At 43.1% G+C, this 57,671-nt stretch carries 48 protein-coding genes and 1 tRNA gene (1 of these 49 running past the window's edge); 16 read left to right on the top strand and 33 right to left on the bottom strand.

All coding sequences use genetic code 11. From position 1 onward, the window contains the following. Positions 1 to 927, top strand: the 3' portion of a protein-coding gene (locus SD449_RS16585) for a serine hydrolase domain-containing protein (protein WP_318312176.1). It extends 231 nt beyond the left edge of the window; the window shows 927 of its 1,158 coding nt (coding positions 232-1,158); the start codon falls outside the window, past its left edge; the stop codon is at positions 925 to 927. A 37-nt stretch (positions 928 to 964) separates the two neighbouring features. Here the strand turns inward: SD449_RS16585 and SD449_RS16580 are convergent, their stop codons facing one another. From SD449_RS16580 to SD449_RS16555, 6 genes are all read right to left on the bottom strand, one after another. Then, positions 965 to 1,975: a hypothetical protein gene (locus tag SD449_RS16580; RefSeq protein WP_318312175.1), complete on the bottom strand. Its 1,011-nt coding sequence runs from the start codon at positions 1,973 to 1,975 to the stop codon at positions 965 to 967. A gap of 424 nt (positions 1,976 to 2,399) precedes the next feature. Continuing rightward, positions 2,400 to 5,816, bottom strand: coding sequence for a transcription-repair coupling factor (mfd, locus tag SD449_RS16575; RefSeq protein ID WP_318312173.1), 3,417 nt, complete (start codon positions 5,814 to 5,816; stop codon positions 2,400 to 2,402). Positions 5,817 to 6,243: 427 nt separating this feature from the next. After that, the gene (gene pdeM, locus SD449_RS16570) at positions 6,244 to 6,876 is read right to left on the bottom strand and encodes a ligase-associated DNA damage response endonuclease PdeM (RefSeq protein WP_318312171.1); all 633 of its coding nucleotides are present in this window, start codon (positions 6,874 to 6,876) and stop codon (positions 6,244 to 6,246) included. Between the two features lie 213 nt (positions 6,877 to 7,089). Beyond that, the gene (locus SD449_RS16565; RefSeq protein WP_318312169.1) at positions 7,090 to 9,552 is read right to left on the bottom strand and encodes a ligase-associated DNA damage response DEXH box helicase; all 2,463 of its coding nucleotides are present in this window, start codon (positions 9,550 to 9,552) and stop codon (positions 7,090 to 7,092) included. After that, positions 9,549 to 11,216 carry an ATP-dependent DNA ligase gene (locus SD449_RS16560; RefSeq protein WP_318312168.1) on the bottom strand — a complete coding sequence of 556 codons (1,668 nt, stop codon included), beginning with the start codon at positions 11,214 to 11,216 and terminating at the stop codon, positions 9,549 to 9,551. The genes SD449_RS16565 and SD449_RS16560 overlap by 4 nt, the downstream gene beginning before the upstream one ends. Next, complete coding sequence (locus tag SD449_RS16555; RefSeq protein WP_318312167.1) at positions 11,213 to 12,241, bottom strand: ligase-associated DNA damage response exonuclease; 1,029 nt, start codon at positions 12,239 to 12,241, stop codon at positions 11,213 to 11,215. The genes SD449_RS16560 and SD449_RS16555 overlap by 4 nt, the downstream gene beginning before the upstream one ends. Positions 12,242 to 12,331: 90 nt before the next feature. Between SD449_RS16555 and SD449_RS16550 the strand changes: the two genes are divergently transcribed. Beyond that, entirely contained in the window at positions 12,332 to 12,760 is a 429-nt protein-coding gene (locus SD449_RS16550; protein WP_207035732.1) for a tellurite resistance TerB family protein, read from the top strand. Here SD449_RS16550 and fbp read toward each other — a convergent pair. After that, complete coding sequence (gene fbp, locus SD449_RS16545) at positions 12,757 to 13,764, bottom strand: class 1 fructose-bisphosphatase (protein ID WP_207035733.1); 1,008 nt, start codon at positions 13,762 to 13,764, stop codon at positions 12,757 to 12,759. The two genes, SD449_RS16550 and fbp, sit on opposite strands and share 4 nt — an antisense overlap. Positions 13,765 to 13,875: 111 nt before the next feature. Here fbp and SD449_RS16540 point away from each other — a divergent pair, with 111 nt between their 5' ends. The 3 genes from SD449_RS16540 to SD449_RS16530 all read left to right on the top strand — a co-directional run bounded on the left by SD449_RS16540 (position 13,876) and on the right by SD449_RS16530 (position 17,536). Continuing rightward, positions 13,876 to 14,358: a GNAT family N-acetyltransferase gene (locus SD449_RS16540; RefSeq protein WP_318312165.1), complete on the top strand. Its 483-nt coding sequence runs from the start codon at positions 13,876 to 13,878 to the stop codon at positions 14,356 to 14,358. 28 nt (positions 14,359 to 14,386) lie between these two features. Next, positions 14,387 to 15,637 (top strand): aspartate kinase, encoded by a 1,251-nt coding sequence (locus SD449_RS16535; protein WP_225603114.1) that lies wholly within the window; start codon positions 14,387 to 14,389, stop codon positions 15,635 to 15,637. Positions 15,638 to 15,715: 78 nt separating this feature from the next. Further along, positions 15,716 to 17,536 carry a GNAT family N-acyltransferase gene (locus SD449_RS16530; protein WP_207035740.1) on the top strand — a complete coding sequence of 607 codons (1,821 nt, stop codon included), beginning with the start codon at positions 15,716 to 15,718 and terminating at the stop codon, positions 17,534 to 17,536. Here the strand turns inward: SD449_RS16530 and SD449_RS16525 are convergent. The 15 genes from SD449_RS16525 to SD449_RS16455 all read right to left on the bottom strand — a co-directional run bounded on the left by SD449_RS16525 (position 17,533) and on the right by SD449_RS16455 (position 29,902). Then, on the bottom strand, positions 17,533 to 18,024 hold the full coding sequence (locus tag SD449_RS16525; RefSeq protein ID WP_318312162.1) for a GNAT family N-acetyltransferase: 492 nt from the start codon (positions 18,022 to 18,024) through the stop codon (positions 17,533 to 17,535). The two genes, SD449_RS16530 and SD449_RS16525, sit on opposite strands and share 4 nt — an antisense overlap. A gap of 80 nt (positions 18,025 to 18,104) precedes the next feature. After that, the gene (locus SD449_RS16520; RefSeq protein WP_318312161.1) at positions 18,105 to 18,473 is read right to left on the bottom strand and encodes a TM2 domain-containing protein; all 369 of its coding nucleotides are present in this window, start codon (positions 18,471 to 18,473) and stop codon (positions 18,105 to 18,107) included. A 53-nt stretch (positions 18,474 to 18,526) separates the two neighbouring features. Beyond that, positions 18,527 to 18,913: a VOC family protein gene (locus tag SD449_RS16515; RefSeq protein ID WP_318312160.1), complete on the bottom strand. Its 387-nt coding sequence runs from the start codon at positions 18,911 to 18,913 to the stop codon at positions 18,527 to 18,529. A 54-nt stretch (positions 18,914 to 18,967) separates the two neighbouring features. Next, positions 18,968 to 19,474, bottom strand: coding sequence for a DUF4199 domain-containing protein (locus SD449_RS16510; RefSeq protein WP_318312159.1), 507 nt, complete (start codon positions 19,472 to 19,474; stop codon positions 18,968 to 18,970). Positions 19,475 to 19,570: 96 nt separating this feature from the next. After that, entirely contained in the window at positions 19,571 to 19,768 is a 198-nt protein-coding gene (locus SD449_RS16505; RefSeq protein WP_318312157.1) for a response regulator transcription factor, read from the bottom strand. A gap of 221 nt (positions 19,769 to 19,989) precedes the next feature. Beyond that, on the bottom strand, positions 19,990 to 20,922 hold the full coding sequence (locus SD449_RS16500; protein WP_318312156.1) for a 2-hydroxyacid dehydrogenase: 933 nt from the start codon (positions 20,920 to 20,922) through the stop codon (positions 19,990 to 19,992). A gap of 19 nt (positions 20,923 to 20,941) precedes the next feature. Then, on the bottom strand, positions 20,942 to 21,307 hold the full coding sequence (locus SD449_RS16495; RefSeq protein ID WP_225603118.1) for a cupin domain-containing protein: 366 nt from the start codon (positions 21,305 to 21,307) through the stop codon (positions 20,942 to 20,944). A gap of 9 nt (positions 21,308 to 21,316) precedes the next feature. Next, a complete protein-coding gene (gene mgtE, locus SD449_RS16490) occupies positions 21,317 to 22,669 on the bottom strand; it encodes a magnesium transporter (RefSeq protein WP_318312153.1) in 1,353 nt (450 codons plus the stop codon). Beyond that, on the bottom strand, positions 22,656 to 23,528 hold the full coding sequence (gene rsmA / locus SD449_RS16485; protein WP_318312152.1) for a 16S rRNA (adenine(1518)-N(6)/adenine(1519)-N(6))-dimethyltransferase RsmA: 873 nt from the start codon (positions 23,526 to 23,528) through the stop codon (positions 22,656 to 22,658). The genes mgtE and rsmA overlap by 14 nt, the downstream gene beginning before the upstream one ends. Before the next feature lie 17 nt (positions 23,529 to 23,545). After that, positions 23,546 to 23,854, bottom strand: a complete 309-nt coding sequence (locus tag SD449_RS16480) for a gamma-glutamylcyclotransferase family protein (protein WP_207035759.1) — start codon at positions 23,852 to 23,854, stop codon at positions 23,546 to 23,548. A 3-nt stretch (positions 23,855 to 23,857) separates the two neighbouring features. Continuing rightward, positions 23,858 to 24,175 carry a DUF4286 family protein gene (locus SD449_RS16475; protein WP_207035761.1) on the bottom strand — a complete coding sequence of 106 codons (318 nt, stop codon included), beginning with the start codon at positions 24,173 to 24,175 and terminating at the stop codon, positions 23,858 to 23,860. A gap of 147 nt (positions 24,176 to 24,322) precedes the next feature. After that, entirely contained in the window at positions 24,323 to 26,119 is a 1,797-nt protein-coding gene (locus SD449_RS16470; protein ID WP_318312150.1) for a tetratricopeptide repeat protein, read from the bottom strand. Between the two features lie 214 nt (positions 26,120 to 26,333). Beyond that, complete coding sequence (gene serS / locus SD449_RS16465; RefSeq protein WP_318312148.1) at positions 26,334 to 27,605, bottom strand: serine--tRNA ligase; 1,272 nt, start codon at positions 27,603 to 27,605, stop codon at positions 26,334 to 26,336. 50 nt (positions 27,606 to 27,655) lie between these two features. Beyond that, entirely contained in the window at positions 27,656 to 28,972 is a 1,317-nt protein-coding gene (locus tag SD449_RS16460) for an HTTM domain-containing protein (RefSeq protein WP_318312146.1), read from the bottom strand. Continuing rightward, on the bottom strand, positions 28,973 to 29,902 hold the full coding sequence (locus tag SD449_RS16455; protein WP_318312145.1) for a bifunctional riboflavin kinase/FAD synthetase: 930 nt from the start codon (positions 29,900 to 29,902) through the stop codon (positions 28,973 to 28,975). Between the two features lie 144 nt (positions 29,903 to 30,046). Here SD449_RS16455 and SD449_RS16450 point away from each other — a divergent pair, with 144 nt between their 5' ends. Together SD449_RS16450 and SD449_RS16445 are read left to right on the top strand one after the other, a co-directional pair. Further along, on the top strand, positions 30,047 to 33,754 hold the full coding sequence (locus SD449_RS16450; RefSeq protein ID WP_318312144.1) for a reprolysin-like metallopeptidase: 3,708 nt from the start codon (positions 30,047 to 30,049) through the stop codon (positions 33,752 to 33,754). Further along, positions 33,751 to 34,437: a hypothetical protein gene (locus tag SD449_RS16445; RefSeq protein WP_318312142.1), complete on the top strand. Its 687-nt coding sequence runs from the start codon at positions 33,751 to 33,753 to the stop codon at positions 34,435 to 34,437. Before SD449_RS16450 ends, SD449_RS16445 begins: the two co-directional genes overlap by 4 nt. Before the next feature lie 2 nt (positions 34,438 to 34,439). Here SD449_RS16445 and pth read toward each other — a convergent pair whose 3' ends face one another. The 3 genes from pth to SD449_RS16430 all read right to left on the bottom strand — a co-directional run bounded on the left by pth (position 34,440) and on the right by SD449_RS16430 (position 36,770). Then, on the bottom strand, positions 34,440 to 35,069 hold the full coding sequence (pth, locus tag SD449_RS16440; RefSeq protein ID WP_318312141.1) for an aminoacyl-tRNA hydrolase: 630 nt from the start codon (positions 35,067 to 35,069) through the stop codon (positions 34,440 to 34,442). 88 nt (positions 35,070 to 35,157) lie between these two features. Next, positions 35,158 to 35,808, bottom strand: a complete 651-nt coding sequence (locus SD449_RS16435; RefSeq protein ID WP_318312139.1) for a 50S ribosomal protein L25/general stress protein Ctc — start codon at positions 35,806 to 35,808, stop codon at positions 35,158 to 35,160. Between the two features lie 20 nt (positions 35,809 to 35,828). After that, positions 35,829 to 36,770: a ribose-phosphate pyrophosphokinase gene (locus tag SD449_RS16430; RefSeq protein ID WP_318312138.1), complete on the bottom strand. Its 942-nt coding sequence runs from the start codon at positions 36,768 to 36,770 to the stop codon at positions 35,829 to 35,831. 161 nt (positions 36,771 to 36,931) lie between these two features. Here SD449_RS16430 and SD449_RS16425 point away from each other — a divergent pair. From SD449_RS16425 to SD449_RS16410, 4 genes are all read left to right on the top strand, one after another. Continuing rightward, positions 36,932 to 37,013 (top strand) — tRNA-Leu (locus SD449_RS16425). Between the two features lie 448 nt (positions 37,014 to 37,461). Next, positions 37,462 to 37,656 (top strand): small ribosomal subunit protein bS21, encoded by a 195-nt coding sequence (locus SD449_RS16420; protein ID WP_318312136.1) that lies wholly within the window; start codon positions 37,462 to 37,464, stop codon positions 37,654 to 37,656. A gap of 4 nt (positions 37,657 to 37,660) precedes the next feature. After that, positions 37,661 to 38,395, top strand: coding sequence for an NYN domain-containing protein (locus tag SD449_RS16415; protein WP_318312380.1), 735 nt, complete (start codon positions 37,661 to 37,663; stop codon positions 38,393 to 38,395). A gap of 15 nt (positions 38,396 to 38,410) precedes the next feature. Further along, a complete protein-coding gene (locus SD449_RS16410) occupies positions 38,411 to 39,271 on the top strand; it encodes a sigma-70 family RNA polymerase sigma factor (protein WP_318312134.1) in 861 nt (286 codons plus the stop codon). A gap of 40 nt (positions 39,272 to 39,311) precedes the next feature. Here SD449_RS16410 and SD449_RS16405 read toward each other — a convergent pair whose 3' ends face one another. Then, positions 39,312 to 39,800: a PAS domain-containing protein gene (locus tag SD449_RS16405; RefSeq protein WP_318312133.1), complete on the bottom strand. Its 489-nt coding sequence runs from the start codon at positions 39,798 to 39,800 to the stop codon at positions 39,312 to 39,314. A 406-nt stretch (positions 39,801 to 40,206) separates the two neighbouring features. On the opposite strand from SD449_RS16405, the gene SD449_RS16400 reads away from it, so the two are divergent. The 5 genes from SD449_RS16400 (at position 40,207) to SD449_RS16380 (ending at position 49,303) form a co-directional block, all read left to right on the top strand. Further along, a complete protein-coding gene (locus tag SD449_RS16400) occupies positions 40,207 to 41,481 on the top strand; it encodes a ribonucleotide-diphosphate reductase subunit beta (protein ID WP_318312132.1) in 1,275 nt (424 codons plus the stop codon). Between the two features lie 3 nt (positions 41,482 to 41,484). Next, positions 41,485 to 43,275 carry a ribonucleoside-diphosphate reductase subunit alpha gene (locus SD449_RS16395; protein WP_318312130.1) on the top strand — a complete coding sequence of 597 codons (1,791 nt, stop codon included), beginning with the start codon at positions 41,485 to 41,487 and terminating at the stop codon, positions 43,273 to 43,275. Between the two features lie 289 nt (positions 43,276 to 43,564). Further along, positions 43,565 to 47,707 carry a T9SS type B sorting domain-containing protein gene (locus tag SD449_RS16390; RefSeq protein WP_318312128.1) on the top strand — a complete coding sequence of 1,381 codons (4,143 nt, stop codon included), beginning with the start codon at positions 43,565 to 43,567 and terminating at the stop codon, positions 47,705 to 47,707. 2 nt (positions 47,708 to 47,709) lie between these two features. Continuing rightward, positions 47,710 to 48,651 (top strand): PorP/SprF family type IX secretion system membrane protein, encoded by a 942-nt coding sequence (locus tag SD449_RS16385; RefSeq protein ID WP_318312127.1) that lies wholly within the window; start codon positions 47,710 to 47,712, stop codon positions 48,649 to 48,651. Between the two features lie 70 nt (positions 48,652 to 48,721). Then, positions 48,722 to 49,303 carry a precorrin-2 dehydrogenase/sirohydrochlorin ferrochelatase family protein gene (locus SD449_RS16380; protein ID WP_318312126.1) on the top strand — a complete coding sequence of 194 codons (582 nt, stop codon included), beginning with the start codon at positions 48,722 to 48,724 and terminating at the stop codon, positions 49,301 to 49,303. Positions 49,304 to 49,306: 3 nt separating this feature from the next. On the opposite strand, the gene SD449_RS16375 is transcribed toward SD449_RS16380, so the two are convergent. From SD449_RS16375 to SD449_RS16345, 7 genes are all read right to left on the bottom strand, one after another. Beyond that, entirely contained in the window at positions 49,307 to 50,059 is a 753-nt protein-coding gene (locus SD449_RS16375) for a LytR/AlgR family response regulator transcription factor (protein WP_318312125.1), read from the bottom strand. 11 nt (positions 50,060 to 50,070) lie between these two features. Further along, positions 50,071 to 51,897 carry a sensor histidine kinase gene (locus SD449_RS16370; RefSeq protein WP_318312124.1) on the bottom strand — a complete coding sequence of 609 codons (1,827 nt, stop codon included), beginning with the start codon at positions 51,895 to 51,897 and terminating at the stop codon, positions 50,071 to 50,073. Positions 51,898 to 52,724: 827 nt separating this feature from the next. Continuing rightward, entirely contained in the window at positions 52,725 to 53,390 is a 666-nt protein-coding gene (locus SD449_RS16365) for a hypothetical protein (RefSeq protein ID WP_318312122.1), read from the bottom strand. Positions 53,391 to 53,681: 291 nt separating this feature from the next. Continuing rightward, complete coding sequence (locus SD449_RS16360; protein ID WP_318312121.1) at positions 53,682 to 54,065, bottom strand: hypothetical protein; 384 nt, start codon at positions 54,063 to 54,065, stop codon at positions 53,682 to 53,684. A 196-nt stretch (positions 54,066 to 54,261) separates the two neighbouring features. Further along, positions 54,262 to 55,272 carry a dienelactone hydrolase family protein gene (locus tag SD449_RS16355; RefSeq protein ID WP_318312120.1) on the bottom strand — a complete coding sequence of 337 codons (1,011 nt, stop codon included), beginning with the start codon at positions 55,270 to 55,272 and terminating at the stop codon, positions 54,262 to 54,264. A gap of 25 nt (positions 55,273 to 55,297) precedes the next feature. Further along, on the bottom strand, positions 55,298 to 56,242 hold the full coding sequence (locus tag SD449_RS16350) for a PorP/SprF family type IX secretion system membrane protein (protein ID WP_318312119.1): 945 nt from the start codon (positions 56,240 to 56,242) through the stop codon (positions 55,298 to 55,300). Positions 56,243 to 56,255: 13 nt separating this feature from the next. Then, positions 56,256 to 57,671: T9SS type B sorting domain-containing protein (locus SD449_RS16345; protein ID WP_318312118.1), on the bottom strand; the 1,416-nt coding region annotated here is incomplete at its 5' end.

Raw genomic sequence — 57,671 nt, 5'->3', positions numbered from 1 at the left:
GAACCTTTTCATGAGATTCTAGGACCCACCAAAAAACGAGGCGGCCCAGCAGACATGATTCTAATGAATGGCTATGTACTCGCTTCTTGGGGCGATACCAAGCGGGTGGACATGACCTTTAGCGTAACCAAAAGCTTTTTGTCCACGGTAGCTGGATTGGCCGAGGACCAAGGATTGATAAAGAGCACCAAGGACAAAGTGGTCGACTATATTTGGGACGGTACTTTTGATGGTGAACACAACTCCAAAATCACTTGGGAGCATTTGTTGCAGCAAAATTCCGATTGGTCGGGCGAACTTTGGGGCGGTAAGGATTGGGCGGACCGACCACCGAGTGAAGGTGGTCTGGACGATTGGAAATTTCGCGAACTCAACGAACCGGGTACCGTAATGGAATACAACGACGTCCGTGTAAACGTACTCGCTTACTCACTCACCCATGTGTGGAGAAAGCCTGTGCCCATGGTCCTCAAAGAAGAGGTGATGGACAAAATTGGTGCGACCACATCGTGGAGGTGGTTCGGGTACGATAATGCATGGACGGTTGTGGATGGAATCAAAATGAAATCCGTGACAGGTGGCGGACATTCGGGAGCTGGACTTTTTATTTCCACCGAGGATATGGCTCGATTTGGCACCTTGTTCTTGAACAACGGCAAATGGGAAGATGAGCAGATCATTAGTGAAAGTTGGATCAAGAAAGCAACAACACCATCTGTGCCCAATGTAAACTATGGCTATATGTGGTGGCTCAACCAACAAGGCGGCAGACATTGGGACGGCGTTCCCGAGCATGTGTTCTACGCTGCTGGTTTTGGTGGCAACTTTATCGTGGTGGATCAAAAAAGTGGTTTGGTCATCGTGACCCGTTGGTTGGAACCTTCAAAAATCGGGGAGTTTGTAAAGAAGGTGTACGAGGCTTTTTAACTATGGATTAGTATTTATATCCAAAGGATAGTTGTCTCTAAACTTTTACTTTTTTACTAAAAAAGTTGGCTATAAACTCATCAGGTTGAGCTTTAAAAAAATCTAGTGCAAAGCACACATTCCAATATAGAGGTCCACTTACTTGTTGTTCAAATTCGTTGCTTAAAGGAGTTGATGTTGCTGTATTTTCCAATAATAATTTAAAATCATGTAATTTCTCCAATAGGTTTTTCTTTGTAATATCTCCTTTAATTTTAAAGGTTCTGATTTCATTTCGGTCCTGATAATCCCATTCTTCAGCTCTGATTTCGATTTCATCAGACATCTTAGAGGATGTGGCAACACAAAATATTTCTGGCTTTCCATACCTATATATGTACCTACCGAAACCACATATTGCAATATTTAAAATCTCTTTTTCTTTCAAATTACTTTCCTCCTTTAGTTCTCTTTTAGCTTGAATTAGACAATAGTCCTTAAAAGACATTTTTTCCTTAGGTATAAAGAAATCAAAAGATCCAGATCCCGAGGGTGCCCATCGATTCCTGTTCTCTGTTGTTCTTGAACCCTGCACCAAATAAGTTATGTTGTTGTCTTTGGTAAACAAAAGGGTGCTAGCACCAAGTTGATTGGATAGCTTTGAGAGGTTTAATGTGATTACCTCATTCGTTTCGGTTTTGATAAACTCATTGTGAAGGTTTAATATTTGATTAGCTTTTTGATATTTATACTTCGCAATGCTATTGGATAATCTATCCTTAAAATAGGATGACTTTTGAAGAATAATCGGATCGTTTTCTTCTATAGATTTTTTTGTTATTTCCGATGTCAATCTTACTTTGGAACTGTCAAATGTTTCCCAAGTAGCATCGGGCATATTCAAAACAAAATAGTCTAGATTTTCTTGGATGACTTGAGGTATCTGGTAGGACTTCTTTTCAAACTTGATAAGGTTTTTGCTTTGATTTAATATCAAATTTACTTCTGGGTCATATAGTATGGATTGAACCTCTTTTTTATGGTTGATAACAAAATCCAATGTTTTCAACCTGTTTGGAAGATTTAAAGTTGCGCTTTTTATAGGAGGGTTCTCATCACGCTTGTATCTTATCCTAAGAAGAAGGAGAAAATTGATAATAGAATAAATTAGAAGTGAAATACCTATTAAGATTGGAATAAACCAAACAATAAAGTTTATTTTACTTCCTTCTTCGGATAAAAGATTGTTATTGTAGCTGTAGAGACCCAATAAAAGACAGACGAATGAAAGAAGAAATTTGAATATGCTTCTTTTAAGCCATAAAATTCGGCTCAATGGCCCCAAAGTTGTTTTTCTTATTACATGGATTATATACCGAAAAGTTTGCTTTATTTCAATCATAATGCTTTTGTGAAGAAAGATGTAAGGTTTCCGAAAAGTAATTAAAAACCTTTTAAAAAGTATCTTGTGGTAGACGAAGTCAAATCAATACTTAAGACTCTAGCTCCTCCAACACCTTCAACGCCTTATCCACGGTGGTAATTCTTTCAAATACCAATAACAGGCGTAGGCCATTTCGGGTCTGTTTTTCTTTGAGCTTTACCAATTGCGGATGTGTTTGTGCGTATTGCAATATTTGGGTGAACACCGCACTTTGGTAAAAACTGGATTGCTGATCGGCAATAAAATAGCCAATGAACTTGCCTTTTTTCATGATCACCTTTTCCAGACCAATATGCGTGGCGATCCATTTTATACGAACGGAGTTCATCAAATCCACGGCGGGCTCGGGCAGTTCACCAAAACGGTCTACCAATTGTGCTTCAAATTTTTGTAGGCCTTCCTCGTCCTCCACGTCGTTCAATTGGGTGTAGAGGTTCAGGCGTTCGGTGATGTTGTTGATGTAATCATCGGGGAAGAGAAGTTCAAAATCCGTATCGAGCTGCATCTCCTTCACATATACCTTTTCCTTGTCGCCCTCAACTTCATCATACAGATCCTTGAACTCATTTTCCTTGAGTTCCTCAATGGCTTCGGACAGTATTTTTTGATAGGTCTCGAATCCGATTTCGTTGATGAATCCACTCTGCTCACCGCCCAAAAGGTCACCAGCACCCCGAATTTCCAAATCTTTCATCGCAATATTGAAACCACTGCCCAAATCGGTAAACTGTTCCAAGGCCTCGATACGTTTTCGGGCTTCGGTGGTCATCACCTCATAGGGTGGAGTGATAAAGTAACAAAAGGCTTTTTTATTGCTTCGGCCCACACGCCCTCGCATCTGGTGGAGGTCGCTCAACCCAAAATTATTGGCATTATGGATAAAAATGGTGTTGGCATTGGTCACATCCAGTCCACTTTCTATGATGGTGGTAGAGACCAAAACATCGAACTCCCCGTTCATAAAGGCAAGCATAAGGTTTTCCAGTTTCTTGCCCTCCATTTGTCCGTGTCCGATTCCAATCTTTGCATCGGGTACCAAACGTTGTAGCATTCCTGCCACCTCCTTGATGTTCTCGATGCGATTATGGATGAAAAATACCTGACCGCCCCGTTGTATTTCGTATGAAATGGCATCTCGGATAATTTCTTCGTTCAATCGAATCACCTGGCTCTCGATGGGGTAGCGGTTGGGTGGCGGAGTGTTGATCACGGAAAGGTCACGCGCCGCCATCAAACTAAATTGAAGCGTTCGCGGAATAGGAGTGGCCGTTAAGGTAAGCACATCCACATTTTCCTTGATGGAACGTAGCTTTTCCTTGACCGAAACCCCGAATTTTTGTTCCTCGTCCACAATGAGCAAGCCCAAATCCTTGAACTTCACATTTTTGTTCACCAACTGGTGCGTTCCAATAATGATGTCCACTTTTCCATTCTCCAAATTCTCCAAGGTCTCACGTTTCTCCTTGGCGGTACGGAAGCGGTTGAGGTAATCCACCGTAACGGGCATCTCCTTCAATCGTTCCTTAAATGTTCTGTCATGCTGAAAGGCCAAAATGGTGGTCGGCACCAAAACAGCCACCTGTTTGCCATTGTCCACGGCCTTGAATGCGGCTCGAATGGCCACTTCCGTTTTCCCAAAACCAACGTCACCACAGATCAAGCGATCCATTGGGCGTTCGCTCTCCATGTCTTTTTTTACATCTTGGGTGCTTTTTTCCTGGTCTGGAGTGTCCTCGTAGAGAAAAGATGCTTCTAGTTCGTGTTGCAAATAGCTGTCGGGCGCATATTGAAAACCTTTTTCCAATCTTCGTTTCGCGTAGACCTTTATAAGGTCGAAAGCAATCTTTTTTACCCTTGCCTTGGTCTTTTGCTTTAGTTTTTTCCAAGCTGCGGAACCCAGTTTGAATATTTTGGGAGGTGCCCCGTCCTTGCCGTTGTATTTGGATATTTTGTGCAGGGAGTGGATGCTGACATAGAGGATATCTCGGTCACCATAAATTAGTTTGATTGCTTCCTGTTTTTTGCCCTCCACATCAATTTTTTGCAATCCGACGAACTTCCCGATACCGTGATCAATGTGGGTCACATAATCGCCGATTTCCAGTTTGTTGAGTTCCTTCAACGTGATGGCCTGCTTTTTGGCATAGCCATTTTTGAGATGGAACTTATGGTAGCGTTCAAAAATTTGATGGTCAGTGTAGCAAGCAATCTTTAAATCCTGATCCACAAAACCTTGGAACAACGGAAAAATGATGGTCTGGTAGTGCACCGTTTCATCCACTTCCTCAAAAATGTCGTGAAAACGCTTGGCCTGCTGCTCCGTGGAACAGAAAATATAGTTGCTGTACCCTGCATCCCGATTGTCGTTGAGGTTTTCAATGAGCAGGTCGAACTTTTTGTTGAAGGAAGGTTGCGGTTTGGTGTTGAATTGGATAAAAGAAGCTGTCATCCCGAGCGCAGTCGAGGGAGAGGATTCTGTCTGCTTCTCGACTCCGCTCGAAGTGACAGAAGTGTTTCCAATTTCAACGAATGCATAATCATTCAACTGCTCTTTCAGCAAAGCTGAATCCAAAAAGAGTTCTTTGGGCTTGGCGTGTTTGATCTCTTTGCTCAATTTGGCAAAACTCTCCTCTGCTTTTTCAAAAAAGGAATCGATGCGGTCGTAGATCAAAGCAGGGTTCTTGGCAAAGACCACGGTATTGGCAGAAATATATTTTAAGAAGCTTTCCCGAATTTCCTCCGTAAACTTGTTCTCCACATTTGGAATAATGGTGATTTTCTTCACTTTGTCCGTGGAAAGTTGGGTCTCCACATCAAAAGTTCGGATACTGTCCACTTCATCCCCAAAAAATTCGATACGGTAAGGTTCATCGGGCGAGAATGAAAATACGTCAACAATTCCGCCCCGTACCGAAAACTCGCCTGGTTCCGTTACAAAATCCACCCGCTTGAACTGATATTCGAACAACACTTCGTTCAAAAAATCCAAAGAGATCTCATCGCCTATTTTCAGCTTTTGGGTGTTCTTGTCCAGTTCCTTTCGCGTGACTACTTTTTCAAAAAGCGCATCGGGATAGGTAACGATTACCGCAGGTTTTCTTCTGGAATTGATACGGTTGAGCACTTCGGCACGTAGCAGTATGTTCGCATTGTCCGTTTCCTCGATTTGATAAGGCCTTCGGTAACTGCCTGGATAAAAAAGGACGTCTTTCTCACCAATGAGCTGCTCCAAATCGTTCAAATGATAGGCCGCTTCCTCCTTATCGTTTAAAATCAGTAAGAATGGCGATTCGGCAGACTTGAAAGCTTCTGAAATCACAAAGGAAAGTGAGGAGCCCACCAGTCCTTTGATGTTGATTTTTCGTGATGCCGACGATTGCTCGTCTCGCGTTTGGGCAATACAGTCCCTCAGTTTCCCGAGTTGGGGAGACTGTTCAAAAAGTTGTGAAATCGGGGTTTTGGTCAATCCAAAAAACTTTGCGGCAAAGATAAACCGCGAAAAGGTTTACTAAAAATGTTTTTTGAGTTTGTTTTGATGAGGTTGAACTTGTGTGTTTGGTGAGATTAGGATGTTGTATCGAGTTTGTGGAGCGAAGATGGGGAGTCCGAAGTCGGAGGCCAGTATGCAGTTGACACTCATTTCACGAATTAGCAAAAATGATGTTCTTGGTCATTTCGAACCGACCATCGGGCGCGTGAGAAATCTTTATGGAGAGTCTGAAGTCGAGAGTCAGAATGCATCGAGAACCTTGTTCAGTGGAGAGCCAAGAAACAGGAATCAAGAACCAAGAAGACAGCTTTTTTTGAACTTGATACTTGAACTTGAATTTGCATTTTTCCATTGGATTTCTCAATCGTCACTTTGTTCCTCATTTCGAAATGACGAAGCAAAGCTAAACCTTAATAACACTATCCTCCACGATGGCATACACCTCGTCCGAATCCTTGGGGTCGAGGGAATGGGTTCCCGTAAATTGACCGAATGCAGGAAGAATCATTTGGTTATTGGATTTGAAAAAACAGGGCAACTTAATGCGTTCTCGGCCAAAACCTCTCAGTTTGACGGACGGATGGATGTGTCCACAAAAGGTAAAATACCCTTCGCGCTCTTCGGGATGATGCGTCAATAGGAAAGAATCAATCACCAACTCTGGAAATATGGAAACCTTCAGTTTTTCGAACTTTTCAGGGGCAATAATGTCGTGATTGCCAGCCACCAACAGCATTTCGGCAGGTGTTTTGCCCACCCAATTTTCAAACAGTTCCCATTCTTTGTTCAGCGATGAATGAAACAGGTCACCCAAAAAACAGATTTGAAAAGGCTGAAAATCGGAAACGATTTTATCCAGCAGCAGAAAGTTTTTGTGAATGGCCTTTCGCGGAACTGCTGCTCCAAACTTTCTAAAATGGGATACCTTGCCCAAATGCACATCGCTGATCAGCAAGAGTGATTTTTCTTCCCAAAATAATCCACCCAAAGGGTGGAGTTGAAATTCTTGATTTTGTATTTGAATTTTTTGGATCATTTGTAATCGCTATTGCAAATTTAGTTCAATTGTCATTTCGAACCGAGCAAAGCAAGTGTGAGAAATCTGAAACTAGATTTCTCAATCGTCGTTACCCTCCTCATTTCGAAATGACCTTCTTACGTCATGCTGAACTTGTTTCAGCATCTCAAACGCCATACTTCGGCTACGCTCAGCATCCGCACAGAATGACTATTACTTGAGTGTTCATTGCTATTTGGTCAATTTATCCACCATTCGTTGGATACGGTCCGCCAATTTTTCGTTGGACAGTTTTTCCCGCAACCTATCCGTGATAATGGGGAAGGAGAGGGGAGTGGGTTGGGAACATTGTTTCCAAACGATATCTTGTTGTGCAATCCTTTCCAAAGCCAAGCGCAGTCGCCCCTCCTCCAATTGGTGCTCAAAGGTTTCGGTGTAGGCTTGCTGATAGAGCAGATTATCATCCTCAAAATCACGGAAAACATCAAAAAGCAATTCCGAACTGCTTTGCAGGTGTTTCATTTTGACCCCTTTTTCGGGATACCCCGTGAACACCATCCCACTGATCACGGCAATGTCACGAAATTTTCTTCGTGCCATTTCGTTGGAGTTCAGACTTTTTTGAAGGTCGGACAGCATATATTCAGGCGTAAAAAGGTTATTGTCCAGAATTTCCTGAATATCGATTTCCCTATCGGACAGCAATTCAAAACCGTAATCGTTGAATGCCAAGGAGCAAGTTATCGGTGACAACAAACTGATGCGATAGGCCAACAAACTGCTCATCCCCTCGTGGATGGCCCTGCCTTCAAAAGGGTAAAACATATGGTGATAGCCATCACGAGTTTTAAAGGTTTCAATCAAAAATTGATGCGGCTGTGGCACGATGCTTTCTTCTCGTTGCTTGTTGAACATCGGCTGCAATGCTTGAATTTCTTCTGATTGCTCCGAAAATTCCAACTCAGCGGTGTACAGTTCCTGACGAAGCAATTCTGACATTTTCGCGGAGAAACTCAAACGGCCGCCCATCCAACTGGGTACTTTGTTCGTTCTTTTTTTGGAGTTGCGCACGTGTGCCGCCATACCCTTGATCCTGATAAATTCCAGATTTCGACCTGCAAAGGTGAAAACATCACCAGGGCTCAATTTGGAGATGAAATATTCTTCGATACTACCGATGTACCCTCCTTTTTGATAGCGAACAGAAATCGTGGCGTCACCCACAATGGTGCCAATCTGGAATCGGTGCCGCATGGCCACCGCCCTGCTGTTCACTTTGAATTTGCCATCCTCCTCGACCTCTACTTTTTTGTATTCGTCGTAGCTCTTCAAGCTTTGACTTCCCATCACCAAAAAATTGAGCAGCCATTGCCACTGTTCTTCGGTCAAGGTTTGGTAACAAAAGGTTTGTTTGATTTCTGGATAGATCTCATCGGGATAAAACCCATCGGAAACCGCCAAAGTGGTCAAATATTGAATGAGGACATCAAAACTGTTCAAGTATGGAATGCGGTCTTCCACGGCGCTGTTCAATACGGCTTTTTGCATGGCCGAAGCTTCTACCAACTCAATGGCATGGGTTGGCAAAAAATAAATGACACTTTCTTTGCCTGGTCGGTGTCCGCTACGCCCAGCTCGTTGTAAAAATCGAGCAACCCCTTTTGGGCCTCCAATCTGTATTACGGTTTCTACGGGTGCAAAGTCCACCCCGAGGTCCAAGCTCGATGTACAGACCACAGCTTTTAGGCTTTCGTTGCGTATGGCCTGTTCCACCCAAAGTCGGGTTTCTTTGTTAATGCTACCGTGGTGCATGGCCATTTCACCAGCGAATTCAGGATACTTTTCAAGAATTTTCTGGAACCAAATTTCGCATTGGCTTCGGGTGTTGGTAAAAAGTAAGGTGGTTTTGCTGTTGTTGATTATGGGCACCACTTGATCTAAAAGGTGCAACCCCAAATGTCCTCGCCACGGAAAGGTTTCCATTTCCTTTGGGATGATACTCTTAACCGTGATTTTTTTGTTGAGGTTGGCCTTGACCAGAACTGAATTTTCCAATTCTGGGGATGAAGGTCCCAACAAGACTTCGCGAGCTTGCTCCAGATTGCCAATGGTGGCGGATATGCCCCAAATTCGTAGATCCTTGCAGACTGTTTTTAATCGGGAAAGTCCCAATTCCATTTGAACGCCACGTTTGGTGCCCAAAAGTTCGTGCCATTCGTCCACCACAATGGCGGAACAGTCCTTGAACGTTTTTTCATAGCCTTTGGACGATAACAACAACTGTAAACTTTCTGGGGTCGTGATCAATAGGTCGGGCATGTTGGTGCGCATTTTTGCCCGCTCTTTTGTTGAAGTGTCTCCCGTGCGAATACCGACCGTCATTTGGGTTTCCAAATCTTGGGTAATGCGTTCTGCGGATTGTTTGATTTCCTGTGAAAGTGCCCGCAATGGCGTGATCCAGATGGCTTTTAACCCTTTTTTGTGCTTGGTCTTGTAATCAGGATTATTTTTGATGTAGTTGAGCACAATGGGGAACCAAAGCGCATAGGTTTTTCCACTTCCCGTGGGTGCGTTCAAAAGCCCATGTTTTCCGTCCAAAAAGGCGCTCCAGCTTTCTTTTTGAAAAGGGAATGGCTTCCATTCTTGTTCTTGGAACCAGTTTTCGGCAATATGGAAGAGTTCGTTTTGGTTCATTTATTAAGAGATTCCTTCGCTTTGCTCGGAATCAGTGCTTTTAATTCGTCCAAGGTGTTGGCATCCTCAATTTTTTTATCCTTTCGCCAGCGTAAAATCCTGGGGAATCGTGTGGCAACACCGCTTTTATGTCGTTTGGAGGGAGCAATGCCTTCAAAAGCAATTTCAAAAACGTGCTGTGGGGTAACGCTACGAACGGGACCAAAACGGTCCAGTGTGTTTTTCTTGATCCAGGCATCCACTTGGCGAAATTCTTTGTCCGTTAACCCTGAGTAGGCTTTGGCAAAGGTGACCAGTTCCTTTTCTCCTGCTTCGTTTTTGTCCCAGAGGGCAAAGGTGTAATCGGTAAAGAGATTACTTCGACGGCCGTGACCCCGCATGGCATAGGTGAGCACGGCATCAATGGTGAGCGGGTCGACCTTCCATTTCCACCAATCTCCTTTTTTTCTTCCTACTTGATAGGTGGAGTCATTTTTTTTGAGCATCAGGCCCTCACTGTGTTTTTCTCTGGACAATTTCCTTTCCTCGGTAACATCATCCCATGAATCAAATTGCACCCGTTGGGATAACAGCAAGGGTAATTCGTTTTGCGAAGTGTCGCTTCGGCTCCGCTCATGGTCATGATGATTGAGCGTGGTCGAAATCAAAGATTCGAGAATCTGTCTTCGTTCCAGATACGTTTTATTCCTGATGTCTTTTCCCTGCCATTCCAATAGGTCATAGACCTTCAGCTTGACTGGAATCCTTTCCAAAAGTGATTTTGAAATATTTTTTCGGCCTATTCTCGTTTGGAGGTCTTTAAAAGTGCCGATTTCTCCTTTTGGGTAGGGGAGCAATTCCCCATCCAAGACGGTTCCATTTGGAATAACACCTACAAATGCTTCGAACTCTGGATACTTGTCCGTAACAAGTTCTTCGCCGCGGCTCCAAACAAAAATTTCATCATTTCTTAGGATGACCTGTGAGCGAATTCCGTCCCATTTGTGCTCCGCCGACCATTCCGAAACATCGCCCAAATCAGAAACATCATCTTCAACAGCATACGCCAAAAAGAAAGGGTAGGGCTTGGAGAGGTAGTCGCTCTCTTTTTCCTCCAATAAAAGGTCGTGAAAGCTGATTTCGTTCGGGTCCCAATTGCCCATTAATTTATAGGCGAGAATATCCTCTTCGATACCCGTAGCCTTGGAAAGTGCCCTGGTCATTAATTTTTGACTCACCCCGATCCTAAAGCTGCCCGTGATCAGTTTGTTGAAGACAAAACGCTCGTAGTAATCCAATACGGACCAATGCTGAAACAGGTATTTCTTTTTTTCTTCCTCTGATTTTTGCTTCAATGCGATCATCTCCTGCAAAAAGGCCGTCAGTGATTTTTCGGTTCCCTTTTCTGATGATGGGACAACCAAAGCGATGGTCTCGGCTAGATCACCTACAATATGATAGCTTTCCTCAAAAAGCCACATGGGGATATTGGAAAGTTCAGCGGCCCAAGTGCGCAGCAATGTCGTGTTCACGGGGCGTGGCGGTCTTCTGTGGGATAGGATGGCTATCGTCCACACTTTGTCCTGATCGGTCGCTGCTTTAAAATATTGGGAGAGCGCCTCCACCTTTACGTTGGTTTTGTTGGTGCCGTCCAAGGTTTTTATGAGTTGGGCAAACTGCTTCATTCCGCTTCCGATTTTTCCTGTTCGTTGGCATTGATTTCAGATAGTTCGCCTTCGTATTGCGTAGCTTCGGTTCGGGCATCGTAGCCCAGTTCCATCAAATATTTGGAGAAAATATCGGTGTAGCCATGGGTGCAGATTATTTTTTCCGCTCCCGTAGCTTCCACTGTCTCCAATAACCCTTTCCAATCACAATGGTCGCTCAGTACAAAACCTTTGTCTATGGCTCTACGCCTACGTGCACCTCTAAAAGCCATCCAACCACTCGCGGTCGCAGTGACATACGGCACCATTTTTTTGATCCAGGAGCTTCCATGGGCACTGGGCGGAGCAACCACAATATTGCCCAAAAGCTCATCTTTTTTGGTTTCTTTCGTAATCAGATGGGTTAGAGGTAAATCGGTCAGGGATCGGAGCACCTCCGTCATGTTTTCCACGGCACCATGGGTGTAGATTTTCCCAATAGAAGTATCCAAATGTTTGATAAGACGTTGTGCCTTGCCCAGTGAGTATCCAAAAAGTACGGAGGTTTTTCCTTCCGATTGGTTCTGTGTCCACCATTGGTTGATATCATGGAAAACTTCTTGCTGCGGTCGCCACCGAAAAGCGGGTAATCCGAAGGTGCATTCGGTAATGAAGGTGTTGCATTTTACAAGCTCAAAAGGCGTGGTGAGCCCGTCATCTTCAATTTTATAATCACCTGTGAATACCCAGACTTCGCCTTTATGTTCTACCCGTATTTGTGAAGAGCCCACAATGTGCCCTGCAGGATGCAAGCTAAATTTCACATTATTGACCGTGAACGTTTCACCCCAATCTTTTCCAGAAATGTTGACTTCGCCAAGCCGATGCTGTACTATGGGAACGTTGAGATGGTGGGTAATGTAGTTTTTATGCCCCCATCTACTGTGATCGGCATGGCCGTGCGAAATAATGGCCTTATCCACGGGTTTCCAGGGGTCCAAATAAACATCTGCCTTTTTACAATAGATTCCTTTGGAGGTAAATTCGAGCAAAGGTGTTTTCATAGCAGTGGTAAATTACAAATTTCTTTTGGTGCCCTTTTTAATATTTAAATCTCTTTTAAAGATTTATATTTGTGCCACAAATTTTGAGATATGCCGATTTTAGATCTTTACGAGCACGGAGACCACAGGAAAAACTTGGCCCATTTTGCCACATTGGCAAGTTTGGCGGCGGTGGATGGTGAAATCAATCCGAAGGAGATGGCCATTTTGGAAAAATTTGCCTTCAAACTGAATATCAGCGAAGATGAATTTAAGGTGGTGATGAAGAAGGAGAACAAGTACCCCATAGAGACTCCGCACAGTGGCGAGCAAAGGTATAAAAGGCTATTCGAGTTTTTTCAGATGATTTTCTCCGATCATGATATTGATGACGAGGAGCGCAGAATTGTGGAAAAATATGCCATTGGACTTGGTTTTTCGCCAAAATCCGCTGCTGAGATCATCGACAAATCCATTAAGATCTTTACAGGAAGAATCCCATTTGAGGATTATCACGAATTGGTGAAGAGGAAGAGCTAGGCCCTTGCCATAAATTCCTCCGCCTTTTCCACCATTTTTTTGCTTCCGCAGAAGAAAGGAACCCGTTCATGCAGTTCGGTTGGCTGTATATCCATGATGCGTTGGTATCCATTGCTTGCTTTGCCATTGGCCTGTTCCGCCAAAAATGCCATGGGATTGCACTCGTACAACAACCTTAGCTTACCGTTTTGGGCCTTGCTGCTTTTCGGATACATATAAATACCTCCTTTGATCATGTTTCGGTGAAAATCGGAAACCAGCGAACCAATGTAACGTGAAGTGTACGGTCTATCCCCTTCTTCCATTTGGCAATATTTAATGTAATCCTTCACGCCTTGTGGAAAGTGGATATAGTTTCCTTCGTTCACGGAATAAATTTGACCTGTTTCCGGAAATTGCATATTGGGGTGGGACAGATAAAAGGTGCCCAAAGCCGGATTCAGGGTAAATCCGTTCACGCCATCGCCCGTTGTATAGACGAGCATGGTAGATGTACCATAAATGATATAGCCCGCTGCAATCTGGTTTTTTCCGGGTTGAAGAAAATCTTCCAAGGTCACTGGGGTCCCAACAGGTGTAACCCTCCTGTAAATGGAAAAAATGGTTCCTACTGAAACGTTCACGTCAATGTTGGAAGAACCGTCCAAAGGGTCTATCAAAACCACATACTTGTTCTGGTGCTGTTTGTCAAAACTATTGATGCTGATAAAATCATCCTCTTCTTCGGAGGCGATTCCACATACTATTTCCCGGTTTTTTAGGGTTTGAATGAATTTGTCGTTGGCAAGAACATCCAGTTTTTGTTGGTTCTCCCCTTGGATATTAGTGTCCCCAGCCGCCCCGATTATGTCCACCAGGCCTGCTTTGTTTACCTCATGGTTCACTACTTTTGCGGCCAGTCGAATGCCGTTCAGTAATCTCGATAGTTCCCCGGAAGTGTATTGAAAAGAATTTTGATTCGCGATAATAAATTCACCGAGTGTGCGATGCTGCTTCTCAAACATGGAAGTACTGTTTTATTTATGGACAAATATCGGGCATTTTGTGAAACTACAACGTTTTCGAAAGACCTTAATTATGTAATTTTATAACTTTGAGTTTTATTTGTAACAATTATGGAATATACAATCAGAGATGCCCGACCGGAGGACATGGAACAAGTGCTTAGCTTGGTCCAAGAACTGGCCAATTATGAAAAAGAACCGGATGCCGTTGAAATTACCAAGGAAGACTTGGTGAAGCATGGTTTTGGCGATCAAAGGATGTTCCATTGTTTTGTTGCCGATACCCAAGATGGTATTGCAGGCATTGCGTTGGTGTATTCCAGATACTCCACTTGGAAAGGGCCGGCGATTCATTTGGAAGATTTGATAGTATCGGAAAAAATGCGCGGAAGTGGTCTGGGAACAGCTTTGTTGGATGAGGTTGTAAAGTATGGGAACAGTCTTGGTGTAAAAAGGATTTGTTGGGAAGTTCTGGATTGGAACGTGCCCGCCATTGAATTTTACGAAAAGAAAGGAGCCAATGTACTCAGGGATTGGGATGTGGTACAATTGGACGAGAAAGGAATCAAAAATTATATAGAAAGTCTAAACTAGACTTTTTAATCAAAGAATACGAAAATACATGAGGGTATTTAAGTTTGGAGGAGCATCGGTTAAGGATGCAGATGCAGTAAAAAATGTGGTGAACGTTTTACAGGAGGTAGGTTATGCTGATACGTTGCTGGTGATATCCGCCATGGGCAAAACTACCAATGCCATGGAAAAGGTGGTGGAATCCTATTTTAATGATAAGGATGGTGTAAACGCATCCATTCAAGAGGTTGTGGATTACCATAATGGAATTTTGTCCGACCTGTTTCAAAACCCGAGTCATCCCGTTTATGCCAAGGTGAAAGTCCTTTTTGAAGAGGTAAAGGGTTTTTTGGCCTGGAACAAATCGCCCAAGTATGCTTTTGTTTACGACCAAGTGGTTTGCTATGGGGAATTATTGTCGACCACCATAGTAAGTGCGTACTTGAATGAAATAGGTATTTCCAATGAATGGTTGGATGTGAGAACGCTTATCAAGACGGATAACAGCAACAGGGATGCTCAAGTAAATTGGGAACGAACCCAACAAGAAGTACAGTCTCGTGTTGATGTTTCCAAATTGAACATTACCCAAGGTTTTTTGGGAAGCGACGACAACAACTTTACCACAACCCTTGGTAGAGAGGGTTCGGATTATTCAGCGGCCATCTTGGCGTATTGCCTCAATGCGGAATCGGTGACCATTTGGAAGGACGTTCCCGGAGTATTGAACGCCGACCCCAGAAACTTTGAGAACGCCCAATTATTGGATAAAATATCCTACCGTGAGGCCATTGAGCTTGCATTTTACGGAGCATCCGTAATCCACCCGAAAACTCTGCAACCTTTACAGCGCAAGGAGATTCCCTTAAAGGTAAAATCCTTCGTCAACCCTACGGACAAGGGAACCACAGTAGGAAAGGGCAATGGTATTGAACCAAAAGTTCCTTGTTTTATCGTGAAGAAGAATCAGGTGTTACTGAAATTATCCTCACTGGACTTTTCGTTCATAGTCGAGGACAACATCAGCGAAATATTCAAACTGTTTCACGACCACAGGCTCAAGGTGGACCTTATCCAGAATTCCGCTATTAGTTTTTCCGTATGTTTGGACAATAAGTTCAGGGGACTTCAACCTTTGTTGGAAGAACTTAAGCGGAAATTTAAAGTGGTTTGCCACGAGGACGTTTCACTCTATACCATTCGCCATTTTAATGATGATTCGGTCAAATCGCTTCAAAACGGGAAATCCGTTTTGGTGGAGCAAAGGGGCAAGGAAACTGTGCAACTTGTTGTAAAATAAAGGTTTCCGCCGAATATTTAGGTAAAAAGTGCTATAGGGTTTATTTTCTATCTTTACACGTACCTAAATACAATTTCTATGGGCTTGGTTTCTGCTAAAGAGGTGGCGAAAGTCATCCATCTGGACAAATATGGCTTTTTGGGCACTTTTGTAGGATGGCTTTTAATGGTGGCTACCAGAATTAGTACCATCAATAGATTTTACGATAAAAATAAAGACCTTTCCGGTCCAGAATTCCTGGATGCCATTTTAGATCACTACGAAATCGATTTTGACATTCCCGAGGAGGATATCAAGCGTTTGCCGAAATCCGGTCCTTATATTACGATCAGTAATCATCCCTTAGGAGGGATTGATGGAGTTTTGTTGCTCAAATTATTGCTGAACGAGCGACCCGATTATAAAATAATCGCCAACTTTTTATTGCATCGTATAGAGCCGTTGAAACCCTATATTATGCCTGTGAACCCTTTTGAAGGACATAAGGATGCGAAGAGCAGTATCGTTGGTTTCAAGAATGCGTTGCAGCATCTTCGAGATGGTCATCCGTTGGGTATTTTCCCCGCGGGAGAGGTATCTACCTACCGGGACGGAAAATTGGTCGTGGACCGGCCTTGGGAAGAAGCTGCCATCAAATTGATACGAAAGGCGGAAGTTCCGGTGGTGCCCATTTATTTTCATGCTAAAAACAGCCGCTTGTTTTATCGATTGTCAAAAATCGATGATGTGTTCCGAACGGCAAAATTGCCTTCTGAGCTAACCTCGCAAAGCCGACGTCCCATTAAGGTAAGGATAGGGCAACCTATATCGGTAAACACACAGAACGAGGAGGAAACTTTGGAAGGTTTTGCGGAACTGCTCCGAAAAAAAACTTATTTATTGGCCAATGTTTTTGAAAAAGAACGGTTTTTGGACAAAGTGCCGACCTCTCTAAAAATTCCAAAACCGCCCAAGAAGATTGCCACTGCGATTAGTGCAAAGGTGCTGGAAGGTGAGATTGAAAAACTGAGGGAAAAGGATTGCCGTATGCTGCAGAGCAAAAACTACGAGGTGTTTTTGGCACAGGCCCAGGATATGCCCTTTTGCCTAAATGAAATTGGCCGCCAGCGGGAGGTGACGTTCCGTGAAGTGGGGGAGGGGACAAACAACGCCATCGACCTTGACAAGTTCGATTCTTATTACCATCATTTGTTCTTGTGGGACGATGATTCCAAGGCCATCGTGGGAGCTTATCGAATGGGATTGGGGTCGGAAATCTTCAAAAAATACGGTATTGATGGTTTTTACCTTCAGGATCTTTTCCGTTTTGAGCCCGAACTGTATGGCATGATGGAGAAATCCATCGAAATGGGCCGTGCCTATATCATAAAGGAATATCAGCAAAAACCTATGCCCCTGTTCTTGCTTTGGAAGGGGATTGTACATACCACGTTAAGGCATCCAGAGCACCGATATTTGATTGGTGGGGTGAGTATCAGCAACCAATTTTCCAATTTCTCCAAATCGTTGATGATCGAGTTTATGAAATCCAATTATTGGGACCCCTACGTGGCACAATATATCCGGCCTAAAAAAGAGTTCAAGGTAAAGTTGAAGGATGCCGACAAGGAATTTGTATTTGACGAAACGCAGGCTGATCTGAACAAGTTCGATAAATTGATCAGTGAAGTGGAACCAGGAAGTTTGCGATTGCCCGTTTTGATCAAAAAATACATCAAGCAAAATGCAAAAGTTGTGGCCTTCAACGTTGACCCCTTGTTCAATAATTCGGTGGACGGTTTAATGTACATCCGTATCGCAGACCTTCCGGAAAGTACGGTAAAGCCCGTTATGGAAGAGTTCCAAGCAGAACTAGAACGCAAAGTGGCCGAAGGCAATGGAACTATTGAGGAGGACTAATCCGTTCCGATAGTAGGGCTGCGTTTTTCAAAAAGGAGGTTGTCTTTCCAAACCCCGTGGATCTTACCAACACGTTCGCGTTTGCCAATATATCGGAACCCTACTTTTTCATGCAGTTTTATACTTGCCATGTTCTCAGGGAATATGCCCGATTGTATGGTCCAATAGCCGGCCTTTTCACTTTCTTCGATTAAATGCTGCATCAGTAGCTTGCCGACGCCCTTTCCGCGACTTTTGTCCGAAATGTAAACGCTCACCTCGCCCACACCGCCATACACGCAACGACTGGATACGGGTGAAAGTGCTGCCCATCCCAAAATTTCACCATCGTTTTCAGCGACCAAGCGGCATTCCTTGATGTGGGCCCTGTCCCAATCTTCATACTTGGGAGCCTGGGTCTCGAAAGTGGCAAATCCTGTAGAAATACCTTCAAGATATATTCTGGAAACACGCTCCCAATCTGAGGGGGCCATACTTCTGATAACCATATTTTATTTGGGTATTTATTGTAATATTACGATGAATTAATCACAAAAAAAACCAGATTTTTTGTCTGGTTTTTAAGATTTTAGAACCAAGGTTTTTTGCCCACCTGATAGGTGTTGTAAAATTCTTCGTCCGATTTGGTAAGGTAGATAATACCTTCGATCAAACCTATAATCCATGCTGCCGAGGCGCCTATCCCGCAGGTTATTGCACCTAAAATAATGGTTACGGCCAAAAGGATGATACCTTCTTTATTGTAACCCAATATGAATTTGTGAACTCCAAATCCACCGAGTACGATTGCCAATATTCCGGCAAGGATTTTTTTGTTGTCACCACCTGCACCTTGGATTCCTTCTTTGAACTCCTCTGCGGTTTTTTTGGCTTCTTCCTTAAAATCTTTAGCTGCCCCTTCGGCGCTGTCGCCAAAGTTCTTTTTTTCTTCTGACATTTGTGTTTAATGTGTTGGTTAATGAGCACTAAATGTAGCAAATAAATCAATATCTACTGAAAGGCTTTATCAACAGGTTCCCAAAGCTCAATTTTGTTTCCCTCGGGATCCAGAATCCATCCAAACTTGCCATAATCGTACTCCTCGATTTCCCCTACCACCGTGACTCCTTCTTTTTTCAGGACTTCAAGCAGTTTCACCAAATTTTCCACTCTAAAGTTCATCATGAACTGTTTCTCGCTCGGTTTAAAGTATTCGGTTCTTTCGTCCATTGGACTCCATTGGGTGGAACAATCGTTGCCATCCTTGTCCTTCCACCAAAAGGTACAGCCATATCGGTCAGTATTCAGTCCCAGATGATTTTTGTACCATTCCTTAATGCCATCGGGATCTTTGCTTTTAAAGAAAAAGCCCCCTAATCCGGTCACTCTATTTTTCATTTTTTTGCTTGTTAAATTTTGTTGGTTTATTAGACATCCATCATTTTGGCATTTCTATTTTCGTTGGAGTATCAAGGAAGATAGCAGCGTGACGATACATCCAATAATAAAGACCGTTGCCGACATGATGGTAAACGATACAAATGGATTGGAAAACTGTTCGCGCTCCGCTTCCAGTTGCGCCAATTGCGCATCCAATTCGGCAGCGGGGAGGTTTGCTCTCATGGTTTCGACTACTTCACCGTAATAGTCATCCATAAAATCCGGATTCAGCACTTCGGTGTACAGCACGTCCAATAGGCCAAAGGTCAAGGCCGTGATCAAACTGATCAAGATACCAATGGTCAGGGCTTTTTTGAAACTTACCTTTCCGTCGTTTTCTTTGTCCCTAAAATGTCTGATACCAAAATATACAAAGCTGAGCGATACCACTATGGAGACATACCCCATGACCTCTTGTGTGGACATGGACAGGTGGTCCAAAACGAACCAACTGATCATAAAAAGGATACAAATTGTAATGGCGCCATAGGCACCAAACCTTAAAACTGTTTTTTTCATTTCAATTGATTAAGAATTGAACCAAAAGTAGCACTGACGGTATTTTTGCCACTCATACTAAAGTACCAAAAACACCATTTACTTGATAAAAAATTATTAAACCGGAAGAATATGAAGGTCTTTTGCCTTTTGAATGGCCTGGGTTCTACGTTTGGAGTCGAGTTTTACCAAAAGATTGGATACATGGGTCTTTATCGTGCTTTCGGATAAAAAAAGGACATCCGCTATTTCTTTGTTGGAAAACCCTTTTGAAATTTGGACCAAAACTTCGTATTCCCTTTTACTGATGCCCAACTCCTCTATTTTTTGATGGTCGATGAAGTCGATTTTTTCTTTTTTCAGCGATTTCTTGTTGATGTAGATACCAACGATAAAGAAGACAATCGCAACGGTCCGATTGCAATTTCAATGGAAATATTACCGGATAGATAGGTATATTCGCTCAACTTGAAGAGCAGCAACAAGGCGACTATTAGTGCCGAAAAAACAAAAGCGGTCTTTTTCACCCATTAAAATTAGCAAAATCTTGCTTTGACTTTGTCAACAATCGTCTGGGCCAGTTTTACCTTGCTCTCTACAGTCCATCCTGCAACATGGGGCGTAAGCAATACATTTTTGGCCTTGCGTAGGTATTTGAAAGCCTTAGGTTTTTGGGCGAACATGTTTTCAAAGGATTTTTTCTCGTATTCCAGCACATCCAATCCAGCACCGAGCACTTTTCCCGATTTTAAGGCTTCCACCAAATCATCGGTCACCACACATTTTCCACGGGCGGTGTTCAACAACCAAAAAGGTTTGTGGAACTTTCCGATAAATTCGGAGTTGATCATCCCCATGGTCTGCTCGGTCTGCGGAACGTGCAAACTCACCACGTCCGAGCGTTGTTGGAATTCCATGATTCCTACCTGACGGGCATTTTCGTCACCGACACCACCTATGATATCATAACAAATGACCTCTACATCAAACCCCCGCAATTTTTTGGCGAAGGATTTTCCCATGTTTCCGTAGCCTATGATCCCAACGGTCTTGCCATCCAGTTCAACTCCTCTGTTCTGTTCACGTTTCCACTTGCCTTTTCGCACTTGACGGTCGGCCCTGCCCATGTGGTTCATTAAGGAAAGCAACATGCCCAAGGTATGTTCACCTACGGCATTTCTGTTACCTTCGGGTGCGGATGCCAAAAAAACTTCCTTGTATTTGGCGTATTCAATATCGATGTTTTCCAGTCCGGCGCCCACTCTTCCTATAAATTTTAGGTTGGTGGCTTTTTCCAAAAATTGTCGGTCTATGGTAAACCTGCTTCGGATAATGATTCCATCGTAGTCGTGGATTTTCTTTTCCACTTCTTCTTTGGTTGAGGTATAGTCTTGGTGGTTTTCAAACCCAAGCTCGGCAAATTGCTCAATAAGCAGGGAATGATTGGTGTCTAGGTGGAGAACTTTCATAGGGGCAAATATACAACTCCTAGATTTTTGGATAGTGGGTCTGCGTTTTTTCATCAAGCACATCGCCTGTATGTGCCGTGCTCATTTTTTCAAAAAGAAGCACATGTACCTCTTCGTCATTTTTGGTCATGGGATTGTGCTCTACGCCTTTGGGCACTACTATGATTTCGCCTTCTTTCACTTCTTCGGTCCTGTCCCTAAATTGCATGTAGAGGGTTCCTTTGATGACCTGAAAAAGTTCATCCTCGTTTTCATGGGCATGCCAAACAAACTCTCCCTGAAGTTTGGCCAGAAGGACTTGCATATCGTCCACCACGGCAATTTGATGCGGATGCCATTGTTTTGTGAACTCTGCGTGTTTTTCTTTTAGGTTGATGGGTTTCATTGTGATGGATTAAATTCCCAAGATTATCTTGGCTATCGAAAAATAGATAAGGATTCCAAAAATATCGTTGCTTGTGGTAATAAAAGGACCAGTGGCAATGGCGGGGTCAATGTTTCTTTTATGGAGAAACAATGGGACAAAAGTACCTATGAAGCCTGCCACAACAATTACTACGATCAAGGAGAGTGAAATGGCCAGAGCCGTGGCAAAAGTGCCTTTCCACACCCAGGTAAAGAACAAAAGTAAAATGGCAAGTATCAAGCCGTTCAATAGTGCCAATAACATTTCCTTTAATAAATGGTTCCTAACACTGCCTTTTAGATCATCGTTCGCAAGGCCTTGCACTACAATGGCACTGGATTGCACACCCACGTTTCCCGCCATTGCAGCAATAAGTGGAGTGAAAAAGAACAATATGGCATGTTTGGAAATCATATCTTCAAAGGTGCCCATGATCGCTGCAGCACCCAGTCCTCCTAAAAGACCAAGTATCAGCCATGGGAGTCGTGCACGTGTTAGTATCCAAATACTATCGCTTACCTCAACATCTTGTGAGATACCTGCTGCCATTTGGTAATCCTTGTCGGCTTCCTCACGAATTACATCCACAATGTCATCGATGGTGATACGGCCCACTAAGCGTCCTATTTCGTCTATTACGGGAATGGCCTCCAAGTCGTACTTGGACATGATTCTGGCGACTTCCTCACCTCGTTCGTTGACGTTAACCGAATCCACTTTTGGAATGTAAATATCCTTTATATGGCTTTTGGTAGAGGCGGTAAGCAAATCTTTAAGGGATAGTCGGCCCTTTAGCTTGCCCTCGTCATCCACTACGTAAATGGAATGCACCCGGGTCACATTCTCCGCCTGGGCACGCATTTCCTTGACACAGGTGGTCACGGTCCAATTTTCGTTCACCTTTACGAGCTCTTTTGCCATGAGACCCCCAGCGGAATCCTCTTCGTAGCGCAAAAGGTCCACAATGTCCTTGGCGTGTTCACGATCTTCGATTTCAGAGATTACCTCTTGAACAAGTTCTTTCGGGAGTTCGTTGATGATATCCGCGGCATCATCGGTATCCAGTTCGGAAAGCTCAACCGCGATTTCCTTGGCCGTAAGGTTTTTAAGTACCGCCTCACGGATATCTTCGTGCATTTCAGCAAGAATGTCCGAGGTTTTTTCACTATCCAGAAGTTTGATCAAATAGGTCGCCTCTTCCACCTCCATTTCGTCCGCTATCTCCGCAATATCGGCATAGTGGAACTCCTTCATCATGGATTGAAGCGCGGCGTCCTTATTCTCGGCGATCAGTTGCCTGATTTCTTCTAAAAGTTCTTCTGTGAGTTTAAACGGGGTCATCGGCTATCTTCTGTGTCAACGTTACAAAGTCAGCTACGCTTAACTGTTCGGGGCGTTGGTCAAAGATAGCATCTTCTTTTAGATTATCGGAAAGGTTGAAGGTTTTAAGACTGTTACGAATGGTTTTTCGTCTTTGGTTAAACGATGATTTCACCACTTTAAAGAAAAGACGTTCATCACAAGGAAGTTTGAGTTCTTTTTTACGGGTCAATCGGAGCACACCGGAATCTACCTTTGGTGGAGGATCAAAAACTCCGGGTGGAACGGTGAACAAATATTCCGCATCATAATACGCTTGGACCAATACGGACAGGATTCCGTAGGTTTTGTTCCCTGGTCCTTCGCAAATACGTTTGGCCACTTCTTTTTGGAACATTCCGGAAAACTCGGGCACCTGGTGCCGCATTTCCAGCATTTTAAAAACTATCTGACTGGAAATGTTGTAGGGAAAGTTACCGGTAATTGCGAATTCCTCTTCACCATAGAGCTCGGTAAGGTCAAATTTTAGGAAGTCCGCCTCTATAATGTTGAGCCGGTTGTTTTGTTTCAAAATTGCGGCGTGTTCCAATGGAAAACTGTGGTTGAGATAGACGATGGATTCTTCGTCTAGGTCCATGGCCACCAGATCAAGATCACGTTGCAACAGGTGTTTAGTGAGCACCCCCATGCCAGGGCCTATTTCCAGCACATTTTTGTATCCTTTCAGCGATAAGGTCTGGGCAATTTTTTCAGCTACGGATTCATCTTTAAGAAAATGCTGCCCTAAATGTTTCTTTGCTTTTACCGCGCCATCGTCCTGCGCCGGTCTATGATTGTGCGGGGAACTGTTCGAGTACTTCTTTCGTTTTTTTTTGGACACGGCTGTTTTTTTGCAAGTTAGTTGGAATTTTCGATATAGATCCAAGCCTCATCGCCCGATTCCAATTGGAATTTTTCACGTTTGTAGGCGCTGGTTTCGTAAATATCCGCCTTTTTCAGGTCAGTTTCGTTCACTTCATAGGCCATTCCAGCTACCTTGTCTTCGGGATTATTGGTATTGATGACCAAAGGATACCGACCATACACGGCATTTTCCAGTTTTTTGAAACCCAATGCAGCATCGGCTTTTCCCTTGAGCAGGCGACCAAAAATATATTCCTGTACTTGCAGGTCTTGGAGCGTTCCGTAGGAAAAAAGATATTCCAATGGCTATGGTATTTGTTGACTGATGACTTCCAGTTCGGTTCTAAAGGCCACGAATTTGTTTGGAAACATTTTTTGCGCATCCGCTCGTAAACGCTCGGCGTCCTCTTTGTAATAGGATTCCAAGGTGCCCCTGTCCTGCGTGGTGTATTGAATGGAGTAGGTAATGCCGCCCATGTCTTCTTCCACCAAAACCTTGACCATTTTGGCGTGGGTAAATTTTCCCGTGGCCAGCATATCGGGCAGGTGCTTGTCCTTCATCCACTCCAACCATTGGTCATGGACACTTTCATCTATATTGATGGTAACGTTGTATATGAGCATGCGCTTCTTTTGTTTGATTGTGGGGTGAAATTACTGTAATTTTTAAAATCAGGTAGTTCTGAGTGTTATTTCTAAATGAAGACCGAAGATTTTCGGTACGATTGAGAAATCTGTCCATAAGATTCCCGCCTTTGCGGCAATAAAGAATTAGTTAATGGCGTCCCCTCGTAACCTCCTAAAATTTTTACGGGCTTGGGGAAAATAATAGCTATCCTGATAATTGTATATGATCTTCTCGTAATGGCTCTTCGCCTTTTCGGGTTCGTCCAGGATATTCTCGTACAGTTCTCCGAGGGCAAAGTGGGCATCGTCCGCCAAAATTCCGTCAGCATAGAACTCCACAATTTTTTGATAGTTGAACTCGGCACTTTCATATTTTTTTTGCTCAACCAATAATTCGGCCTGTTTCAGCAAGGCTTCGTCTTCGATTTTTTCGCCTTTATGGTTTTGTAAAATATCTTCAAGCACTTCTATGGCCTCGGTATTCTTATTTTGATAGGCCAACAAGTCAGCCTTCGCATATTTTTTTAACGCCGTCTGTGTGGAATCTTCCAGGGAATTGTCGGAAATCAACAAGCTCAATTGCATGGCATCGTTGGCGATAAGTTGGGATGTGGAGCTTCGTAATACCTTCAACTGGGTAAGGGCCCAGTCAAAATCACCCTTGTAAAAACTGGTCTGTGCCACCTTGAACCGCGCATCTTGGCCCAATACATCGTTTTTGACGCTTTTTTGTACTTGGGTGAACAGTATCAAGGCTTCGTTGAATCTTTGGTCGAAGACCAGAATATCGCCCAACGCCAATTTTACGTAGGCCATGGTCATCCGTCCCATGGGGAGTTCCAAGCTCTCCTTGAGCATGGCAATTGCGGGTTCTGGCTCTTCTTTTTTGAAGGTGAGGAAGTTGGCATAGGCAATCTGAAGCTGCAAGGTGATGCTCTGGTTGCCATATTCTCCCACTAGCTCTTCAAACTTTTTTTCGACATCATCCAAAACCTTTTCCGTTGGGTTTTCCAGGGCAATATCGATGAGGTTGAGCTCGGCATTGAGCCTGGTTCGTGGATTTTCTGTATTGTCAACGATATATGTGTAGATCTCGGTCGCGGTTTCCAAGTCTTTGTCTTCCAAAGCTATGCTTCCCAAGTTTTCCAATCGGTCCACGGATTGGCCCTCGCTACGTTTATAAATGGCCTTTTCCTGACTAAAGGCACTATTGTATTGTTTTTGCTGAACAAAAAGCCAGCTCAAGAGTTCGTTCCAAAGAATGTCGGGAGCTTTTTGCGCATTTTGAAGCAGCACTTTTCGCAATAGGACATTGTTCTCGTTGGAGGGGTCTTCGGAGATGAAATCATCGATGTTGCGCAGTACATTGGAGCGTGAGGTGCGTCCCTCCCAAATAAGGTTAAGATAGGATTGATACATTTTAGCGATATCGCCCTGTTCGCCATAAATACGCGCCAATTGAAAATCGTAGTTGAGATCGGGCTTTAGTTCCATGGCCCGGGTGTAGGCTTGGACGGCATAATCCAGCAAAGCATATTTTTGGAAGCGATACCCGACACTGTACCCATAATTGGGATTGTCCTCTATCTTGCTGATGGCCTTATCGTAATAGGCATTGGCCTTTTCCGCTTCATTTTTGAGGGTAAAATTGTAACCCAGTTCAATGTAAAACGTAGGAAAAGCGTAACTGTCCTCTATTTTTTGAAGTAAAAACGCCTCGGCATCATCATAGCGTTCCAATTGCTGGTAACAGGCTACCAGACCCTCGGCATAATCTGTGCGTCTTGGGTTGGTCTCCACCAATTTTTCGTAAAAGACCACAGCTTTCTCGTAATCGCCATCCTGAAAGTATTGTTTGGCCAAGAAATCCTCTTGGGCCGCTCCAATAAAACTGGAAAGCAATAGTATAAGAAGTAAAAGACGTCTCAATAGAATACTCATTATTAGCAATTGATAGTGCCCTGTCATTTCGAACGTAGTGAGAAATCCCATTTCAAGTTCAGGGTTGTGAGATTCCTCGTCGCTTCGCTTTGTCGGAATGACAATTGCACTTAAAATAAACACGGTGGATTTTAACCCATGGTGTTTTATTTCAAATATAACGCAGAAATGTGGGGGATTCTGTTAAGCGAATCCAAATTAATGGTGGAAAACCTTAATCGATGGTGTCAAAACCGCAATAGGGAACCAGCACTTCGGGTATTTTTATTCCTTCGTCGGTCTGATAGTTTTCCAAGATCCCGGCCAATACCCTTGGCAAAGCCAACGAACTTCCGTTCAAGGTGTGGGCCAATTGGCTTTTTCCATTTTCGTCCTTGTACCGCAATTTTAAGCGATTGGCCTGGAAGGTCTCAAAGTTGGATACGGAACTGATTTCCAACCAACGGTCTTGCGCGGTCGAGAACACTTCAAAATCAAAGGTCAGGGCAGAAGTGAAACCTAAATCCCCTCCGCAAAGACGCAAAATGCGGTAAGGCAATTTGAGTTCTCGCAGTATGTTTTTTACGTGCTCCACCATCTCATCCAAGGCTTGGTATGAATTGTTGGGGTGTTCCAATCGCACAATCTCTACTTTATCGAATTGGTGCAAACGGTTCAAACCGCGAACGTGTGCCCCGTAGCTACCTGCTTCACGACGGAAACAAGGGGTGTAGCCAGTGTATTTGATGGGGAAATCGCTTTCTGCCAAAATATCGCCTCGGTGCAAGTTGGTCACGGGTACTTCGGCTGTTGGAATCAGGTACAAATCATCAGCTTGGACATGGTACATTTGACCTTCCTTGTCGGGCAACTGACCTGTGCCGTAGCCTGAATCTTCGTTCACCATAAGCGGCACTTGCATCTCGGTATAACCAGCTTCGGCATTTTTATCCAAGAAATAGGCGATAAGGGCACGTTGCAAACGAGCACCTTTCCCTTTGTAAACAGGAAACCCAGCTCCAGTGATCTTCACACCTAGCTCAAAATCGATAATGTCGTATTTCTTGGCCAATTCCCAGTGTGGAAGTGCCCCATCTGACAAGGTTGGGATATCACCTTCTTTAAAAACCTCTTCGTTGTCCTCCTCAGAATTACCTGCGGGAACAGATTCGTGGGGAACGTTTGGAATCAAATACAATTGCTGCTGAAGCTCTTCGGCAGTTGCATTTAGGTCGTCACCCAATTTTTTGGATGCTTCTTTGAGTCCAGCAGTTTTTTCTTTCAGGACATTGGCCTCTTGCGCTTTTCCAGTTTTGAAAAGGATACCGATTTCCTTGGAAATTTTGTTGGATTCGGCCAGCGTAGCGTCCAGTTCGGTTTGGATGGAACGTCTTTTTTCATCGAGTTCCAAAACCTTTGAAATCATAGGTGCTGCATCGATGTTTCGCTTTTTTAGAGCGGTTATGATGGTTTCCTGGTTTTCCCTGATGTTCTGTAATTGAAGCATGGCCTTGTTTTGAGGCGCAAATTTAATTTAATCTGGAGAAGTGCCCAACTTTATTCCTTGGGAGAGGGCAGAATCCAATCATTATGGGCAAAATGTTTCCATGGAACGCTTGCCAAATCCACATTGGGGTCAATAAATTGTTGATAGGGACTTTGGTTGATCTTGACCCTGTTGTTCACATAAACCTCAATTTCCTCTCCTTTTTGGGCATATTCTTTTTTAAGGCGTTGTGCAAACTGCCAAGTAAAGTCGGGGTAGCAGGATACTCGCTGCTGTTGTTTTGCGGTCAGATAATTTTCCAGGTCGATTTCGACCGTATCCTTGGTTTGGGAGTTCACTACTTTGTAGGTAATTCTTCCTCCACGGCTACGGAGCATCATACGCCAGCTCAAACGGTGGCCTTCTTCGTTCCAAAGCACATCATCCTCAAAAAAATGGTGACGAAGCGGTAAAATCAATTGAAACAGAAAATAAATCCCAAGGACCGTCAAAATCGCATTCTTGGCTTTGGGGATGATAATCTTCGTTTCTGGAATGATTTTTTTTGTCCTTAAAAAGATGTTTCGAATGGTCTGCGGTTCAAAAAAGAAGACGATAAACGCTAGCGACAGGTATGGAAAAATACCAATTTGAAACACGATGCTATTGAACAAGTGAAAGAAAATGGAGAATATAAAGGCCATTTTCCGTGTAGGTTTCCAAAGTAGGGCAGGTACAATCAGCAGGTCAAAACAAATACCAAAAACCGCTATGATCTTATGGACCCATTTTTGTTGTAAAAAATCACCGATCAAATAATAGTCCTTTTTGGAACTCATCAATACATCGATCATGCTAAAATCCAACCAATCGGCATACAGTTTTGCGATGGATGCGTAGGTGTATACGATAAAAAGTTGCAGGATAATGACCCATCGAACCCAGTTGTACATGGATTGTGAACGTAGCCCAGGGTTTAATTTTGCATCCAACGAAGCATCGCGATGGGCAGGTGAAAAGGCCATAATGTAGGCGAGCAACATCAACAGGTAATAGTGGTTGTTGTACGATGTTTTTTGCATCAAATACACGCCTGACCACAATATGGCAAATGCCAAAGCGCTAAATCGGTACTTGTATCCAAATGCTATCAAAAGCCCCAAAGTGCCCATCACAGCGAAGTAGATGTACATACCATTCCCGGGCAATGGCTGCAACCATTCAAACCAGATAAAGGAAAAGGTGAATTCAGGCTCCACCAAGGTTCGGCGCACCCATCCCGTGGCTATGGCGCCATAACATTCGGCACTGACCAAAAGGCCATAAAATACCCTGAAAACCACAAGTTGTGCGTTGTCAATCTTCTTAAAAAGAAATTGGTCGAGCATTTATTTGGAGATTAGGTCCAAAGAGTGGCTTTTGTCTTTTTTCAACTGTTCCTTAAGTTCTTCGATTGACTTGAACTTGTGCTCGTCACGTATTCGGTGCAGCAGTTGTACCTGGATTTTTTTGTCGTAAAGGTCTCCTTCAAAATCAAAGAAATTGACTTCGATACTTTTTTGGGAACCGTCCACGGTAGGGTTGAAACCAATATTCATCATTCCAAAATACTCTTTCCCGTTAAGTTGACTTTTGACCACGTAAGCACCATTTTTGGGAATGAGCTTGTATTCTTCGGCAATATGAAGATTGGCGGTCGGAAAACCAAAATCCCTTCCCAGACCTTTTCCTTTTTTTACTGTTCCTGTGAGCATGTAAGCATAATTCAGGTAGGTATTGGCAGTTTCCACGTCGCCCTCCAATAGTGCCCTACGGATTTTGGTGGAGCTTATGGAAACGTCATCGATCTCCTGTGCGGGAATTTCTTCCACATCGAATCCCAGGGTGTCGCCAAATGAAATCAAATCTTGGATATTGGCATTTCGGTTGCGACCAAACCTGTGGTCGTAGCCGATGATTATTTTTTTCGCCTTGATGCTGTTGACCAATAAGTCACGCACAAAATCAATAGCGGAAAGTCTCGAAAACCCTCTTGTGAAGGGGTGGATGATCAAATAGTCCAAGCCCAAAGTTTCCAGTATCTGTTTTTTCTCCTCGAGGGTATTCAACAATTTAATGTCAACATCCTTCTGCAATACCATTCGGGGATGCGGGAAAAAAGTGAGCACGGTGGATTTGAGCCCCGTGTTTTTGGCATTATTTGTGAGGCGTTCCAATATTTTACGGTGCCCCAAGTGTACACCATCAAAGGTGCCAATGGTCACTACCGTATGATGCGGAACGTCCTTAAAATCAGAAATGTTTTGGATTGCTTGCAACTGATCAATAAATAAAAAAAGGCTTACATTTGAATTTGTACTATGCCCTAACCGTGTATGAAAGCTAAGTTACATCTTGTTTTTTCAATAACCATATTTTTTAGCTGCTTTTGCATTTACGGGCAGCAAGGTTATTGGAAAACAGTGCCCAAACAGTCGAACCTACGAAGTGCTTCCCTGAACGACATTTCGAGTGCCAAAAAAGTTTTGTCGCTGGACAAGGAAGTCTTTGTGGACGAAATGAAGTCCTCTTCCACGGCAAAGGGCGGCAATCCAGAAATATACTTGCCCAACAATGAAGGGAGCGTAGTTCCTTTTCGTTTGAAAGAAACATCTGTATTGCACCCGGACCTAGCCAAAAAATATCCGAATATAAAATCCTATTCCGGGGTCAGTCTGGATGGTAGGTATAAGGTCAAGCTCAGCAGTTCCCAATTGGGCCTACAGACCATGGTTGTGGACGTGCAGAACAACAGCACTACTTTTATGGAACCTGTTTCCAACAAACCGGGTACTTATGTGCTTTATGACAAAGAGGATGGGATGTCCTTAAAAATGGATTTTATTTGTGAAACCAGTAAAGATCTGTTCGGAACATCCAATAAATCTTCTAATACCACTGGGAAGACCATTGTTCCTTTGGTGGATGGGCAGGTGTTGCGCAAATATAGGATTGCGGTCTCAGCCTCCGGGGAGTATACCCAGGAGCTTGGCGGAACCGTGGCAGATGCCCTGGCGGGAATCAATGCAACGTTGACCCGGGTAAATGAGGTTTTTGAAACAGACCTGGGAGTTACCTTGGAACTTGTGGCCAATAATGATCTTATCATCTACACCAACCCCAATACCGATCCTTACGACGATAGCTTAAATGCGGAAGTACAGTCCACCATAACCTCTATAATCGGAGAGGGGAATTATGATGTGGGACATCTTTTCCATAAAGTAAATGAAGGACTGGACAATGGAAATGCCGGATTTATTGGAGCAGTTTGTGTTGATAACAGAAAAGGAAGCGCTTTTTCCTCGGCATTCAATCCCCAGGGAGATGTTTTTGATCTGGATTATGTGGCCCACGAACTCGGGCATCAATTTGGGGCAAACCATACATGGTCCTTCGAGTCCGAAGGAACCGGCGTGCAGGCGGAACCTGCCAGTGGAAGCACGATTATGGGGTATGCGGGAATCGTTGAAGGAAATAATGTGGCCGCCAGTGGTGACGATTACTTCCATTTTCTCAGTATCCTTCAAATATCCGCCTATTTGGAGACAACTTCCTGTGCCCAAACCCAAGCACTGACCAATTCACCTCCGGTACTTACCCCGGTGGACAATTTTATCATTCCCAAAGGAACAGCATTTGTGCTGGAAGGCAGCGCCACCGACCCAGATGTGGGCGATGTGCTTACCTATACTTGGGAACAGGTGGACGATGGTCTGGTGACCACTGCCTCATTCGGCCCTACAAATCCGAGCGGCGCCAACTTTAGGTCAATACCACCATCCACTGACCCCATACGATATTTTCCCAGATTATCCGAAGTGGCCCAAGGCAATTTGACCCAGGTCAATCCAGCAACGGGAACCGCGTGGGAGACCGTATCCGATATTGAACGAAACTTGAATTTTGCTTGCACGGTTCGGGATAATGCGGAAGAAGGGGGACAAGTAGTGTCCGATGTGCTGAACGTGAGGGTTATCAAGGCCGCAGGTCCGTTTTTGGTTACCTCACAGGGCGCAGATGAAATCTATCAGGCAGGCTCCATACAAGAAGTTACTTGGGATGTGGCCAATACCAATGTGGCGCCTATTGACGCTCAGACCGTTGATATTTTTCTTTCTTTGGATGGAGGACTTACCTTTCCAATTACGCTTTTGGAAAATACGATCAACGATGGTACCGAAGAAGTGCTTCTTCCTGGAAATGTCACCGGAAATGCACGGATTATGGTAAAGGCCAGCGAGAACATATTTTTTGCGGTCAATGCCACCGATTTTACGATTGAGGAATCCGAGGTTGTTCTAAACTTTGAAGCGTTGGATTATGAAGCGTGTCAGCCGGATGATCTGGTGATTCCCTTCATTTATGAAACGTATGCGGGATTCAGTGAAAACTCAACCTTTAGTGCAGATGTTCCTGTGGGTCTGACCGCCAATTTTTCTCCAACGGAAGCAAGTACGGACAATACCGCTATAAATTTGACCCTTTCAAATACGGATGCCGTAGCGCCAGGTGTTTATGATATTACGGTAACCTCCACGGCAGCTACTGTGACCAAAAGTGTGATGCTCTCGTTGACCGTGCAGGACGGTACCTTTTCAGAAGTTGCGCTTTTGTCCCCGGCCAATGGGGAAGGAGGGGTGTCTTTGGACGCTGAACTCAGTTGGGAAGAAAGCGCGTTGTACACCAGTTACGATGTGGAAATTGCTATAGATCCTGGATTTGTCAATATTGTGGAATCTGCCACCATCCCATTTACCCATTACAGGGCCACCGGATTGCAGCCGGAAACGGAATATTTTTGGAGGGTAAGGCCAAACAACGGTTGTGGGACAGGGACTTTTGGAAACGCCTTCAATTTTATCACCTCACAGGTAGACTGTAAAAATAGGGAGCCCAATAACTTGCCTATTGCTATTTCGTCTTCCGGAACACCTACGATTACAACTTCCGTTTTGTTTGTGGAAGATTTGCCGATATCAGATGTCAATGTAAACTTGCAATTGGACCATACCTATTTGGAAGATTTGATCATTACACTGATATCTCCAGCGGGAACAGAAGTTACCTTGATTTCCAATACGTGCGGGGATTTGAATAACATTGATGCTGTTTTTGATGATGATGGCAGTCCTATTGAATGCACGGGAAACCCTGCTATTTCGGGAGCGGTTACGCCCCTTGGGTCTTTGGCCTCATTAAAGGGAGAGTCCATTTTAGGGGAATGGATATTGGAAATTCAAGATACAGCTGCGAGTGATGGTGGAAATTTGATTTCTTTCTCTTTGGATGTCTGCATCGAAGGAAGTTACCGGCCCGATGATGATGGGGACGGTGTTTTTGATGATGGCGACGACCTCTGTTTGGGAACTCCCAAAGGTGTTGAGGTCGATACCAATGGATGTGCGATCTATCGGTTTGCACAGGACAACTTCGAAGTGGAAATTTCCAGTGAAACCTGCAGGAGCAATGATGACGGGTCTATATCCATTACTCCTTTGGATACTTCCATAACGTATACGGCGGTATTGAGCGATACCGGAGGCTCGGAAACCGTGGAGTTTACAAATTCGCAAACGTTCGGCGGACTTGCCGCAGGTGAATATACGGTATGTATTACGGGGACCAATGGCATGGTCAATTATCAAGAAGTCTGTTTCAATGCCGTGATCACCCAGCCAGATGTACTGGATATAGACGCATTTATGGATTCTGGAATATTGAGCGTAGAAATGGTCGGAGCCTCATTTTATAATGTAGAGCTGAACGGATTGGTGACACAAACGGAATCGACCAAACTTCAGCTTCCTTTAAAGGAAGGAGTAAACACGTTAAGGGTCTACTCAAACCTGCCTTGTCAGGGAACAGTGGAAAAAACGTTGTTCTATTCTTCAAGACCTATAATATCGCCCAATCCTGTAGATGCGGTTACCGAGATTTATCTTGGCGGATATGTAGGTAAGGTGGGGATTCAAATTTTCACATCCAATGGCAGGTTGGTGAAAAGCTTTGACCAAACTTCGACGGGAGATAACATGATGTTGGATTTGGCCAGTCTGCCAAAAGGAATTTACTATCTAGGCCTGAAAAAGGCGGGTGAAATGGAAATGTTTAAACTTATTAAAAGATGATTCGAAATATAATTGGATTGTTCATCTTGGCTTTTTTGGTTTCCTGTGGTGGGGATGATGGTCCGCCACCGGCACCTGAAGGTGCGGAGCTGGTGTTTCCCGAGGAAAACTCGGAGTGCACCACGGGAACCACTATCAATGAGTTTTCAAGTCAGGTTACCTTTAGATGGAATGTGTCCAAAAACACCGACACCTATACATTAAGCGTTGTGAACTTGGCTACCAATGTCCCTCAAAATATCTCCACGGCCGCAACTTCTGCAAGTCTTACTATTTCCAAAGGGACTCCATATGCATGGTCCGTGACCTCAAGAAACTCAGAATCCGACCAAGTAGCCTCCAGCCCAACATGGTTATTTTACAATGCAGGGTCACAGACCACTTATGCGCCATTTCCGGCCCAATTGGTCAACCCAGCATCAGGGTCGACTGTACAGCGAAATCTGGCCAACGAAGTAGTGTTGGAGTGGGACGGGGCCGATGTGGACAACGATATTGATTCTTTTGAAATATTTTTTTCCGAAGAAACCCCTCCAACAACATCCATGGGCAACACGAATGCCACCACTATGGAAATGCCCGTTTCGGTAGCATCTGGAACCGTTTATTACTGGATGGTGATCACGACCGATCTGGAAGGAAACACCTCAAGCTCCGGTATATTTGATTTTAGGGTACTTTAGGGCTATTTACCGTTGAATTGATTCATGGTATTTTTTGCCCCTGCAAACATAAAGGACCGTATAAGGTCGGTAGACTTTTTCAAGCGCTCCGTCATTGCTTTTTGTTGCTCGTCGTCCCATTTGCCCAGAACGTAATCCACTTGTTTGCCTTTGCCAAAATCGGAACCTACTCCAAATCTAAAGCGATTGTAATTGGTGGTCTGCAATATGTTCTGTATGTCCTTTAAACCATTATGCCCTCCATCGCTGCCTTTGCCTTTCAATCGTATGGAACCAAAGGGCAGGTTGATATCGTCCGTGATGATCAATACATGGTCAATCCCAATATTCTCTTTGTCCATCCAATATTTCACCGCTTTCCCGCTGAGGTTCATATAGGTGGATGGTTTAAGGCAGACCGCATTTTTGCCCTTGTATTTAAAGGTGGTCACAGCTCCCAACTTGGCACTTTCGAACGTTAGGTCTTCTTGTTCTGCCAAAAAATCAAGGATTTTAAAGCCAATGTTGTGACGGGTGTCTTCATATTCGGGTCCTATGTTCCCAAGACCAACGATAAGAAATTTTTTCATGGGATCAGTTTCTTGCAGGAGTTGTTTTGATGGTCCAAAAAGTTGTTTGATAAAGTTGAGCATCAACTGTTTTCATTTTCCTTAAAAATACAAAAGCATCCCAATTTTTACCGAAGTAAAAAAGGGATGCTCTTATAAAATCTTCAAAGTGCTATTCTGCAGCTTCGGTAGCTGGAGCCTCACCACCTTCGGCAGCCTCGGCAGCTTCTCCTTCTACTCCTTCTTCATCTTCGTCTTCAAGTTCTTCATCAACAGAAGTCCTAGAAGCTTTAACTTGAACGATAGCGGTGCTATCTGGGTGAAGGAATGTGTAATCGTCATTTAGAATGGTTTCCACTGCAATGGTCTGTCCGATTCTCAACTTGGAAATGTCCACGGTGATAAAATCGGGAAGCAAAGCAGGCAACGCCCTAATGGACAGTTTTCTTTTTCTGAAAAGCAAACGTCCACCGTTCCTTACACCAGGAGAATTTCCTTCCAAACGAACAGGAATTCTCATAGTGATACGCTTGTCCTCGAACAATTGGTAGAAATCTACGTGCAAGATGCTGTCCGTTACAGGGTGAAATTGAATGTCCTGCAAAACGGCGTCAAATTTTTGACCATCTTCCAGTTCAATTACCGCGGTGTAGGCATTTGGGGTGTACACCAAGTCTTTGAATGCGATTTCGTCAGCAGAAAAATGCACTGGTTTATCCCCTCCGTACAGTACGCAAGGGACCTTTCCAGCATTACGTAGGGCCTTGGTCGCTACCTTGCCCACGCTTTCTCTTTGGGATCCTTTGATTGTAATTGACTTCATTGTTATATATTAAAATTGATTTACATTAAAAATTTTGAGGATATTGAAGTGTTGTGGTGAACCCGGTGCATTACATCTGCAAACAGGTCGGCACAAGACAATACCTTGATTTTTTCTTTATTATGGTCCACGGGAATGGAATCTGTGATGATCAATTCCGTTAACTTGGATTTTTCTATTCTTTCGTATGCCTTTCCGGATAACAATCCGTGGGTTGTTACGGCACGAACGCTCTCGGCCCCGCGCTCCATCATCAGATCGGCAGCCCTGGTAAGTGTGCCGGCAGTGTCCACCATATCATCCACCAACACCACATTTTTGCCCTGTACGTCCCCAATGAGTTCCATGTGCGAGATTACATTGGCCTTTGCTCTTTGCTTATAACAGATTACTACGTCGCATTCCAAGGCTTTGGAATAGGCATAGGCCCTTTTGGAACCGCCCATATCCGGAGATGCAATACAGAGATTGTCCAATTTTAGGCCTTTCAGATATGGAAGGAACAAGGTGGACGCGAACAAATGATCCACAGGTTTCTCGAAAAATCCTTGGATCTGGTCGGCGTGCAGATCCATGGTGATAATCCTGGTCGCACCGGCCGTTTCCAGCATTTTGGCCACTAACTTAGCGGCGATGGGAACCCGGGGTTTGTCTTTTCTGTCCTGTCTGGCCCAACCAAAATAGGGCATAACTGCGGTAATGTGCCTAGCGGAGGCTCTCTTTGCAGCATCCAACATCAACAGCATTTCCATCAAGTTTTCCGAGCTGGGATTGGTAGATCCTATAATAAAAATCCTTGCTCCGCGAATGGACTCCTCGAACGAGGGCTGAAATTCGCCATCGCTGTACCGGGAGAATTGGATTTTTCCCAATTCCGCGCCGTACGAGGCAGCAATCTTCCTACCCAGTTCTACACTTTGGGTGCAAGCAAAAATTTTAGGTTCCGGAACTTGATAGGCCATTACAATCTCTTGTTAACTAGCGTTTTAAAGTACTTTTTTGCAAAGAGGTGCAAATTTAATAATTAATTCGGGTTGCTAAAGGATAAATGGAAGTATTTTTTGGTGATAAATAAAATTATTTTTTTAGCTTTGCACTCGCATTTGAAAATGAGTGCCAAAATGCCTTGGTGGCGGAACTGGTAGACGCGCTGGATTCAAAATCCAGTGTCTTCGGACGTGTGGGTTCGATTCCCACCCAAGGTACTGAAAAACCTCGACAATTTTGTTGGGGTTTTTTGTTTTTCCGATGTTTTTGGGATATCATGGAAGCCTGGTTTCAGATTTTTTCCTTGCTATATTCGATAAAAAGGAGGGAAATCGATCATAATGGCAGGGTCCTACACGGAAAATAAACCCGACAAATCGGTCCAGTTCCATTTTAAATCCTTTCCTTTACATACCATTATGGATCAAGGATCCGAATTGCTTCAATCCTTAAATAAAAAAGACAGCTCTTTTCCTCTCACAATACCAATGTTCAGGGCAACTTCTTAATTATTTTTTGCTTGTTCCAATAAATTTCAGCAAGTGCCAACATATAATGCCACGAGGTGGTGTCTGTTCGGCAACTGTTCGCTTCTGCCGGGACCATGTTCCACAGAGCTCTTTCCATGTATGGTTCCATTTAACTTGAATCAATAAACAAATCTATATGCTTAAAATAAAAATAGTTCCCGGTGAGAACATTGAACGAGCTTTGAAAAGATACCGGAACAAAGTGAGAAGTACCCAGCAGCTAAAACGCATTAGGGAAAATCAACAATTTACCAAAAAATCAAAAGAGAAGAGGGAGACCCTGGCAAAGGCGGTCTATAAAAATGAGTTTCTCAAAAGAAATGAGGAGTGATGCCATGGAAAAAGATTTAAATCTGGCCGTTCTGATCGACGGTGATAATATTCCCTCGAAGTATGTAAAGGAGATGTTGGAGGAGATTGCAAAATATGGAAATCCGAGCGTCAAAAGAATATATGGGGACTGGACCAAACCAAGTTTGGTAAAGTGGAAAGATGTGCTCCTTAAAAATGCCATTACCCCAGTTCAGCAATATGGTTATACCACTGGGAAGAATTCCACGGACAGCGCCATGATCATAGACGCCATGGACATTCTGTATTCCGGAAAGGTGAACGGATTTTCCTTGGTTTCCAGCGATAGCGATTTTACGCGTTTGGCCATTAGGCTGAGAGAGGCGGGAATGACCGTTTTTGGTATTGGGGAGCGAAAAACACCGGATCCCTTTATAGTTTCCTGCGACAAGTTCATATATCTGGAGATCCTGCAAAAGCCACAAGTGGGCGAATCCAATGTGTCTCAAAAGAACGAGAAGAGCAAGATCGATAAGGTAACGCCCAAAGTGATCAACCTTATACTTTCCACCATTGCCGATGTGGAAGATGAGGAAGGATGGGCTTTCTTGGGAGAAGTTGGCACACTTTTGCAGAAAAAGCAGCCCAATTTTGATGCCAGGAACTATGGCTTCAGAAAATTGACACCTCTGGTGAAATCCATCGACCAAATTGAAATTGGGTCAAGAAAAAACCCGAAAGGCAATGGAAACCTGATCTATGTGAGGAGTACATCCTAAAACAAAAAGAAAGTAATGAGGCCTCTTTCCATATCGAAGCAGATTACAAAAAGGGACACGCCGTCCCTTACCAAATATCTTAGCGACATTAGTCGTATTCCCATGATAACCGAGGAAGAGGAGGTGGATTTGGCTGTTCGAATCAGGAACGGGGACAACCAGGCCATGGAAAAACTGGTCATGTCCAACCTAAGGTTTGTGGTATCGGTAGCAAAGCAATATCAATCCAGGGGGCTCAACCTGCACGATTTGATCAATGAAGGCAATCTGGGACTGGTAAAGGCTGCTTCCAAATTTGATGAGACCCGTGGATTCAAGTTTATTTCTTATGCCGTTTGGTGGATACGCCAAGGGATAATACAGGCCCTCTCGGAGAAATCGAGAATGGTACGGTTGCCCTTGAACAAGATAAATGTGATCAATAAAATAGGCAGTGTTTCTTCCCGTTTTGAACAAAAGCACCAAAGGCAGCCCACTGCGGAAGAGATTGCGGAACTGATCGATTTTTCATTATCGGAGATCAAAGTTTGTTTAAGTCATTCTTCCTGGTCCATTTCAATGGACGGCCCCCTTGTTGGGGATACGGGATTTAATATGTACGATGTTATAAGCTCGGAGGTTTATGATAGTCCCGAGCAAAATCTTTTGGACGGCTCTTTAAAATTGGAGATAGATGATATTTTGGAAATTCTGTCGTACCGGGAAGCATTCATCATTAAAATGTTCTTTGGTATTGGAACGGATGACTCCATGGGACTGGAGCAGATTGCCCTTCACTTGGATATAACCACGGAAAGGGTAAGACAAATTAAAATAAAGGCTTTGGCCCGATTGAGAAAATCTTCAAGAACCGAAATCTTAAAGGAATATCTTTAAATAGGGATTCTTTGGACTTGTTTATAACGTAAATCGAATTTTAAGCGGCCAATTCTTTTTCAAAGGCCATAAAGTGCGTCAGTTCGTTCTTTGAATTGAAAAGAGGCATTATTTGAATTTCACAAAGATATTTTTCCCCATTTTTTTTGTAGTTCAAAATGGAACCGACGTAATTCTGGTTGTTGTTGATTTTTTCTCCGATTTCCTTGATAATGGTCTTGGAGGTTTGCTCCCCCTGAAGAAAATTAGGCTTTTTTCCCAGTGCATATTTTTTATCGTAGCCCGTCATTTCCGTAAATCCGTGGTTTACCCAAACAATGTTCCTGTTCCTGTCCGTGACCACCAATGCGTCAAAAGTATCCTGCTTCACCATGTTCTCCATAGTGGCGTCAAGGTTTCTTTTAAGGATTGACCGTATCTGCTTCACTTCGACCTCTCTTTTAAGGTTCTTCGCCAGACGGCGGTAATTATCTAAATACACATCAAAACTTACTAAGGGCAGGTTCGGAAAATTACGTGTCTCCAACATTTTTGCGGATTTTTCTCTTCAAATATCACCGCAATATACGTGTTTATGGTTTTTGATCACGATCAATATGATTTTTACGTTCGATTTTATATTGGTTTGATGGATTTTCGCCCAGATCGAAGGTTCAAGTATTGTTAATATCAAGGTTCGTGCTCGGTGTTCACTATGGCTAATTATCTGACAGTCATGAATAGTTAAAGAACTGTGAAAAAAATTTTTCGGAAATGAGTTTTGGATGAATTTTTCGGAGCCCTTGTCCTACGTCTGCTCCCATGGTTTTTTGTCATTTGAAAACATAAATGTTGATAAAAGTGTTAAGAACCTAATGGGGGTGACTTAAAATCCAAGTAAAGAAAATATGAATTTTACATTCAAGCTATTTTTACAACTCCAAACCGTTTTCTTCATGCAGATTACTCAGATAACTAAGAGGGATTTTAGTACGCAAGAATTTGATTTACACAAGATTACAAATGCAATCTTGAAGGCCATGACCGCTGTTGAGCATGGTCAGATCACCGATGCGCAGAACATTGCCGACAACGTTAACAAGGTGTTGTTGGAGCGAAAGAGCCAAGACGAACATTATTTGCCGACCGTAGAGGAAGTGCAAGATGTTGTTGAGAACGAACTCATGAACAGTGAGTTCCATGATGCGGCAAAAGCCTACATTATTTACAGGAACAAAAGGGCACAGATGCGCCAGTCGGATATTTTCGAGAAGCGTATCAATTTGAAGCCTTACGAGTATCCCCAATTGTATGAGTATGTGCCAGCGATCAGACACAGTTATTGGATTCATACCGAGTTCAATTTCACTAGCGATATCCAAGATTTTAAATCCGGATTGACGGAGGTGGAGCGTAGTGCCATCAAAAATACCATGTTGGCCATTTCGCAGATAGAGGTAGCGGTAAAAACGTTCTGGGGAGATATTTACCATAGAATGCCCAAACCTGAAATCGGTTCTGTAGGGGCCACTTTTGCAGAAAGTGAAGTACGTCACCACGACGCCTACTCGCACTTGTTGGAAATTCTTGGATTGAACCGTGAGTTCGAAAACCTGAAGAAAAAACCCGTAATCATGAAAAGGGTGCAGTATTTGGAGACTGCCCTTAAAAATGCAAAAAGTGAGAACAATAAGGAGTATGCGGAATCCATCTTGCTTTTCTCCCTTTTTATAGAGCATGTGTCCCTATTCTCACAATTCTTGATCATTATGGCATTCAACAAGCACAAAAATGTGCTGAAAGGAATTTCCAATGTTGTTGAGGCCACATCAAAAGAGGAGCAGATCCATGGAGATTTTGGTATCGATGTGATCAACATCATCAAAAATGAACATCCAGAGTGGTTCGACGACGACTACAAGGAAATGATTCAGGATATCTGTGAAAAAGCATTTGAGGCAGAGAGTAAAATAGTGGATTGGATCTTTGAAGATGGTGAATTGGATTTCTTGCCGAAAAACTTGGTGAACGAATTCATCAAAAACAGATTCAACAACTCGTTGGAGAGCATAGGAATCTCTAAAATATTCGATGTTGACCAAAAATTATTGGAGCAGACCGAATGGTTCGATGACGAGATCATAGGAACAAAACATGGAGACTTTTTCGTAAAAAGATCCATCAACTATAGCAAAAGAACACAAAGTATAACCAGCGACGACCTTTTTTAAATTATGGAGAAGAGAACACAAACAACCCCGACTACCGACCAAAAGCAGGATAACAAAACACAGGAACTTGTAAATGCAAGAAAGGATACCTTGTCCAAACTCAAAAGTGAAGAGGGCAAAGGATTTGAATGGTTGAACGAATATAGCCGACAGTTTTTGGCTTCTGGATACCTTACCGAAGGGGTGACCCCCGAGGAACGTATCCGTGAAATCGGGGACAGGGCAGAGGAGATTTTGCAGATTCCGGGGTATTCGGACAAATTCTACGGGTACATGTCCGAAGGATTCTTCTCTTTGGCATCTCCTGTTTGGTCCAATTTTGGGAAAAGACGCGGTCTGCCCATCAGTTGTTTTGGTTCTCATATAGACGATGACATGGGCAATATTTTGTACACCCAGTCCGAAGTCGGTATGATGTCCAAACTCGGTGGCGGTACCTCCGGGTATTTTGGCAAGATAAGGTACAGGGGTGCGCCGGTTAAAAACAACGGTCAAGCTTCCGGTGCGGTCCACATTATGCAGTTGTTCGAATCCATGGTGGATGTAGTAAGCCAAGGATCGGTTCGTCGTGGACGTTTTTCTCCATACCTCCCCATAGATCACAAGGACATCTTGGAATTTTTGGAAATAGGTACCGAAGGTAACCCTATCCAACAATTGACCCACGGTGTAACGGTGACCAACCAATGGATGCAGGAAATGATCGAAGGGGATGTTGATAAAAGAACCGTTTGGGCAAAAGTGTTGCAACGTAGAGGTGAGATGGGATATCCTTATGTGTTTTTTACGGATAACGCCAACGATGGTGCGGTAGACGTGTACAAGGATAAGGGACATCGCATATATGCCAGTAACCTTTGTACGGAGATCATGTTGCCGTCCAACGATGATTGGTCCTTTGTTTGTGTATTGTCCAGTATCAACCTGTTGCACTACGATAAATGGAAGAAGACCGATGCCGTGGAGACCATGGTTCACTTTTTGGATGCCGTGATTACCGAGTTTATTGAAAAATTGGAGGCTTACAGGGATTCATCCGATCGTGATGACAAACAAACTTTCCTCTTTATGGAAAGGGCCTACAACTTTGCCAAGCAAAACCGTTCTTTGGGCCTAGGTGCCCTGGGATGGCATTCATTGTTGCAGTCCAAGAGACTGGCCTTTAACAGCCAAGAAGCTTATAACTTGAACAGTGAGATCTTTAGGGAAATCAAAGAACGTTCCTACAAGGCATCCGAGCAATTGGCGGAACGTTTTGGAGAGCCGGATGTTCTAAAGGGCTATGGAAGACGAAACGCAACATTGAACGCAGTGGCGCCAACGACGTCCTCTGCCTTTATATTAGGTCAGGTATCACAGGGAATAGAGCCCATTTGGTCCAACTGCTACGTAAAGGACATTGCCAAGATCAAAACGACCATCAAGAATCCGTTTTTAATGGATTTGCTCGAAGAAAAAGGGCAGAATACCAACGAAGTATGGAAGAGTATCAGGGATATGGATGGTTCTGTACAGCATTTGGACTTTTTGACCGAAGAAGAGAAGGCTGTCTTTAAAACCTATTCCGAGTTGGACCAGTTGGATATCATCTACCAAGCGGCCAACAGGCAAAACCATATCGATCAAGGACAATCGGTGAATATCATTGTACACCCGGATATGCCGACAAAAGATATCAACAAGATACATGTGACCGCATGGAAACTGGGTCTAAAATCCTTGTACTACCAACATAGCATGAATGCTGCGCAAAAATTCAAACAAAAGAAGGATTGCGTAAGCTGTGAAGCATAACCAACTTTAAAAAAACCTTGAAGCCCCGAGAAATCGGGGCTTTTTTTCTTTAAATGGATTCACTATTTTTAAAATGTGTCCCAAGGTTTGGGCAATTGCTTCTATGCTCTGATCTCGGAGTTGAAAAATGATGGAAGATATATGAGAAAAATAAGGTAATTCTTTCATCAATTATGTGCCATTTCACAACAAAACCATCTTTGCATACAACATAACTTCTCCATTCTAGCCCGTTCTTGATAAGTTTGGGTATGTCTTACTATGTAAGGTAGACCTCATCATCCAAACTATGACCAAACCTCAAACCTCCCTAATTTTCAGGTGTTCTTTATTGGCGGTTTTTCTAGCGCTTATCTCGCTTCAAAAAGGGCATGCTCAGGCTTGTGCGGTCAATGCCGGTCCCGATCAAACTGTTTCACAGGTGACATCCGTTTTTTTAAATGCGGATACACCGCCGGTCGGAACGGGAAGTTGGCTGCAGTTGTCCGGACCGAACTTGATAACCTTTGATGATGTAAACGACCCGAACACCCAAGTTTTAAATGCCACATTGGGCACATATATTTTCGAGTGGACGGTGAACGATGCCACTTGCGATGAGGCTTCCGATACGGTTGGTATTACCATTGAAGGGATTGATTTGGAAATGGGGATTGTCGCGAGCAACCCACAGCCCGATATTGGCAATGTGGTCACTTTTACCATCAACCTGAGCAATTTTGGTGATACCGATGCCACAGGGATTTCCATAGAACATTCGGTGCCCGAAGGATTTGCCAATATTACGGCAATCGATAACTCTGGATCCGTCAACGGTGCCCAAATGATAAGTTGGGTGGGAATCAATGTTCCCGTAGGAGCCAATACACAGACTTTAAATTTTAATGCCACCGTGCAAACACCTACCGGGAACGCAGGAGAGTATACGCATATCGCAGAAGTTGTTTCTGCGGACCAATTGGATGTTGACAGTACCCCTAACAACGATGATGGGGACCAGAGTGAAGATGATGAGGATAGTTTGGTGGTCGCTCCGCTTCAAGCGGACCTTTCATTGACCAAGTTCGTTGTCGGCGGAGATTTGTCCCCTTATGTAGGCGAACAGATAAGTTTTGAGATTTCAGTTTCCAATGATGGGCCGCATGGCGCAACCAATGTAAGGATAGAGGACCAGTTGTCGTCAGGATTCAGTTTTGTCTCCTATTCGGCGACCTCCGGTACTTATGACCCTGCCAATGGGTTTTGGGACATCAACAATATAGCAAATGGGACTACGGAGACCTTGACCATCGATGTTCTGGTAAATCCCACGGGAAACTACACCAATACATCCCAAGTACTAGCTTCGGATGCTTACGATATCGATTCCACCCCATCGAATGGAGTCCCTTCGGAAGACGATCAGGCAACTGTGGCTGTGGTTCCTGAACCATTGATCGATTTATCGTTGATAAAGCAAATTGACAAGTCTCCCCCTTTGGTGAGCGACAATGTAAGATTTACACTGACCGTGACCAATGATGGTCCCAGTGAGGCGACCTCTGTTGAAGTGACCGATCTGTTGCCCTCGGGATATTCCTATGAGTCCGATAATGGTGGCGGTACGTACGATGAGGTCACTGGAATATGGAACGTGGGCTCTTTGGCAAGCGGAGGAACCACCAGTCTTAGCATACGGGCTACAGTAAATGCCTCCGGAGATTACAACAATACGGCTGAAATAACAGGCCATGACCAAACCGATGTGGATTCCACACCCAACAATGACCAACCCGGAGAGGATGATCAAGACCAAGTTTCGATAGTTCCAGAACCGTTGGTAGATATTTCCCTTAGCAAAACCGTAAATCAATTTATACCTGAAGTAGGGGAGGAAATTGTTTTTACCGTTACCGTACAGAATGATGGTCCTAGCAATGCCACTAATCTTGTGGTGACCGATGTTTTGGCAACGGGCTATCAATTGTTGAATGCAACTGCCTCAACCGGTACCTACAATGGAACAAACGGGTCATGGGTCGTCGGAAATCTTGCCAGTGGAGGGTCAGAAACCCTGGTGATGACCGTTCTTGTTTTGGCAACCGGAGATTACAGGAATACCGCTGAATTGACCAACGTAGCGGAACAGGACATAGATTCCACACCGAACAACAACAACGAATCGGAAGACGACCAACAGACAATCGAACCGATTGTAATTCCTGTGGCCGACCTTCTTTTGCGAAAGTCGGTGAATGTTTTGAGTCCCTATGTTGGACAAGATGTCATTTTTACCATTAGTATCACAAACCTCGGACCCAGCAGTGCCACGGGCGTTGAAGTGATGGATTTATTGCCGGATGGGTATAGCTACACTTCGCATTCGACAACGGCAGGGGTTTACAGTGCATCTTCCGGACTTTGGGTACTCAACGGCGACATTGCCGATGGAAACACTGAAACCTTGACCATTGTGGCCACAGTGAACAATACAGGGGATTATTTTAATGTGACGGAAGTTTTTGCTTCCGACCAATATGATCCCAACTCAATTCCCAACAACGACAATGTCTTTGAAAATGATCAGGACAACGCTGGTACCACGCCCATTCCATCCGCTGATTTGGCTCTTGATGTTAGTGTAGACAACGAATTTCCTGATGTGGGAACCGAGGTGGTTTTTACGGTTTCCCTAGTTAATCAGGGTCCAAGTGACGCTATAGGAGTAGAGGTGGAGAACATATTGCCAAATGGATTTACTTATATCTCCAACGATTCAGGTGGCGTGTTCAATCCCAATAATGGTATTTGGGATGTGGGCACCATCGGGCTTGGAGCGCAAACGGAAATCAATATAGTTGCCGAAGTAAATACATCCGGAGATTATACATTTAGATCGGAAGTTGTGGATGCGACCTTTTTTGATGCCGATTCCACGCCGGACAACAACATACTATCAGAAGACGATCAAGACGAACAATCGGTAACGCCGAGACATGTGACGGACATTTCAGTATCGAAAACAGTAAATGATATGAATCCCGAAGTTGGGGATGAGATCATTTTTACGATTCAAGTGACCAACGACGGCCCGAACGATGCTTCAGGCTTGATTGTTGAAGATGAACTGGAGAACGGTTACCAATTTGTTTCCGCAACAACTTCATCTGGATTGTACGATGAAATTGCGGGTTCTTGGGATTTGCCTGCCATTGGGAACGGCGAAATGGAAACTTTGGAAATAAGGGCCATAATAAGGTCCAGTGGCGAATATAAGAATACGGCCCAACTGATTGCTTTGGATACCTACGACCCTGATTCCACACCGAACAACAATTTAGGTGCTGAAGACGATCAATCCACCGTTATCCCGGTTCCTGGAGGTTTGAGCGATCTGTCCCTTTCCAAAACGGTTGATAATGAGAACCCCAACGTGGGCGATGTGGTTCGTTTTGTGGTCAGCGTAACCAACAATGGCCCGTCCGATGCCCGAAACATTGAGGTGACCGATATGCTGCCCTCAGGGTACACCTACGACTCACATAGCTCAACTGCCGGTGTTTACAATGCGGCAACAGGAATATGGCAAGTAAACAGAACTATTTTAAATCAAGATTCCGAAAGTTTGGAAATTTTGGCCGTGGTCAATGCACTAACAGGTATTGAAGATGAATATTTGAACGAGGCTTTTGTTTCGGCAAGCTTGTATCCTGACCCTGACAGCGATTCATCAACAGGGACGGATGAGGATGATTTTGCCGATGGCATTTCCGATGATGATGAAGCAACTGCTTTTGTAGTGCCTCAAACCACGGATATCTCCATCACCAAAAGTGTGGACAATGCCACGCCCAATATAGGGGACGTAGTAGTTTTTGAAATCACTGTAACGAATCAAGGTTTGGATAACGCCACGAATTTAGGGATACAGGAAGAACTGCCTTTGGGGTATGATTTTATCAGTTCTGAAACATCGACAGGAACTTATGATGCCGAGTCATCTTTTTGGGAAATTGAATCCCTTGCCGTTTCTGAAACAGCGACATTATCGCTTACGGTCGAGGTCAAGGATATAGATGATTATATGAACAGGGTCGGTTTGGTCTATGTAGATCAATGGGACACAGATGAAAGCAATAATATGGCCGAAACATTCGTGGAACCAAGTTGCCTGGTTGTCTATAACGAGTTTTCTCCAAATGGGGACGGTGTAAACGATTATTTCAAGATTGATTGCTTGGATCGCTATCCAAATAATACACTTCAGGTGTATAACAGATGGGGGAATATTGTATTCCAGACAAAATCGTACAAAAATAATTGGGACGGGACGCCGAACGGACGTGCCATGATTCAACCCGAAGATCAGCTGCCCGTAGGCACCTACTATTATGTGTTGGATTTGGGAGATGGCTCGGAACCGCGAACGGATTGGTTGTATCTAAACAGATAAAAATGGGAATTGTATCATTAAAACATAGAACGAAGGGGTATAGGCAATTGTGTTTGCTGCTTCTTCTCTTGTGCTCAATTTCCTTACATGCACAACAGGATCCCCAATTTACCCAGTACATGTACAATACCATGAGTGTTAACCCTGCCTTTGCCGGTAACAATGGACATTTGACCGCCTTGTTGCTGCACCGTTCGCAATGGGTGGGCATCAATGGTGCTCCCAATACACAGGTGCTTGCGGTTGACACACCATTGGAAAATAAACTTGGGGTGGGAGGGATTATCTCTCGAGATGCACTGGGACCTTCCTCGGAGATATCGTTGGACGGAAATGTTTCCTATACCATTCAATTGGATAGTGCCAACAGAAAACTTTCTTTTGGGATGAAGCTTGGCGGTCGCATTTTTGACGTAGATTTTTCAAAAGGACTCACCGAAGATTCGGATATGGCCTTTCAAAACAATATAAAGAGCAAGTTCTTCCCTACGATTGGGGCAGGATTGTTCTATGATACCAAGAAAGGATATTTGGGTTTTGCCATACCTAACTTTTTTTCACAAAAGCATTATGATGGCGAAGAACAAGAAGTGGCTGCGGAACGCTTGCACTATTACTTTATAGGGGGCAAAGTTTTGGATTTGACACCGGATGTAAAGCTAAAGCCTGCCTTCTTTGTGAAATGGGTACCTGGAGCCCCGATCATAGCCGATGTTTCGGTAAATGCCATGCTCAGGGAAACCTTCACTTTTGGGTTGGCCTATCGCTGGGACGATTCTTTCTCCACCTTGCTGGGCATGCAGATCAACCCAAATTTTAGTGCCGGTTATGCATACGACCTCACAACCTCCAATTTGGCGGGCTATACCGGTGGATCCCATGAGCTTTTTATTCGCTACGAGTTCAAATCCCCCAAAAAACAAAAGGAGGCGCCCACATTTTAATACGTCCTATTCTTTGGCCAGAAATAGTCAGTATCTTTAGCTTTGTGTATGTTGCTAAAATTGATTTGCTATGGAAAGGAATGAGCTATATCCTATTTTTTTGAAAGTTTCCAACCTAAATGTACTTATTGTGGGAGGAGGGAACGTTGGATTGGAAAAATTGACTTTTTTATTGAAATCCAGTCCCAACGCACAGGTACAAATGGTGGCTCCTGAGTTTTTATCCGACACCTTGGAATTGGCCCAAAAGCACAATGTCGAGATTACCAAGGATGTATATGCAGAGAAGTATTTACAGGGAAAGCATATGGTGGTCGCCTGTACCGATAGGCCTGAGGTAAACGAGCAGGTGTACCACGATTGCAGAAAGCTGAGCAAATTGGTGAATGTAGCGGATAATCCGCCCTTTTGTGATTTTTATATGGGTGGAATCGTGACCAAGGGCAATGTTAAAGTGGCTATTTCCACCAATGGCAAATCCCCGACTACGGCAAAGCGCCTGCGTCAATTTTTTGAGGATGTAATACCCGAGAACATTGATGACCTCGTGAACAACTTGAACGAGTACCGCAAAACCTTAAAGGGTGACTTTGAGGAAAAGGTGGAGGCCTTGAACGAGTTCACCAAAGGTTTGGTGCAAAAAAAGAAATGAACCCTATAACTTTTTCATGGCTTCTATCAGATCGTCCTTTTTTCTGGGCGAAATGTTTACCTCAAGATCGTTGCTCATAATAAGATAACCTCCATCGGATTTCACATATTTTTTCACCTTCTTCAGGTTGATGACGTAACTATTGTGAATGCGCATAAATTGGTGTTCCGCAAGAAGGTTTTCATATTCTTTGAGGTGTTTGCTCACCAAAAGTGTGTTTTCGTCCTCCAACATAAAGCAGGTATAAGAGCCGTCTGCTTTGCAGGCTATGATGTCGTCTATGGCAATAAACTCCATCCCGGCAGTGGTGGCCAAACAGATTTTCTCAGGCCTTAATTTCCCCTTGTTGACACTTTGCATCAAGGTGTCCAGTTGTTCCCTGTACACGTTGGTATCCATTCGGGTCCTTGCCTTTTCCACGGCCTGTTGCAGCTCATCCAAATCTATTGGTTTAAGCAAATAATCCAGCGAGCTGAACTTTATGGCCTTAATGGCATATTTTTCAAAAGCGGTGGTGAAAATAACCTCAAAATTGGGGTCCTTTATTTGGTTGAGTACATCAAAACCTACCCCGGACTGTAGTTCAATGTCCAAGAAAACAATATCGGGACTGTAAATGGACAATACCTTTACACCTTCCTCAACGGAGCCGGCCATGGCAATCACTTGTACACCTTTACAGAATTCCTCAAGCATGGATTTCAGGGTTTCCCTGCTGTGCTTTTCATCTTCGATAATTACTGCCTTTAAAATCATAAGGTTATTTATTAGGGGTTATATATTCTTATTGTCACATTGGTACCCATTGGGTTTCCATTGGCGTCGAATTTATCTGTAATCTCAACGTCATTTTTGTCCTGATTATTTGGATCTAGCATTTTTAATCTCTTTTGGGTGATTTTCATTCCATGGGATTTTTGTTCTGATTTGGAAGATTCACTCATATTATGGTGCCTGCCAATGCCGTTGTCCTCAATTTGAAAAACAAGGAAATCACCGTTTTTTAAAAAACGAAGGTTCAGAATTTTTTCTCCTTCCTTTTTGCCTATTAATCCATGAATAAGAGCATTTTCCACAAATGGTTGAATGAGCATCAAAGGAACTTCAATAAATTTGGTATCAATGTTTTCGTCAATTTCAATAGTGTATTGGAAGGAATTATTGAACCGCAATGATTCTAGCTCCAAATAGGATTTTAATAGGCTTATTTCTTCATCAAGCGTTACGGTGGACATGTTGGAGCTCTCAAGCACGTTTCTTGTAAGCTTTCCAAATTTTGAGAGATAGGAGAGTGCCGAGACTTTATCGTCCTTAAGAATTAAATGTTGAATGGAATTTAAAGAATTGAAAATGAAATGGGGATTCATTTGGGAGCGGAGTGCCGTAATCTCTTTTAAGGAGACTTGGTGCTGAAGGTTTAATTTGGATTCGTAATCCTGTTTTATTTTATAGGCGAGGGCCCATGAGAACAGAAGTATCTCGATAACCGCACCGATGATCATCAGGTACTGGTTCAATGTAAACAAAAATCCCAATGCGCCCATCATATAAAAAAAGGATCCTATTACAATAAAGTATGCCAGCTTGTTTTTTGCCTTCAATAGGAGGTAGAGCATGGAAAATAAACCTAGGACCGTCATTATAACCCTTTGAAAGGTCAAGATATAATGCTTTGCCATGAATTCATTCAACCTGAAAGCGACGTAGTCCGCTAGGATTAGCAAAATTAATATGGGAACTATAGTATATAGCAATGCATGGAGTTCTGGATAATTTTTTCGGGTATCGAGATAATAAATGGCAAAGAGCACATAAAAAAGATTGATGGCGACCTGAGAAATGATGATGGTCCAATATCCCATTCTGGAATCGAATATGGATGGATTAATGTAGGGGCCTCCCAAGTATATTGCCAAAAAGAGAACATACAGGGCATAGAAAAGGAATTCCAGCCTAAAAATATTGAAATACATGACCAAAAAGGTCAGGAAGAAAATCAGGCAGGCTCCCAGGAACAGCTGATGAAAGGAAATGGCCCTTAAATCATCTTGGGTATAATACTGCGTATAAAAACGGTTTGCACCAGCCGATAAGTATTGAAACGTCACCTTTCTCGGAAAAGATTGGGCCTTGGCTTTTACATAAAGATAGCGGCTATCGATTAAATCCGGTTTACTAAAATCAACTCCATTATTGTGACCAACGGAAAGTCGGTCGTTGGAACCGTTGAATTTTCCAAAATACTTTTTTTGTATGGTGCCCTTATCTTGATGGTACAGCGTGGCTTCACCAAAATTTAAAGTTCTTAGTGTCCATTCGTCCTGTGTTTCCAAGGTATCCAATTCACTTTTAAAATCGAGACGTACCCAGTAGGTGGCGTCAAGATCATCTATGGAATTATGGTTGAACGGTTCAAATGAATAATCATGGCCCAAAATATCACCAATGTCCAGGTTGTTGTGGGTGTCTTTAAAATAGGTGGTGGGAATCTCTTTGGTGGCTCTATCATCGGAAACACTCTGAGCCGAGATGGAGGCCCCTTTAAAGAAGGATATAAAAAGAAGAAATAGCAAAGCAACATATGAATTGTTCATTGTGAGGGTAACTTTATTTATCGAATGTTGCATTTAGAGTAGTTGACTTTTTAGCTTGATTGATTTTTTAAAAAGATTTTTCTTTCATTTTATATAAGAAATTGATTATTATTTATATATTTGGTTCCTAGGGATGTTCTATCCTGTGCTCAAAAGGGCTGAACAAAAAAGATTCGTAGTTTCTAGAGAGCCCATACTTCATATTGTATATATAGTTGTTTAGACCGTTACCAGAATCATTTTTGGTTTAGGCCACATTAAAGTGTGTTTTGAGTTTTAACCATGGCACACAATTATGAGATTTGCTTCACCATTATTAAATTAAGCATTTTTTCGGGGGAAGTAACAATTACGACCTTAAAACCTAATTTTTGTAATTTTATTTACTCTAAAATACGGAAAATAGGTCATGTTAAGGTTCTTAAAAAATTAACTCACCACTTTCATTCCTAATAAGAACTGTTGCGCAGCATAACCCCATACTTGCTCTCAGCTGAAGGAATTACTAATGGTGAGTATAATCAATAAGAGAAATTATATAAAACTTTAGGCCGCACTACCTTTATCGCCAGAATCAAAGGCAAGAACTCGAGGTTCATCTGTACGGCCTAATTTTATATCTAATTCATGGGTTAAATCTACTATGGTTGGCTTAAACAAATCGCCCTCATTTGACGTATAGGCCTTTTGGGTTTACGGATAACCAGTTTGAGTTCATGAAAATTATAGGGAGCTTGGATTTTTGTAAAGTGGGACATCCTTTTTAAGGGAAAATCCCACATTACGTTACAGGAGAACACTAAATAGTCTGACCTCGTTGATTATATTTAAGCAGAGTGATAAAACTCTTGTTCATTTTGTTGCTTGTGCATTACAGATATGAAGGATTTTTGCTTAGGCATTTTTGCAACAAAATGTCCTTTAAAATCTATTGAAGCGATATTGCTGAAATATCCAAGCACATCTTCATAATCATTGATGTTTATTCCTGCTTTGGTCAAATTTTTATGGATTACTGATTTGTTCGGATCAATGTTCCAGTCCTGGTAAGTTTTCTTGTCATTCGATTTAATGATCAATACTTTAAGTTTTCTCAAGTGCCATGTAGGAACATAAAAGTTCGAGACTCCATCTTTTATGGATTTAAATGTTACATAGACCTTGCCCACGTTTTTATAAACCTTGGCGGTATACCCGATTTTTGCATTTTTTAAAGGAAGCTTTAAGCAAGAACTATCAGATTCCAGATAGAACAGGATGGCATTGTTCTCAAGTATTTCCTCAGTAATCTGGGGTACCTCCAAAGTAAAGGACCAACCAGGCAATTGCTCCCTGATGTCAAAAGAAAGTAACTCTACTGTTTTGCTCCTTCGAGGTCTATATTGCTCCTCATGGTTTTTTATGAGAGAAGCTGATTTCCTCAAAAGATAGATAGGGTAGCCGATTATCAAGGCTGCACATACCAAAGTCCAAATTATGGTCAACAATTGCATAACAACATTTTTTAGGTTTAAAATCTGGGAACTTAAATCATACCTAAAATAACGAAGAATATATGGAGGTCTGGGCCACCAATGGACGGATTGGCACTCTCAATTGACGAATGAAAACACATCGATTAAATGTTGCTTTTTCAGGACGAAATACCATCGTATTATCCTTATTTAAAGCGTTTTGGCATAAAAACGGACAATGCATCGCTTCAAAAGAGGATTACACAGTTTAGAATTTTCTGATAAAACATCATTTTGGTCAATTTTACCGAGTTCGTTCTCAAAAAGTGACTAATTGTTTTCATTTGAATCGCCGGTATTTTCCAATTGCCCTATGACACCCATAACATCATAATTCGCAATCTTCCGAGTGCTGTAATTTCTTTTAATGTGATTTACGTAGGTGTGAATTTCTAAAGTGTAATAGTTCTCAAGTTCAAAAATGGGGTCCTTGTCAATCTCCAAACTACTGTTCACTTTAATTTTTCCATAGGCTCTTGCATGATAAACAGTTTTGTGACTGTTGTTGTTCGAGTCCATCCATTCAATGGTCACCTCTATAAAATCATCCATCCGTTCACGGAGTTTGTAATTTGCATGTTTAGGGATGTTTCCAAACTCGTATTCAGACTTTATAAGGTCTAAGATCCATTTTTCTAGAAAATTTTCCTTCATTGTCAATTAATTTTAGGTGTTCTGATTTTAGCCCTTTATTTGGGCCATTGGTTCAATCTTTTATTTGGAGGTTGAAGGTTTTTGTTTCCTTCCTTTAGATGGCCAGTTTTTATTTAGCGGCCATGATTTGAAAAGAAGTGTAATAAGTGTCTTGTCAAAAAACACTCATTGAAAGAGAAGTTGCTATTGGGCTTTTTTATTCATTGATGTGCAATAGGGTTTTAAACCAAATTATTGTCTTGGTCCTAGCTAGAGAGCTTTGGCTATTGTCGTCTGTGTCAAATCCATGTCCAACACCGTCATAAATATTAAGCTCTACAGGTATTCCTTTTTCTTTTAATAAATCTACCATGCAAAGATTGTTTTCGGTCAGGTATCCCTTCGAAGGGAGTTGATATAATATGGGCGCATAAGGTTGGTAAATATTTTCTTTGGAGGCGTCTTCATTGCAAGGCCCCGTTCCCCAATAACCATACCCTGAAGATCCACCATAGTAGAACACTCCTCCGGCGAAACCATTTTTTGGTTTTGGTTGAGGAGGTAGTACTCCCGAAGAAAAATCATAATCTTTTCCATCAAAGCTTTGCGTCCATTCCCAATCTGCAGGTGTGTTACTGGTGTCGTACAATGTTGCAGCTAATGCGCTGGCCCCATCGGAAAAGCCCAATATTCCAATATCCTGTGGTCTTACAACAGACTTACCATCACTAAATTTTAAGCCTTTAAGTACCTCCAAGGCGATATTGGCATCTTTGGGACGGACAAATTGCGAACTGATTCTAAAATTGTCGGGCGCGCTTGTCCACTTTCCGGTCCTTTCCTTCACACCCCTTCCAGAGTAACTGTCAACGAATGCAGCAACAATACAGTTATTCTCAAAAATCTCCTGCCAATCTCGACTTTGGCTTGACATTTTTTTAGTATCAGGATCATCATCGGACCACATTCCACCGGAACCATGCATAACTACAACTGCCGGATAAGTTTGATTGTCACAATTGCTGGGAAGGGATAAATAAATCGGAATCTTATAATTATCTACGGTTACATGAATAATAGTGTCTTTGGTGTTGAGGGATAGTTTTATTTCCTCCAAGCCGTTGCCAAAAGATCCATCTTCATCCTTGCTGCAGGATAGGCAAATAATCAATGTGGTAAAAAAAAGCATTAAGCTTAATTTTTCCATAATCTTAGAATATACTCTCATAATCATAAAGTGTTTAATTTAAATTTTAATAAGTGCAACTACAGTTCGAAACTCCTTGGAAGAGGTCAATTCCTAAGGTAAAAACATGGGTGCCAGATGAATACCCCAAAACTTCGGTCATAATCACCTGATAGGAATAACCAAAATAAAAATCACCTTTTTTGAGTCCCATAATCGGTGCTAGATATAAAGGAGCGCCAACTTGATCGTTCAAAAATCTATAGGTGAAACCGGCGTAATAATAATTTGCATAATCATACCATTTAAACTTGGTATTGATATCCGTAATGGACCTTCCATCACTTTCAAAATATTGAAAAAAGACCGAAGGTTCTATTTCAAAATCTGCCTGCCTACTTTTTCTAAACCGATACCCTGAATAGATGTAATAGTTTCTTAAGGTATTCGGTTCATATATTGGATTGAACTTTTTAAATTCCTTATTAAGAATATTGGATGCATTGACGCTCAAATAAAATCCCCCGCTCCTGTACAAAGTGCCCACGTCAAAATTTGGGTTGCTCGAAGATCTATCGTTATCAATTGCTAAATCGTCATTGGGATCAAAATTTTCAATGTCGATTCTAATTTGATTGAGATTAAAGGACAGTGCAAAAGAGAAGTATTTTTCATCATACTTATTGATGGTAAGATGGTGAGCAAAAGCCACCTTACCTCCCCGCTGCTTTGTTTCTCCATTGGAATCGTTATAGATTACCATTCCAATGCCAGATCTATTGCCCAACCTAACATCGGCCGACAACGATTGGGTGTCCGGAGCGTCCCGGATACCCACCCATTGTGTCACGCCATTCATCCTGACCTTTACATAATCCCCAATGCCGGCAAAGCTTGGTGACATTAAAAAAGAATTATCCGATAGGTACTGGGACAATTGCGGTATGGTCAGCTCTTGTCCCTTCACGAGATACAGATTCATACATATTAAGAAAATTAAAACTCTCTTCATTTATCAGTTAATTTTATCTATATAATGTAAAGTGGCCAACGAATTCCCGTCCAGACCCATCATTTAACTTTACGATATACCAGTAATCCCCGGAAGGCATTGGTTTGGAATCATATTCCCCGTTCCACTCTTCTGTCGGCCCCGTGATGATCAGTTTCCTTCCATACCTGTCAAAAATGTAGGTCTCAATATCTGGGAACAATTCTGCATTTCTAGGCCCCCAAGTATCGTTTTTTCCATCATTGTTCGGGGTAAAGAAGTCAGGAATGGTAACATCAACTAAGTTCATAGTGATACTTTGGATAATCTCACAACCCTTGTTGTCAACAACTCTGACCACAAAAGTTCCACTTCTATCGATGTTGAATGTGTTCGAAGAAGTTCCACTATTATCATCAAAATAGTAGGTGTATGGAGCTGTTCCTCCAGTAACCGTTGCAGTTATTTCGTTCACGTACTCACTAGTCAAAGTCATTTCCAATTGTTCAACAATTTCAACCTCAAAAGGAATCTCTGCCAAACAACCATTGTTGTGCATTATGAACAAACTATGATTTCCTGGACTGATGTTTTCAAAATCTGGACTTAACATGAAATCGTTGGCGTTCGTAGAATCCATGGAATAGAGCACATCATTACTAATTGACGGATCCGATAAAGTCACAAGGATTCTATTCGACGGTAAGTTTGCCTCGCACAAATACATTACATCCACTGAACCATCTAGGTTAGGGCCGCCAGCTTGAATTTCAAAGCCTGTATTGGTTTGACAACCCATGCTATCAACCACGCTCAACTCATAATTTCCAGGTGACAAATCGTCTACGGAAAATGAATTGGTATTGAAAATCATAGGTTCCATATTGTTGAGCTGAACCGTAACAGGGAAAACAGCATCTCCAATTATTATTGAAACAGAGCCATTGTTACTTTCTAGACAAGTTCCGTTTTGAACATTAGTGATTATAGTAAAGCCAGTAGCAGATAGCACGACATCGGGACCTTGCTGTGATGCACAGCTACCTACGGCAATGGCCAGGTTGCTGTAGTTGCCGGCTGGTAGCCCCGTTACTGTGGCGGCGTTGGATGATACGGCCACGTTTGGGAAACTTCCCCCGTCATAGGCTATGGTATAGTTCCCGTCGGGCACGTTGGCAAAGGTGAACTGTATCTGTCCGTCGCTGGCCCCGCATGTTGAGGGCTGTACGGGCACGGCGGCTATGGTGGGGGCGTCCGGTGATGAGAGCACGACATCGGGATCTTGTTGTGATGCACAGCTACCCACGGCAATGCTCAGGTTGCTGTAGTTGCCCGCTGGCAGGTCTTCCACGGTGGCCGTCCCCCCGCTCACTGCCACGTTTGGGAAACTTCCCCCGTCATAGGCTATGGTATAGTCCCCGTCGGGCACGTTGGCAAAGGTGAACTGAAT

The sequence above is a fragment of the Flagellimonas crocea genome, from assembly GCF_033441595.1.
In the GTDB taxonomy this organism is placed as follows: domain Bacteria; phylum Bacteroidota; class Bacteroidia; order Flavobacteriales; family Flavobacteriaceae; genus Flagellimonas; species Flagellimonas crocea.
The sequence above is the reverse complement of the archived record's forward strand: the minus strand, read 5'-3'. Positions and strand labels throughout refer to the sequence as shown.

Bases quoted from the DNA above. Each gene is read 5' to 3' on its own strand.
- pdeM (WP_318312171.1), bottom strand. From the start codon at position 6,876: ATGATCCAAAAAATTCAAATACAAAATCAAGAATTTCAACTCCACCCT.
- SD449_RS16565 (WP_318312169.1), bottom strand. From the start codon at position 9,552: ATGAACCAAAACGAACTCTTCCATATTGCCGAAAACTGGTTCCAAGAA.
- SD449_RS16560 (WP_318312168.1), bottom strand. From the start codon at position 11,216: ATGAAGCAGTTTGCCCAACTCATAAAAACCTTGGACGGCACCAACAAA.
- SD449_RS16555 (WP_318312167.1), bottom strand. From the start codon at position 12,241: ATGAAAACACCTTTGCTCGAATTTACCTCCAAAGGAATCTATTGTAAA.
- SD449_RS16550 (WP_207035732.1), top strand. From the start codon at position 12,332: ATGCCGATTTTAGATCTTTACGAGCACGGAGACCACAGGAAAAACTTG.
- fbp (WP_207035733.1), bottom strand. From the start codon at position 13,764: ATGTTTGAGAAGCAGCATCGCACACTCGGTGAATTTATTATCGCGAAT.
- SD449_RS16540 (WP_318312165.1), top strand. From the start codon at position 13,876: ATGGAATATACAATCAGAGATGCCCGACCGGAGGACATGGAACAAGTG.
- SD449_RS16535 (WP_225603114.1), top strand. From the start codon at position 14,387: ATGAGGGTATTTAAGTTTGGAGGAGCATCGGTTAAGGATGCAGATGCA.
- SD449_RS16530 (WP_207035740.1), top strand. From the start codon at position 15,716: ATGGGCTTGGTTTCTGCTAAAGAGGTGGCGAAAGTCATCCATCTGGAC.
- SD449_RS16525 (WP_318312162.1), bottom strand. From the start codon at position 18,024: ATGGTTATCAGAAGTATGGCCCCCTCAGATTGGGAGCGTGTTTCCAGA.
- SD449_RS16520 (WP_318312161.1), bottom strand. From the start codon at position 18,473: ATGTCAGAAGAAAAAAAGAACTTTGGCGACAGCGCCGAAGGGGCAGCT.
- SD449_RS16515 (WP_318312160.1), bottom strand. From the start codon at position 18,913: ATGAAAAATAGAGTGACCGGATTAGGGGGCTTTTTCTTTAAAAGCAAA.
- SD449_RS16510 (WP_318312159.1), bottom strand. From the start codon at position 19,474: ATGAAAAAAACAGTTTTAAGGTTTGGTGCCTATGGCGCCATTACAATT.
- SD449_RS16500 (WP_318312156.1), bottom strand. From the start codon at position 20,922: ATGAAAGTTCTCCACCTAGACACCAATCATTCCCTGCTTATTGAGCAA.
- SD449_RS16495 (WP_225603118.1), bottom strand. From the start codon at position 21,307: ATGAAACCCATCAACCTAAAAGAAAAACACGCAGAGTTCACAAAACAA.
- mgtE (WP_318312153.1), bottom strand. From the start codon at position 22,669: ATGACCCCGTTTAAACTCACAGAAGAACTTTTAGAAGAAATCAGGCAA.
- SD449_RS16475 (WP_207035761.1), bottom strand. From the start codon at position 24,175: ATGCTCATATACAACGTTACCATCAATATAGATGAAAGTGTCCATGAC.
- SD449_RS16470 (WP_318312150.1), bottom strand. From the start codon at position 26,119: ATGAGTATTCTATTGAGACGTCTTTTACTTCTTATACTATTGCTTTCC.
- serS (WP_318312148.1), bottom strand. From the start codon at position 27,605: ATGCTTCAATTACAGAACATCAGGGAAAACCAGGAAACCATCATAACC.
- SD449_RS16460 (WP_318312146.1), bottom strand. From the start codon at position 28,972: ATGCTCGACCAATTTCTTTTTAAGAAGATTGACAACGCACAACTTGTG.
- SD449_RS16445 (WP_318312142.1), top strand. From the start codon at position 33,751: ATGATTCGAAATATAATTGGATTGTTCATCTTGGCTTTTTTGGTTTCC.
- pth (WP_318312141.1), bottom strand. From the start codon at position 35,069: ATGCTCAACTTTATCAAACAACTTTTTGGACCATCAAAACAACTCCTG.
- SD449_RS16435 (WP_318312139.1), bottom strand. From the start codon at position 35,808: ATGAAGTCAATTACAATCAAAGGATCCCAAAGAGAAAGCGTGGGCAAG.
- SD449_RS16430 (WP_318312138.1), bottom strand. From the start codon at position 36,770: ATGGCCTATCAAGTTCCGGAACCTAAAATTTTTGCTTGCACCCAAAGT.
- SD449_RS16420 (WP_318312136.1), top strand. From the start codon at position 37,462: ATGCTTAAAATAAAAATAGTTCCCGGTGAGAACATTGAACGAGCTTTG.
- SD449_RS16415 (WP_318312380.1), top strand. From the start codon at position 37,661: ATGGAAAAAGATTTAAATCTGGCCGTTCTGATCGACGGTGATAATATT.
- SD449_RS16410 (WP_318312134.1), top strand. From the start codon at position 38,411: ATGAGGCCTCTTTCCATATCGAAGCAGATTACAAAAAGGGACACGCCG.
- SD449_RS16405 (WP_318312133.1), bottom strand. From the start codon at position 39,800: ATGTTGGAGACACGTAATTTTCCGAACCTGCCCTTAGTAAGTTTTGAT.
- SD449_RS16400 (WP_318312132.1), top strand. From the start codon at position 40,207: ATGCAGATTACTCAGATAACTAAGAGGGATTTTAGTACGCAAGAATTT.
- SD449_RS16395 (WP_318312130.1), top strand. From the start codon at position 41,485: ATGGAGAAGAGAACACAAACAACCCCGACTACCGACCAAAAGCAGGAT.
- SD449_RS16390 (WP_318312128.1), top strand. From the start codon at position 43,565: ATGACCAAACCTCAAACCTCCCTAATTTTCAGGTGTTCTTTATTGGCG.
- SD449_RS16385 (WP_318312127.1), top strand. From the start codon at position 47,710: ATGGGAATTGTATCATTAAAACATAGAACGAAGGGGTATAGGCAATTG.
- SD449_RS16380 (WP_318312126.1), top strand. From the start codon at position 48,722: ATGGAAAGGAATGAGCTATATCCTATTTTTTTGAAAGTTTCCAACCTA.
- SD449_RS16375 (WP_318312125.1), bottom strand. From the start codon at position 50,059: ATGATTTTAAAGGCAGTAATTATCGAAGATGAAAAGCACAGCAGGGAA.
- SD449_RS16370 (WP_318312124.1), bottom strand. From the start codon at position 51,897: ATGAACAATTCATATGTTGCTTTGCTATTTCTTCTTTTTATATCCTTC.
- SD449_RS16365 (WP_318312122.1), bottom strand. From the start codon at position 53,390: ATGCAATTGTTGACCATAATTTGGACTTTGGTATGTGCAGCCTTGATA.
- SD449_RS16360 (WP_318312121.1), bottom strand. From the start codon at position 54,065: ATGAAGGAAAATTTTCTAGAAAAATGGATCTTAGACCTTATAAAGTCT.
- SD449_RS16355 (WP_318312120.1), bottom strand. From the start codon at position 55,272: ATGAGAGTATATTCTAAGATTATGGAAAAATTAAGCTTAATGCTTTTT.
- SD449_RS16350 (WP_318312119.1), bottom strand. From the start codon at position 56,242: ATGAAGAGAGTTTTAATTTTCTTAATATGTATGAATCTGTATCTCGTG.